54 protein-coding genes (2 of these 54 cut by a window edge) are annotated in these 56,740 nt (G+C 61.5%); 22 read left to right on the plus strand and 32 right to left on the minus strand.

What is annotated here, in order from left to right:
* The 9 genes from AD668_RS18625 to AD668_RS18665 form a co-directional block, all read left to right on the plus strand.
* Positions 1 to 249: the final stretch of an alpha/beta fold hydrolase gene (locus AD668_RS18625; protein ID WP_053161086.1), read on the plus strand. Its footprint begins 615 nt before the window's first position; 249 of the gene's 864 nt are visible here — the last part of the coding sequence; the start codon falls outside the window, past its left edge; its stop codon occupies positions 247 to 249.
* 14 nt (positions 250 to 263) lie between these two features.
* Positions 264 to 1,058 (plus strand): 2-keto-4-pentenoate hydratase, encoded by a 795-nt coding sequence (mhpD, locus tag AD668_RS18630; RefSeq protein WP_053161366.1) that lies wholly within the window; start codon positions 264 to 266, stop codon positions 1,056 to 1,058.
* 32 nt (positions 1,059 to 1,090) lie between these two features.
* A complete protein-coding gene (locus AD668_RS18635) occupies positions 1,091 to 2,026 on the plus strand; it encodes an acetaldehyde dehydrogenase (acetylating) (RefSeq protein ID WP_053161088.1) in 936 nt (311 codons plus the stop codon).
* 10 nt (positions 2,027 to 2,036) lie between these two features.
* Positions 2,037 to 3,047: a 4-hydroxy-2-oxovalerate aldolase gene (gene dmpG, locus AD668_RS18640; protein ID WP_053161090.1), complete on the plus strand. Its 1,011-nt coding sequence runs from the start codon at positions 2,037 to 2,039 to the stop codon at positions 3,045 to 3,047.
* Positions 3,048 to 3,133: 86 nt separating this feature from the next.
* A complete protein-coding gene (gene mhpT / locus AD668_RS18645) occupies positions 3,134 to 4,342 on the plus strand; it encodes a 3-(3-hydroxy-phenyl)propionate transporter MhpT (RefSeq protein WP_053161091.1) in 1,209 nt (402 codons plus the stop codon).
* 71 nt (positions 4,343 to 4,413) lie between these two features.
* Positions 4,414 to 5,685 carry an OprD family porin gene (locus AD668_RS18650; protein ID WP_053161093.1) on the plus strand — a complete coding sequence of 424 codons (1,272 nt, stop codon included), beginning with the start codon at positions 4,414 to 4,416 and terminating at the stop codon, positions 5,683 to 5,685.
* Between the two features lie 148 nt (positions 5,686 to 5,833).
* Positions 5,834 to 6,463, plus strand: a complete 630-nt coding sequence (locus AD668_RS18655; RefSeq protein ID WP_053161368.1) for a hypothetical protein — start codon at positions 5,834 to 5,836, stop codon at positions 6,461 to 6,463.
* 20 nt (positions 6,464 to 6,483) lie between these two features.
* Positions 6,484 to 7,107, plus strand: coding sequence for a metalloregulator ArsR/SmtB family transcription factor (locus AD668_RS18660; protein WP_053161094.1), 624 nt, complete (start codon positions 6,484 to 6,486; stop codon positions 7,105 to 7,107).
* 236 nt (positions 7,108 to 7,343) lie between these two features.
* A complete protein-coding gene (locus tag AD668_RS18665) occupies positions 7,344 to 8,204 on the plus strand; it encodes a CAP domain-containing protein (protein ID WP_053161097.1) in 861 nt (286 codons plus the stop codon).
* Positions 8,205 to 8,678: 474 nt separating this feature from the next.
* On the opposite strand, the gene AD668_RS18670 is transcribed toward AD668_RS18665, so the two are convergent.
* The 4 genes from AD668_RS18670 to AD668_RS18685 all read right to left on the minus strand — a co-directional run bounded on the left by AD668_RS18670 (position 8,679) and on the right by AD668_RS18685 (position 12,638).
* Positions 8,679 to 9,311, minus strand: coding sequence for a PQQ-binding-like beta-propeller repeat protein (locus tag AD668_RS18670; RefSeq protein WP_053161098.1), 633 nt, complete (start codon positions 9,309 to 9,311; stop codon positions 8,679 to 8,681).
* A 36-nt stretch (positions 9,312 to 9,347) separates the two neighbouring features.
* Complete coding sequence (locus tag AD668_RS18675) at positions 9,348 to 10,568, minus strand: hypothetical protein (protein WP_053161099.1); 1,221 nt, start codon at positions 10,566 to 10,568, stop codon at positions 9,348 to 9,350.
* A 288-nt stretch (positions 10,569 to 10,856) separates the two neighbouring features.
* Entirely contained in the window at positions 10,857 to 11,900 is a 1,044-nt protein-coding gene (locus tag AD668_RS18680) for a sterol desaturase family protein (protein ID WP_053161102.1), read from the minus strand.
* A gap of 75 nt (positions 11,901 to 11,975) precedes the next feature.
* Entirely contained in the window at positions 11,976 to 12,638 is a 663-nt protein-coding gene (locus tag AD668_RS18685; protein WP_053161104.1) for a hypothetical protein, read from the minus strand.
* A gap of 155 nt (positions 12,639 to 12,793) precedes the next feature.
* Between AD668_RS18685 and AD668_RS18690 the strand changes: the two genes are divergently transcribed.
* Together AD668_RS18690 and AD668_RS18695 are read left to right on the plus strand one after the other, a co-directional pair.
* On the plus strand, positions 12,794 to 13,165 hold the full coding sequence (locus tag AD668_RS18690; protein ID WP_053161105.1) for a DUF3302 domain-containing protein: 372 nt from the start codon (positions 12,794 to 12,796) through the stop codon (positions 13,163 to 13,165).
* 3 nt (positions 13,166 to 13,168) lie between these two features.
* Positions 13,169 to 14,128: an HlyD family secretion protein gene (locus AD668_RS18695; protein ID WP_053161107.1), complete on the plus strand. Its 960-nt coding sequence runs from the start codon at positions 13,169 to 13,171 to the stop codon at positions 14,126 to 14,128.
* Between the two features lie 35 nt (positions 14,129 to 14,163).
* On the opposite strand, the gene nirD is transcribed toward AD668_RS18695, so the two are convergent.
* The 3 genes from nirD to AD668_RS18710 all read right to left on the minus strand — a co-directional run bounded on the left by nirD (position 14,164) and on the right by AD668_RS18710 (position 17,413).
* The gene (nirD, locus tag AD668_RS18700) at positions 14,164 to 14,538 is read right to left on the minus strand and encodes a nitrite reductase small subunit NirD (RefSeq protein ID WP_053161108.1); all 375 of its coding nucleotides are present in this window, start codon (positions 14,536 to 14,538) and stop codon (positions 14,164 to 14,166) included.
* Positions 14,538 to 17,099, minus strand: coding sequence for a nitrite reductase large subunit NirB (gene nirB / locus AD668_RS18705; protein WP_053161110.1), 2,562 nt, complete (start codon positions 17,097 to 17,099; stop codon positions 14,538 to 14,540). Before nirB ends, nirD begins: the two co-directional genes overlap by 1 nt.
* Positions 17,100 to 17,200: 101 nt before the next feature.
* The gene (locus tag AD668_RS18710; protein ID WP_156322368.1) at positions 17,201 to 17,413 is read right to left on the minus strand and encodes a hypothetical protein; all 213 of its coding nucleotides are present in this window, start codon (positions 17,411 to 17,413) and stop codon (positions 17,201 to 17,203) included.
* A 289-nt stretch (positions 17,414 to 17,702) separates the two neighbouring features.
* Here AD668_RS18710 and AD668_RS18715 point away from each other — a divergent pair, with 289 nt between their 5' ends.
* Positions 17,703 to 21,761: a bifunctional nitrate reductase/sulfite reductase flavoprotein subunit alpha gene (locus tag AD668_RS18715; protein ID WP_053161114.1), complete on the plus strand. Its 4,059-nt coding sequence runs from the start codon at positions 17,703 to 17,705 to the stop codon at positions 21,759 to 21,761.
* A 329-nt stretch (positions 21,762 to 22,090) separates the two neighbouring features.
* Here AD668_RS18715 and AD668_RS18720 read toward each other — a convergent pair whose 3' ends face one another.
* From AD668_RS18720 to AD668_RS18760, 9 genes are all read right to left on the minus strand, one after another.
* The gene (locus AD668_RS18720; RefSeq protein WP_053161116.1) at positions 22,091 to 23,599 is read right to left on the minus strand and encodes an aldehyde dehydrogenase; all 1,509 of its coding nucleotides are present in this window, start codon (positions 23,597 to 23,599) and stop codon (positions 22,091 to 22,093) included.
* Positions 23,580 to 24,653 (minus strand): aminoglycoside phosphotransferase family protein, encoded by a 1,074-nt coding sequence (locus tag AD668_RS18725; RefSeq protein ID WP_053161118.1) that lies wholly within the window; start codon positions 24,651 to 24,653, stop codon positions 23,580 to 23,582. The genes AD668_RS18720 and AD668_RS18725 overlap by 20 nt, the downstream gene beginning before the upstream one ends.
* A 5-nt stretch (positions 24,654 to 24,658) precedes the next feature.
* The gene (locus AD668_RS18730; protein WP_053161120.1) at positions 24,659 to 25,003 is read right to left on the minus strand and encodes a cupin domain-containing protein; all 345 of its coding nucleotides are present in this window, start codon (positions 25,001 to 25,003) and stop codon (positions 24,659 to 24,661) included.
* A gap of 145 nt (positions 25,004 to 25,148) precedes the next feature.
* Positions 25,149 to 25,517: a cupin domain-containing protein gene (locus tag AD668_RS18735; protein ID WP_053161121.1), complete on the minus strand. Its 369-nt coding sequence runs from the start codon at positions 25,515 to 25,517 to the stop codon at positions 25,149 to 25,151.
* Positions 25,510 to 26,793, minus strand: a complete 1,284-nt coding sequence (locus AD668_RS18740; RefSeq protein WP_053161122.1) for a glycosyltransferase — start codon at positions 26,791 to 26,793, stop codon at positions 25,510 to 25,512. The genes AD668_RS18735 and AD668_RS18740 overlap by 8 nt, the downstream gene beginning before the upstream one ends.
* Positions 26,794 to 26,825: 32 nt before the next feature.
* The gene (locus tag AD668_RS18745) at positions 26,826 to 27,905 is read right to left on the minus strand and encodes an ABC transporter ATP-binding protein (RefSeq protein WP_053161125.1); all 1,080 of its coding nucleotides are present in this window, start codon (positions 27,903 to 27,905) and stop codon (positions 26,826 to 26,828) included.
* Entirely contained in the window at positions 27,898 to 28,704 is an 807-nt protein-coding gene (locus AD668_RS18750; RefSeq protein WP_053161126.1) for an ABC transporter permease, read from the minus strand. Before AD668_RS18750 ends, AD668_RS18745 begins: the two co-directional genes overlap by 8 nt.
* Positions 28,701 to 29,561, minus strand: a complete 861-nt coding sequence (locus AD668_RS18755) for an ABC transporter permease (RefSeq protein WP_053161127.1) — start codon at positions 29,559 to 29,561, stop codon at positions 28,701 to 28,703. The genes AD668_RS18750 and AD668_RS18755 overlap by 4 nt, the downstream gene beginning before the upstream one ends.
* A gap of 82 nt (positions 29,562 to 29,643) precedes the next feature.
* The gene (locus AD668_RS18760) at positions 29,644 to 30,699 is read right to left on the minus strand and encodes a spermidine/putrescine ABC transporter substrate-binding protein (RefSeq protein ID WP_053161129.1); all 1,056 of its coding nucleotides are present in this window, start codon (positions 30,697 to 30,699) and stop codon (positions 29,644 to 29,646) included.
* A 201-nt stretch (positions 30,700 to 30,900) separates the two neighbouring features.
* On the opposite strand from AD668_RS18760, the gene AD668_RS18765 reads away from it, so the two are divergent.
* The 4 genes from AD668_RS18765 to AD668_RS18780 all read left to right on the plus strand — a co-directional run bounded on the left by AD668_RS18765 (position 30,901) and on the right by AD668_RS18780 (position 35,050).
* Complete coding sequence (locus tag AD668_RS18765; RefSeq protein WP_053161131.1) at positions 30,901 to 31,833, plus strand: GntR family transcriptional regulator; 933 nt, start codon at positions 30,901 to 30,903, stop codon at positions 31,831 to 31,833.
* Between the two features lie 100 nt (positions 31,834 to 31,933).
* Entirely contained in the window at positions 31,934 to 33,208 is a 1,275-nt protein-coding gene (locus tag AD668_RS18770; protein ID WP_053161133.1) for a glycosyltransferase, read from the plus strand.
* Positions 33,209 to 33,279: 71 nt separating this feature from the next.
* Positions 33,280 to 34,677 carry an FAD-binding oxidoreductase gene (locus AD668_RS18775; RefSeq protein ID WP_053161134.1) on the plus strand — a complete coding sequence of 466 codons (1,398 nt, stop codon included), beginning with the start codon at positions 33,280 to 33,282 and terminating at the stop codon, positions 34,675 to 34,677.
* 13 nt (positions 34,678 to 34,690) lie between these two features.
* A complete protein-coding gene (locus AD668_RS18780; RefSeq protein ID WP_053161136.1) occupies positions 34,691 to 35,050 on the plus strand; it encodes a cupin domain-containing protein in 360 nt (119 codons plus the stop codon).
* A 4-nt stretch (positions 35,051 to 35,054) separates the two neighbouring features.
* On the opposite strand, the gene AD668_RS18785 is transcribed toward AD668_RS18780, so the two are convergent.
* The 6 genes from AD668_RS18785 to AD668_RS18810 form a co-directional block, all read right to left on the minus strand.
* On the minus strand, positions 35,055 to 36,104 hold the full coding sequence (locus tag AD668_RS18785; protein WP_156322369.1) for a GGDEF domain-containing protein: 1,050 nt from the start codon (positions 36,102 to 36,104) through the stop codon (positions 35,055 to 35,057).
* A 224-nt stretch (positions 36,105 to 36,328) separates the two neighbouring features.
* Positions 36,329 to 37,369: an ABC transporter substrate-binding protein gene (locus AD668_RS18790; protein WP_053161140.1), complete on the minus strand. Its 1,041-nt coding sequence runs from the start codon at positions 37,367 to 37,369 to the stop codon at positions 36,329 to 36,331.
* Positions 37,370 to 37,404: 35 nt separating this feature from the next.
* Complete coding sequence (argE, locus tag AD668_RS18795; RefSeq protein WP_053161142.1) at positions 37,405 to 38,574, minus strand: acetylornithine deacetylase; 1,170 nt, start codon at positions 38,572 to 38,574, stop codon at positions 37,405 to 37,407.
* Positions 38,567 to 39,241 (minus strand): DUF1028 domain-containing protein, encoded by a 675-nt coding sequence (locus tag AD668_RS18800; RefSeq protein WP_053161143.1) that lies wholly within the window; start codon positions 39,239 to 39,241, stop codon positions 38,567 to 38,569. The genes argE and AD668_RS18800 overlap by 8 nt, the downstream gene beginning before the upstream one ends.
* 10 nt (positions 39,242 to 39,251) lie before the next feature.
* Complete coding sequence (locus AD668_RS18805; RefSeq protein ID WP_003201555.1) at positions 39,252 to 39,662, minus strand: RidA family protein; 411 nt, start codon at positions 39,660 to 39,662, stop codon at positions 39,252 to 39,254.
* On the minus strand, positions 39,662 to 41,014 hold the full coding sequence (locus tag AD668_RS18810) for an NAD(P)/FAD-dependent oxidoreductase (protein WP_172681838.1): 1,353 nt from the start codon (positions 41,012 to 41,014) through the stop codon (positions 39,662 to 39,664). The genes AD668_RS18805 and AD668_RS18810 overlap by 1 nt, the downstream gene beginning before the upstream one ends.
* 276 nt (positions 41,015 to 41,290) lie before the next feature.
* Here AD668_RS18810 and AD668_RS18815 point away from each other — a divergent pair, with 276 nt between their 5' ends.
* The 5 genes from AD668_RS18815 to AD668_RS18835 all read left to right on the plus strand — a co-directional run bounded on the left by AD668_RS18815 (position 41,291) and on the right by AD668_RS18835 (position 47,718).
* Positions 41,291 to 42,667, plus strand: coding sequence for a pyridoxal-phosphate dependent enzyme (locus AD668_RS18815; protein ID WP_053161145.1), 1,377 nt, complete (start codon positions 41,291 to 41,293; stop codon positions 42,665 to 42,667).
* Positions 42,664 to 43,842, plus strand: a complete 1,179-nt coding sequence (locus AD668_RS18820; RefSeq protein ID WP_053161147.1) for a PLP-dependent aspartate aminotransferase family protein — start codon at positions 42,664 to 42,666, stop codon at positions 43,840 to 43,842. The genes AD668_RS18815 and AD668_RS18820 overlap by 4 nt, the downstream gene beginning before the upstream one ends.
* 263 nt (positions 43,843 to 44,105) lie before the next feature.
* The gene (locus AD668_RS18825) at positions 44,106 to 45,419 is read left to right on the plus strand and encodes an amino acid permease (protein WP_053161149.1); all 1,314 of its coding nucleotides are present in this window, start codon (positions 44,106 to 44,108) and stop codon (positions 45,417 to 45,419) included.
* Entirely contained in the window at positions 45,412 to 46,692 is a 1,281-nt protein-coding gene (locus AD668_RS18830; protein WP_053161151.1) for an aspartate aminotransferase family protein, read from the plus strand. Before AD668_RS18825 ends, AD668_RS18830 begins: the two co-directional genes overlap by 8 nt.
* 9 nt (positions 46,693 to 46,701) lie before the next feature.
* A complete protein-coding gene (locus AD668_RS18835) occupies positions 46,702 to 47,718 on the plus strand; it encodes a phosphotransferase enzyme family protein (RefSeq protein WP_053161153.1) in 1,017 nt (338 codons plus the stop codon).
* A gap of 56 nt (positions 47,719 to 47,774) precedes the next feature.
* Here the strand turns inward: AD668_RS18835 and hpaC are convergent, their stop codons facing one another.
* Positions 47,775 to 48,284, minus strand: a complete 510-nt coding sequence (gene hpaC / locus AD668_RS18840) for a 4-hydroxyphenylacetate 3-monooxygenase, reductase component (RefSeq protein ID WP_053161156.1) — start codon at positions 48,282 to 48,284, stop codon at positions 47,775 to 47,777.
* A gap of 259 nt (positions 48,285 to 48,543) precedes the next feature.
* On the opposite strand from hpaC, the gene AD668_RS18845 reads away from it, so the two are divergent.
* Positions 48,544 to 49,173, plus strand: coding sequence for a response regulator transcription factor (locus AD668_RS18845; protein ID WP_053161157.1), 630 nt, complete (start codon positions 48,544 to 48,546; stop codon positions 49,171 to 49,173).
* 93 nt (positions 49,174 to 49,266) lie between these two features.
* Here AD668_RS18845 and feaR read toward each other — a convergent pair whose 3' ends face one another.
* The 9 genes from feaR to AD668_RS18890 all read right to left on the minus strand — a co-directional run.
* Positions 49,267 to 50,187 (minus strand): transcriptional regulator FeaR, encoded by a 921-nt coding sequence (gene feaR / locus AD668_RS18850; RefSeq protein WP_053161159.1) that lies wholly within the window; start codon positions 50,185 to 50,187, stop codon positions 49,267 to 49,269.
* A 152-nt stretch (positions 50,188 to 50,339) separates the two neighbouring features.
* Positions 50,340 to 51,290, minus strand: coding sequence for a PDR/VanB family oxidoreductase (locus tag AD668_RS18855; protein ID WP_053161373.1), 951 nt, complete (start codon positions 51,288 to 51,290; stop codon positions 50,340 to 50,342).
* A 154-nt stretch (positions 51,291 to 51,444) separates the two neighbouring features.
* On the minus strand, positions 51,445 to 52,185 hold the full coding sequence (locus AD668_RS18860; RefSeq protein WP_053161160.1) for an SDR family NAD(P)-dependent oxidoreductase: 741 nt from the start codon (positions 52,183 to 52,185) through the stop codon (positions 51,445 to 51,447).
* Positions 52,186 to 52,195: 10 nt separating this feature from the next.
* Positions 52,196 to 52,696, minus strand: coding sequence for an aromatic-ring-hydroxylating dioxygenase subunit beta (locus AD668_RS18865; RefSeq protein ID WP_053161163.1), 501 nt, complete (start codon positions 52,694 to 52,696; stop codon positions 52,196 to 52,198).
* Positions 52,693 to 53,976 carry a Rieske 2Fe-2S domain-containing protein gene (locus AD668_RS18870; RefSeq protein WP_053161165.1) on the minus strand — a complete coding sequence of 428 codons (1,284 nt, stop codon included), beginning with the start codon at positions 53,974 to 53,976 and terminating at the stop codon, positions 52,693 to 52,695. The genes AD668_RS18865 and AD668_RS18870 overlap by 4 nt, the downstream gene beginning before the upstream one ends.
* A 23-nt stretch (positions 53,977 to 53,999) precedes the next feature.
* Positions 54,000 to 55,148, minus strand: a complete 1,149-nt coding sequence (locus tag AD668_RS18875; RefSeq protein WP_053161167.1) for an amidase — start codon at positions 55,146 to 55,148, stop codon at positions 54,000 to 54,002.
* Entirely contained in the window at positions 55,145 to 55,615 is a 471-nt protein-coding gene (locus tag AD668_RS18880; RefSeq protein WP_053161169.1) for a nuclear transport factor 2 family protein, read from the minus strand. Before AD668_RS18880 ends, AD668_RS18875 begins: the two co-directional genes overlap by 4 nt.
* Positions 55,616 to 55,618: 3 nt before the next feature.
* The gene (locus AD668_RS18885) at positions 55,619 to 55,990 is read right to left on the minus strand and encodes a hypothetical protein (protein WP_053161170.1); all 372 of its coding nucleotides are present in this window, start codon (positions 55,988 to 55,990) and stop codon (positions 55,619 to 55,621) included.
* 37 nt (positions 55,991 to 56,027) lie between these two features.
* A protein-coding gene (locus tag AD668_RS18890) for an acyl-CoA dehydrogenase family protein (protein WP_053161172.1) crosses the window boundary here: on the minus strand, positions 56,028 to 56,740 show its 3' portion. 451 nt of this gene lie beyond the right edge of the window; 713 of the gene's 1,164 nt are visible here — the last part of the coding sequence; its start codon lies off the right edge, out of view — the gene reads right to left on this strand; the stop codon is at positions 56,028 to 56,030.

Below are 56,740 nucleotides of genomic sequence, written 5' to 3' on the forward strand. Positions count from 1 at the left end.
TTCGTCACCAGCAGCACGCTGAACCCCAAACAATTCCCGGACTTCAGCCATCGCCTGCAAGAAATCAAGGCCCGCACCCTGATCGTCTGGGGTCGCGAAGACCGCTTCGTGCCCATGGACACCGGCCTGCGCCTGCTGGCCGGCCTGCCTGATGCGCAACTGCACGTGTTCAACCGTTGCGGCCATTGGGCTCAGTGGGAACACGCCGAGACCTTCAACCGATTGGTCCTGGACTTCCTGACCCATTGATGACCGAGGCCACTATGACCCTGACTCAAGAAACCTTGACGCGGCTCGCCGCCGACCTGCGCCAGGCGCAAGCCGACAACGCCGCCATCGCGCCGCTGCGCGAGCAGATCGGTGAAGACAACGCCGAAGCCGCCTACACCATCCAGCGCCTCAATATTGCCCATGCCCTGGCCAACGGCGGTCGCGTGATCGGTCGCAAGATCGGCCTGACCCATCCCAAGGTCCAGCAGCAGTTGGGCGTCGATCAGCCAGACTTCGGCACCCTGCTCGCTGACATGCGCTATGACCACAACGAAAGCGTGCCGTTGAACCGAGTCATGCAACCGAAGATCGAGGCCGAAATCGCCTTGATTCTGGAACATGACTTGCCGAACGCCGATACCACGTTCGAAGACGTGCTGGCCGCCACGGCCTGGGTTGTTCCGGCGCTGGAAATTGTCGGCAGCCGGATTCAGGGCTGGAACATTCGCTTCGTCGATACCGTGGCGGACAACGCTTCCAGCGGCGGCTTCGTGCTCGGTGACACGGCACGGCGAATCGACGGCCTCGATTTGAGCGAACTGGGCATGCGCATGACCCGCAATGGCGAAGAGGTCTCCAGCGGCAGCGGCGCCGAATGCCTTGGTCATCCGCTCAACGCGGCCGTATGGCTGGCCTGCACCATGGCGCGTTTGGGCGATCCACTGCGCGCTGGCGACATCATTCTTACCGGTGCGCTCGGGCCCATGGTGCCGGTGGCAGGCGGTGACCGATTCGAGGCCGAAATCGACGGCATCGGACACGTGGCAGTTCAGTTCAGCGCCGAGTGATCGGCGACTTGCGTGCACAAGAGGCAACAACAATGAAAAAACTCAAAGTCGCCATCATCGGTTCCGGCAACATCGGCACCGACCTGATGATCAAGATCCTGCGTAACGCCAAGCACCTGGAAATGGCGGTGATGGTCGGCATCGACCCGGCTTCCGACGGCCTGGCCCGCGCTCAGCGCATGGGCGTGGCGGTGACCCACGAAGGCGTCGAAGGCCTGAGCCGCATGGACGTCTTCCAGGACATCGATTTCGTCTTCGACGCCACCTCGGCCGGCGCCCACGTGAAGAACGACGCGTTCCTGCGCGCGATCAAACCGGGCATTCGCCTGATCGACCTGACCCCGGCGGCCATCGGCCCGTACTGCGTGCCGGTGGTGAACCTGGAGCAGAACCTGGGCCAGCTCAACGTCAACATGGTCACCTGCGGTGGCCAGGCCACCATTCCGATGGTCGCGGCGGTGTCGCGCGTAGCCAAGGTGCACTACGCCGAAATCGTCGCTTCGATCGCCAGTAAATCCGCCGGCCCCGGCACCCGTGCCAACATCGACGAATTCACCGAGACCACCTCCAGGGCCATCGAAGTCATCGGCGCCGCCGCCAAGGGCAAGGCGATCATCGTGATGAACCCGGCCGAGCCACCGTTGATGATGCGCGACACGGTGTTTGTGCTGTCCGAGGCGGCGGATCAGGCGCTGGTCGAAGCGTCTATCGTCGAGATGGCTGCGGCGGTGCAGGCCTACGTGCCGGGCTATCGCCTCAAGCAACACGTGCAGTTCGACGTGATCCCCGCAGATGCGCCGCTGACCATTGCGGGCCTGGGAGCATTCTCCGGGCTGAAGACCTCGGTGTTCCTCGAAGTCGAAGGCGCCGCCCACTACCTGCCAGCCTACGCCGGCAACCTCGACATCATGACCTCCGCTGCCTTGGCCACCGCCGAGCGCATGGCGCAGTCGATGCAACAGGCCTGAGGAGATCAACATGAACGGTAAAAAGATCTACATCTGCGACGTGACCCTGCGCGATGGCAGCCACGCGGTGCGTCATCAGTACTCGATACAGAATGTGCAGGACATCGCCCGTGCCCTGGACAAGGCCAAGGTCGACAGTATCGAAGTCGCCCACGGTGACGGCCTGCAAGGCTCGAGCTTCAACTACGGCTTCTCCGCGCACACCGATCTGGAATGCATCGAAGCGGCGGCCGATGTCATCACACACGCCAAAATTACTACCTTGTTGTTGCCCGGCATCGGCACCGTGCATGACCTCAAGGCGGCCTACAACGCCGGTGCCCGGGTGGTGCGCATCGCCACCCATTGCACCGAAGCCGACGTGTCGAAACAGCACATCGAATACGCCCGCGAGCTGGGCATGGACACCGTCGGATTCCTGATGATGAGCCACATGATCCCGGCCGAACAGCTGGCCGCCCAGGCCAAGCTGATGGAAAGCTACGGCGCCACCTGCGTGTACATGGCCGACTCGGGCGGGGCGATGAACATGCAGGACATCCGTGATCGTTTCCGCGCATTCAAGGCCGTGCTCAAGCCGCAAACCGAGACCGGTATGCATGCGCACCACAACCTGTCGCTGGGCGTGGCCAACTCGATCACCGCGGTCGAGGAAGGCTGCGACCGCATCGACGCCAGCCTCGCGGGCATGGGGGCCGGCGCCGGTAACGCGCCGCTGGAAGTGTTCATCGCCGCCGCCGAACGTCTGGGCTGGAACCACGGCACCGACCTGTACACGCTGATGGACGCGGCGGATGACATCGTGCGTCCGTTGCAAGACCGCCCGGTGCGAGTCGACCGCGAAACCCTGGCGCTCGGCTACGCCGGCGTCTACTCCAGCTTCCTGCGCCACGCCGAAATCGCTGCAGCGAAATATGGCCTGAAAACCCTCGACATCCTCGTCGAACTGGGCAAACGGCGCATGGTCGGTGGCCAGGAAGACATGATCGTCGATGTCGCGCTGGACCTGCTCAAACGCTGACCGAGCATCACCCCCCGACTGACCGCCCACGCAGCGTGTCGGTCGGGCTCGCTTTGCCTATTACAACAATAAAACGGGAATTTCCCATGACATCGCTGAACGTGGCAACACCTCTGCACATGGCGCGGACCATCGGTCTGTGCTTTCTCGTCGCCCTGATGGAAGGGCTGGATCTGCAAGCTTCGGGCATCGCCGCCCAAGGCATGGCAGCGGCTTTCCAACTGGATAAATTACACATGGGCTGGGTCTTCAGCGCCGGAATCTTCGGCCTGCTGCCCGGTGCATTCTTCGGCGGCCTCCTGGCTGACCGGATCGGTCGCAAACGCGTACTGATGGCCTCGGTGGCGCTGTTCGGCCTGTTCTCGTTGCTGACGGCAATCGCCTGGGACTTCAACAGCTTGCTGGTTGCCCGCTGCCTGACGGGCGTAGGCCTTGGCGCCGCCCTGCCCAATCTGATCGCCTTGACCAGCGAAGTGGCCGGCCCTCGCCTGCGCGGCACTGCGGTGAGCCTGATGTACTGCGGGGTGCCATTAGGCGCCGCGCTGGCAGCCACGATTGGCATCGCCGACCTGGCCGGCGGCTGGCAAGTGGTGTTCTACGTGGGAGGCGTCGTTCCCTTGTTGATCGTGCCGCTGCTGGGGCGGTACTTGCCCGAGTCGGCTCAGTTTCTTCGCAACGACCAAACCGCTGCCCCGGTCGGTCTGGTCCGAGGCCTGTTTCGCGAAGGTGCAGCGCTGCCGACCTCGATGATCTGGGTCAGCTACTTCTTCACTCTGATGGTGGTGTACATCCTGATCAACTGGTTGCCGAGCCTGTTGGTCGGCCAGGGTTTCAGCGGCCGCCAGGCCAGTTGGGTCATGCTGGCGCTGCAATTTGGCGCAGCGACCGGCACCTTGCTGCTCGGCTGGGTAATGGACCGGCTGCCGGCCTGGGCACTGTCCGCGCTGATTTACCTGGGTATCCTCGGCGCGCTGACAGCGCTTGGCCTGTCCAGCCAGTGGGAGAGCATGCTCGCAGCCGGTTTCGTTGCCGGTTTCTTCGCCACTGGTGGGCAATGCGTGCTGTATGCCCTGGCGCCGCATTTCTATCAACCCTCCGTGCGCGCCACGGGCGTTGGCAGCGCGGTGGCCATCGGCCGATTGGGCGCCATGAGCGGTCCGTTGGTGGCCGGCAAAATGCTTGCGTTGGGCACAGGCACCACCGGCGTGATGATGGCCTCGGCCCCCGGGATCGTCATCGCCGCGCTGGCAATGTTTTACCTCTCGGTACGACGCAACGACAGCCAGGCCGACTGACGCAGCATCCGCAACACCCCGCGCAACGACGGCGCGGATTTATCTCAATAACAATAAAAGTGAACACTGCCATGCTCAATTTTTCTCACCGGGCACTCAGCGCCTGCGCCTGCGTTTTATCCTTCGGTCAGGCTTGTGCCAGCGGTTTTGTCGACGACAGCCACGCCGACCTGGTGCTGCGAAACTATTACTTCGACCGCAATTATGTGAACGCCACGCCCCAGGCCGCCGCCCGCGAGTGGGCCCAGGGCTTCATCCTGAACCTGCGCTCGGGATATTCCGAAGGCCCTGTCGGCTTCGGTCTGGATGCCCAGGGCCTGGTGGGCGTCAAGCTCGACTCTTCGCCGGATCGCACCGGCACGGGCCTGCTGCCCTACGACCCGGCTACCCGGGAGCCGGCCAGTGAATATTCCGAGTTGGGGCTGACGGCCAAGGCCCGGGCATCGAAGAGCGAGTTACAGTTGGGCACCATCAGCACCTTCCTGCCGATCGCCTTTGCCAGCCCTACCCGTCTGCTGCCGCAAACCTTTCGCGGCACCTACCTCAAGTCGCAGGACATCGACAACCTGACCTTGCACCTCGGCTGGCTGGACCGCATCAACCTGCGCGACTCCACCGACTATCAGAAAATGACCGTAGGCTCACCCAACGGACGCTTCAACGGCGCTGCCGAGTCGGACCGCTTTACCTTCCTTGGGGGTGACTACGCCTGGTCGCCGCAACTGACGCTCAAGTATTACCACGCAGAACTGGCTGACCTGTATCGCAAGGACTTCTATGGCTTCGTCGACAATCGCCCGATGGGTGCCGGTCATCTCAAGAGTGACTTTCGCCTGTTCGTCACCGGCGAAGACGGCGCGGCCAGGGCCGGTCCGGTCGACAACCGCAATGCCGCGCTGATGTTGAGCTACAGCCTCGGTGCGCACAAATTCGGCGCCGGCTACATGCAGCTCACCGGCAAGACTGCCATGCCGTATCTGTTTGGCACCGAGCCGCTGGTCATCACCGAAGGCACATTGAGCTCGGAGTTTCTCAACCCCAAGGAACGCAGCTGGCAGGTGCGCTATGACTACAACTTCGTGGCCGTTGGCTTGCCGGGGCTCAACGGCATGTTGCGCTATGTCAGCGGCGACAACATCGAATTGCCCAAGCTGGGGGGCTCGAACCTCAAGGAGAGCGAAAAGGATATCGAGCTCTCTTACACCGTTCAGGGCACACCCTTTAAGGGAGTCGCCGTGCGCTTGCGCAACGCCTGGTATCGCAACGACTTCGCTGCCCAGGCCAGCCACCGGGATGACAATGAGCTGCGGGTGAATGTCGATTACACGTGGAAGTTGTGGTGATCAACGGATGAACCACCGTCCCCGGTGTGGCTTGCGAACACCGGGGCGAACCGACCGCTGATCCGGCAGTTCGGTACGACCCAATAAAAACATATTTTTATGCCTATATTGATATTGTCGAATGTTCCCACTCTCTGAGGGTGCCGTCATGAATATCAAAATCCTGGCTCTGATCCTGTTGGCTTTCTGTGCACAACCGGTATGGAGCGCAACACCTACCGCCTCTTCCGCCGCGGCCGACAGCCCGGCGCTCACCACGCGCCTGGCATTGCGCGACCTTTGGGTCGAGCATATTTTCTGGATTCGAAACTACGCGCTCGCCAACCAATCCGCCGACCAGAAGCAAGCCAAAGTGGCAGCGGGCCAGGTCGTCGACAACGCCACCAAAATCGCCAACAGCATCGCGCCGCTTTACGGCCAACCCGCTGCCGATCAGTTGCTCAAGCTGCTTGCCGGTCATTGGGGGGCAGTGAAACACTACAGCGACGCCACGGTGGCCAAAGACGCCAAGGGCAAGCAGGCTGCGGTCACTGAGTTGACCGGCAATGCCAAGGCGATTGCGGCGTTTCTGGCCGGCGCCAACCCTAATCTGCCTGAAGCGACACTGGTCAATCTGCTGTCGGCCCACGGTGGTCACCACATCGCCCAGATCGATGAATTCGCCGCCCACGATTACACCGGTGAAGCGCAGACCTGGTCGATGATGCGCACACATATCCTGACGCTGGCCGACGCGTTGACCGCCGCACTGGTCAAGCAATTCCCCGACAAGTTCTGACATCGTCGCGAGGGCACACCATGCTGGAAGGACTGGGCCGAACACAGCAGGACTTGCTCAATGCATTGCTGCACCACGCAGCAGGCATGAGCATTGACGAGCTGGCTGACCAACTGGCAGTCACGCGCACGGCAATTCGCCAACACTTGGCGGCGCTGGAGCGTGACGGCCTGGTGTTGCGCGGTAACACCCGGCCGACGGGGCGTCGCCCGGAGCAGCTGTACCGGCTCACCGACCATGCCAAGGAACAATTCCCTCGTCACTATCAGCTCTTGGCAAGTGTGCTGATCGACGAAGTGGCCGGCATCATCGGACCCCAAGCCCTGGCTTCGTTGATGCGCAGCCTGGGCCGCAAATTGGCGCTGGAGCGTGAACAGCAGGTGGTGGACGAAGCCCGGATCGTGCAACACATGAACCAGGCCGGGTACGAAGCCGAAGTGTTTTTTCGTTCGTCGGGCGACCCGGAGATCGTCGCGCACAACTGCGTCTTCCATCGCCTGGCCGCCGCCCATCCGGTGGTTTGCGAATTGGACCTGGCCTTGATCGGCGCGTTGGGCGGCGGTGAGGTCGAGCATACGGAATGCATGGTGCGTGGCGGGCATGTGTGCCGTTTCAAGGTGCGGCCAACGGAAACACCGCCATAACACACCCTTTTACCGCAGGAGCAAGCCTGCTCGCGATGGACGCTAACGATAACGCGTGTTTCCTGATTCAACGCGTTGCGGTTTAGTCCATCGCGAGCAGGCTCGCTCCTACAGTGCCAGTGCCGGGACACATCAAAAGGTTCACGCCCGCCGTGAACCTTGTTCCAAGACGCCAGTCATACCCAGCGCTTTCCCAAACCCTCTATCGTCGTCATCTCATCCGAGTTGTCCGTCCCATGCGCCAATCTGTCGTTGCCTTGCGCTTTTCTTCGCTGTGCCTGTCTGCCCTGCTCCCCGTTTTTGCCAGCCCCGCCCATGCCGATGGGCAAAGGCAACTTGTGGAAGCCATCAACGACTATCGCGCCCACCCACAGCGTTGCGACCGACGCCCGGCGCAACGCTTGTCGCCCCTGACACTCAAGAACGCACTCGCATTGCCCATCGGTTATGGCGGTGGATTGCGTGACCGTTTGAAAGCATCCGGTTATCAAGCGGTGACGGTGCGTTCCCTGCGCGTGGTCGGCGCGCAGGATGCCGAAGACGCATTCGATCTGCTTCAGGATGAGCACTGCGCTGCGTTGCTCGACAGTCAATACGCCGACATCGGCGTGACCCGTGCCGGGCGTGAATGGCAAGTGGTGCTTGCCAAACCCGTACTCGATGGCCAAACCGGCGACGCACGAAGCGCCGGCAAGGCACTGCTGGCACAGGTCAATGCGGCCCGGGCCAAACCACGGACTTGCGGTCGCCAGCGCTTCGCCGCGGCGCGCCCCTTGAGTTGGAGCGCTGCGCTGGGCGCTGCCGCCCAAGGCCACAGCAAGGCCATGGCCTACGGCAATTACTTTGCGCATCAGGACCCCGACGGCGACATGCCGGCAGACCGGGCCCGGGCCGCAGGTTTCCGTGGCCGACAGATCGGCGAAAACATTGCCGCCGGCCAGGGTTCACCCAGCAAAGCGATGGCCGGCTGGCTCGCCAGCCCGGGACACTGCGCCAACCTGATGAACCCGATGTTCACTCAGGTCGGCGCCGCGTATGCCGCCGACTCGCGCAGCGACAACGGCGTCTACTGGACCATGCTGTTTGGCGCACCGTAAGCGCTGAAATCCAGGCATTAAAAAGCCCGCTCGCGGCGGGCTTTGAAGTTGAAGAAAAGTAGGTGGCCGGTGCTGGTCTCCGGCTTACAAGGTTTATCAGGACTCCCACAAAAGAGTAATGTATCTGTAATGGTGCTCTTCTGCTTCACACGGCATAAGGGCTGGATCCCAGCGCGGAGATCTTTCTAACCGTGTACCCTTCGGAACGCGCCCCACGTTTCCTTGCTATCCTTTTGCGCATCAGTCTGCGTCTTCACCTACAGGTTTGAGATTAGCAAAACCACCCGGATTGCCAAGGGGGGTTTTAGACCGATTGTGTTCTAGGGAACGGGTGGCAGGACGGAAAAATACTATGCGCCTCCCCTGTGGGAGCGAGCCTGCTCGCGATAGCGTCAGTTCAGCCAACATCGATGTTGCCTGTCACATTGCAATCGCGAGCAAGCTTGCTCCTACAAAAGGTTTGGTGCCTGTGATTCACGAAGGCCGGCGCACCACCCTCACCTTCCCGCTGCCGCCGCCACCGCAGAAAAACCGTTCGCCACCATCGAATTCCAGCCCAGAAACCCCGACTCCTTCCGGCATCTTGAGGCTTTCAAGGACCTCGCCGGTTTTCGCGTCGACGCGGCGCAGTTCGCTCTCGTCGCCTTCCCATGTGCCGTGCCACAGAGCCCCCTCGACGAAGGTGACACCGGTGACAAAGCGGTTGGATTCAATGGTGCGCAGGATCTTGCCGTTTCCGGGGTCGATCTGGTGAATCTTGCGTTCCTGATACTGCCCCACCCACAGCGAGCCTTCGGCCCAGGTCAGCCCCGAATCGCTGCCACCACCGGGGGCGGGAATGGTCGAAAGGATATGTCCGGTCCGGGGATCGATTTTGTGGATGCGATCTTCGGCGATCTGGAACAGGTGCTCGCCATCAAAGGCAGTGCCCGCATGGGCGCCAACGTCAATCGAGCGCAGCACCTTGCCGCTGTCCGGGTCCAGCGCGTTGATTTTGCTATTGCAGGCAAACCACACCTTCTCGCCATCCCATGTGACACCACACACATGGTCGACATCGGCAAACGGGCCATATTCACGAATGATTTCAGCAGTTGCGTGTTTCATCCTGGCATTCCTCAACAAGGGGTTGTGGCATCGATCCTAGCCACCGGGCAGCGGAACCGGGAGTAACAAGGTCGTCGCGAAACCGGGCACGGGCGGTGTCATCCAGCGCCGTGCTCGGCCACGCCCCAGCGATTGCACCTTGCCTTGTTGCGCCAACGTATCCAGCGCCCGCTGCACCGTGCGCTGGCTGCCGCCCAAGGCCAACGCCAGCGCGGAACTCGACCACGGCTCACCGTCGGCAAGGCTGGCAAGCACCGCCGAAAACTTTTCCTCGACGGGTTGGGCCAGCACCACCACCTCCGGACATGCCCGTGATTGCAGGACAAATCCTCGTGGGGTGGCGGTCACTTCTGCCAGGGGCTTAAGCGCTTTGCGCAGCCTGCCGATCTCAACCCGCAGCCGTGCACGATGGGACTCATCGGAGAGTTTCAAACGGAACGCCCGTGCGATGAGTGTCTCTCTTGAGACATCGCCGGGCCACGCTTCGGCCAGCGTCCTGGCGAGGGTAAACAGCACCGGACGCGTGGCGAGGGAGACCGACATGCCACAGCCGCGCACGCCGTATCGGCACGCATCTACCACCAGAGCCGTTGAACCGAGCAAAGCTTCGACCTCCTCCAGCAACAGCGGCCGTTCTTTGCCTCTGACGATCAGTCGCGCCGCCGGGGTATCGAGCAAACGTGCCGCGGACTCGACCTCGGCCATCAGCGCAGGAATGCAAGCCAGTTCAGCCGCATGCCGGGCTCGGGTCAGCGCATCCTGTGCAGCTTTGGACTGCAGGCGACGAATCGCGATTCCCGCGACCACCAGTTCATGGGCCGCTCTCAAGGCCGGCGGCAAAGGACCGGGGTCAAGTTCAGCGAGTGTTTGCTGCGCCTCGTCGAGCCGACCGATCAGCAATAAACGACGGATTTGCAGATACCGCGCATGGGCCGCGTTGACCCGGTCACCATGGGACTCAAGCGTCAGCCGCGCCGCTTCCAGCACCTTGACCGGCCAGCCGAGTTCCCGCGAAGCCAAGGCGATTTCGGCCTCGGCCACCACGCACCGCGCGCGGGACAACACCTCCTTCGGGGCGAAGGCCCGGTGCGCACTTTTCACCAGTGCCCTGGCCCGCTCCAGATCCCCCAGTTGCGCCATGGCAATACCGCGCAAGGCCAGCGCCGGAGCGTCATTGCGCAAAGCAACGCGGTCCAGCGCGCCGAGCGGATCACCCGCCGCCAACGCCAGCGCTGCTGCCGTGATCATCGAGTCCATCGAAATCCCGCCACGCTTGTCACTCCCGCACCTGGATACACCGGTTTAGTCTAAATCACGGCTGTTTACCAAGCGCGTACAACGATTAAGAGACACCTGAGCGCATGTGGGGGTTCGAGTTGTGCCAATCCGTTTGGCAGTCAGTTGCTTTCTCACGCCGGAGGAATCGTCGCCAGCATCCCGATGAAAATGGTCAACAGCAGAAAACCGCCGAGAAAAATAGTCATCTTGCCCATAGGGCCTCCCCTCTGAAGAATGGGGTTCATTGTCGGCCGATGACTGCTTGCGTTACAGACGCAGTTTGCGCAGGAAAATACGGATCAGATCAGTTTTAGGGAGATTATCCGGGTGCTGAACCGGCAGGATTTTGCGCAGGGTGTCGACAAAGGGCGTGAAGATCAGATCGCGAACCGTCAGGTATCGTTCGTCATCCTGATCGCCCGTGCCGAAGCGAAGGGTCTCCGGCGTCGATTGCGTGACGTAGAGCGTGCCGAACATCCAGTCCCAGAGCGACAGGTTGATGCCGAAATTCTTGTTGTAGTGTCGCGGCGCATCGCTGTGATGGATCTGGTGCTGCGCAGGGCTGCTCACGACACGTTCGATCAGCGGGCCAAACGAAAACCAGACATGGCTGTGGCGCAGGTTGGCCGCCAATCCGTTGAAGATGAACACCATGTACGTCACACCAAACAACGTATAGCGGCTGACCTCCCCACCACAGGCGTACCAGAACAGGCCGGCGTAGGCGCCAACGCAGATCGTATCGCTGAGTTTTTCCACCACTTCTTCGAGAAAATGCGTTCGGCTGGCGGTGGCCGGCACCAGCACCGGCGCTGAATGATGGACTTTGTGAAATGCCCACAAGTAACGGGAATGAAAGGCGCGATGGCCCCAGTAATGAGTGAAATCCTTGACCAGGAACACGCCGAGGCCATAGAGCAGCGACAGCGTCAGGTTGTCCCCCACTTGCGAACGCGCGCCCCACAGGTTAGTGAAAAAAGCGCTGTAGTCAGCTGAACGCAAGACATACGGATCGACCAGGCCAACAATGGGCAGCACCAGCGCAACCTTCAGGATGGCGAGGACAAAGTAATAGCGATAATCCAGCAACGCCGAACGATGCAGATAGACCCGGCCGCCGCCAATGAACCGCCAGAATGAGTGCGCGTCGGTCAAACCACGCGACTTTCTGAAGCGAAACAGGCAATAGGCGACGCTGTACGACGACAACAGAAATACCAGGCACAGGCGACCGTTCAGGTCGAACAGCCCCAGGAACTGCCGGCTGACCGGCTCGACCAGGTAATGATGTAGTAACGCGAGAACATCCATACCAGGCTGCCCTGTGTAAATGACAGGGCAGTGTAAATGAGAATGAGTACCCGGTGAACGACTTGATTCCGCTATTCAACCCCCAAGCGCAATAATCGCGACGATCAGCACGCCGCCCGTTACCGCCATGACCGCCGCGCCCTGCCAGGGTTTTGCACCGGCATATTTGGCCAGCATCCAGCCGGCAATGAACAGCACCACGAGGCCGATCAGGTTGGACAGGCGAATGGCCAGGCCTGTCTCGTCAAGGAGAATGAATGGCACGACCAGAGGAAACGTCGAGGCCGCGACCAGCAGAAACACCCCGAGCGCCCCTTTGAAATCATCCCAACCGAGCCTGGCCTGCACGGGCAGCGAGGGCTGTTCAAGCAGCCGGCAGCGCAGAAATTCAAGACCTTCGGTACCCGCCACCCCGGCAAGGTGCAAGGGCAATACCTGCGCAATCAATGCCTGACCGCCCGCGGGATCCACACCGTCGCGCAAGCTCGCGTACAACTTGACCTTGCGTGTGCGCTCAACCAATGCACGCAGCAAATACATCACCGCATCCGCCAGCCCCCAGGCCAGGTTGCAACCCAGTGCGGCAATCATCATCGTGCGTTCCGCTGCCTGGTCAGACGTCGCCACACTGATGGTCCCAGTGAAGGTCATGGCCATCAGCAGGCCAAAAATCACCTCGGTAATGCGCTCGACGGGATCCAGCACCCGTGGCCTTTTTTGTTGTGAATCTGTCTGCATGCGTTACCCCTCGAAGGTGTGTTTACAGCTCTTTTCTCGCAGTTTTTATCCGTTGCAGGCCCCATTAGCGGCGTGTATTGTCCCGGCCCGCTCAAGTGTAGTTTGAGCGGCTACACTCAGCCGAGCACGTCAGCTGATTCAAAGGGGGCCAATTCATGCTGGATTATTTTGCGCTGGGTCTGTTGATTTTTGTCGGGCTCGTTCTGTTCTACGGAATCATCGTGTTGCACGACATTCCCTACGAAATCGCCGTACACCGTAATCACCCTCATCAAGACGCGATCCACGCCACCGGCTGGGTCAGCTTGTTTACCTTGCACGCGCTGTGGCCGTTTCTGTGGATCTGGGCGATGGCGTATCGCGAGGACCGGGGCTGGGGATTCGGTGACGGTGGCACACCGAAAAGTCATGTGATCCACCTGGAACAACAGGTCGCGGAACTGCAAGGTCGCGTCCAGCGCCTTGAAGCGGCGACAGGCACGACGCACTCGGCATTGCCGACGGACAATCAAGGCGAGGGCATCTAAGCCATGGATCTCTTACTTATCCTGACGTATGCAGCCCTCTGCGTTGCGATCTTCAAAATCTTCCACATTCCGTTGAACAAATGGACGGTGCCCACAGCGGTCCTCGGCGGGATCATCATCATCGGTGCGCTGATCTTCACGATGAACTACAACCACCCCTACTCAGAGGTGGCCCGTTCCTACTTCGTCTCGGTGCCGGTGATCCCCGTGGTCAGCGGCCAGGTGATCGACGTGCCGGTCAAGACCAACGAGCCGCTGGAAAAAGGCGATATTCTGTTTCGCCTCGACCCTGCCCCGTTTGAATACCGGGTCAAATCCCTCAAGGCGCAACTGATCGCCGCGCAGAACGACCGGGCGCGGATTACAGAGTTGATCAAACGTAATTTCGCCACCCAACGGGAACTCGATACCGTCGTCGCTCGCAGCGATGACCTGAAGGCACAGCTGGACAATGCACAGTACGAACTGGAGAACACCACGGTCCGTGCGCCGAGCAAAGGTTTCGTCACCCACGTTTCGTTGCGTCCCGGCATGATGGCGACCCGATTGCCATTGCGCCCATCGATGGTGTTCATTCCAGACGAGGGGCATTACTTTTCGGCCTGGATGCGCCAGAACAGCCTGCTGCGCCTGACCGAAGGCGACGAAGCCGAAGTCGCGTTCGACGGCATTCCCGGAAAGGTCTTCGAAGGCAGGGTCAAAAGTGTCATTTCCGTGATCGCCGAGGGCCAGGTCCAGCCTTCCGGCACGCTCATCGGCTTCACCGGTTCACCACCGGCGGGCCGCGTGCCGGTGATCATTGAAATCACCGACCCCGATTACGCCCAGTACGCCCAACAGATGCCAGGTGGCGCTTACGGACAGGCCGCTATCTACAGCCAGCATTTCCACCATATCGCCATGATGCGCAAGATCCTTTTGCGCATGGCAGCGTGGATGAACTACATCTTCCCGTTCCATTGATCCACGGGGCATGACGTAGCCTGACGACCCGGTCGTCAGGCTACGCCAATCTCCACCACGCCCTCATTGAGCCGCACCGGCCAGACCCGCAACTGCTGTTGCGGGTCTTCCAGGCAGCAACCGTCTTCCAGGCGAAAGTGCTGTTTGTAGATCGGTGCAGCGACCACCAGATCCCCTTTGATACTGCCGACCAGGCCACGACCAATCACATTCGCCCCGGATTTGGGGTCGTGGTTGTCGATGGCGTAGAGCGTCTGGCCTTCGACCGATGGCAGGTAGAACAGCGCCACCTGCACGCCGTCATGCCACACCACGACGCCGGAGTTGTTCACCAGATCGTGCTCGTTGCATACCGATTGCCAGGCCAAAGAACGATTGGACCCGGCGCGTTGCGTATTGAAAAGGCTCATCAGGCAATCTCCTCGGTGACAGGGATAAGGTTGAGTTCGGCGGCCATGATCGGACGACGCTGACCGCGCTCCTGGACGAAATGGATGTCCGGGTCCGGGCGCTTGTCATTGACGAAGGTACGGAAGCGCTTGAGTTTTTCCGGGTCTTTGAGGGCATTGGCCCACTCGCATTCATAGCGATCGACCACCAGTTGCATCTGCGATTCGAGTTCGGCACCGAGCCCCAGTCTGTCGTCGATGATCACGTCCTTGAGGTAGTCCAGGCCCCCTTCCAGGCTTTCGCGCCAGACCGAAGTGCGCTGCAATTTGTCGGCGGTGCGGATGTAGAACATCAGGAAGCGGTCGATGTAGCGGATCAGGGTTTGATCATCCAGGTCGGTGGCGAACAGCTCGGCGTGACGCGGACGCATGCCGCCGTTGCCGGCGATGTAGAGGTTCCAGCCTTTCTCGGTGGCGATCACACCCACGTCCTTGCTTTGCGCCTCGGCGCACTCGCGGGTGCAACCGGACACGGCGAACTTGAGCTTGTGCGGCGAGCGCAACCCCTTGTAGCGGTCCTCGATGGTCAGGGCCATTTGCACACTGTCCTGCACGCCGTAACGGCACCAGGTGCTGCCCACGCAAGACTTAACGGTGCGGGTCGATTTGCCGTAGGCGTGGCCGGTTTCAAAACCGGCCTCAATCAACTCGCCCCAGATCTCCGGCAACTGATGCAATTGGGCACCAAAGAGATCGATGCGCTGGCCCCCGGTGATCTTGGTGTAGAGGTCGTACTTTTTCGCCACCACACCGATGGCGATCAGTTTGTCAGCGGTGATCTCGCCTCCCGGAATCCGCGGTACTACCGAGTAGGTGCCATTTTTCTGCATGTTGGCCATGAACGTATCGTTGGTGTCCTGTAACGGCACCAGCGAGGCGTCCATGATCGGCTGGTTCCAGCACGAGGCGAGAATCGAGCCCACCGCCGGTTTGCACACATCGCAACCGGTATGGCCGCGACCGTGTTTGGCCAGCAGTTCTTCGAAGGTGATGACCCCTTCCACGCGCACCAGTGCATAGAGTTCCTGACGGGTGTAGGCAAAGTGCTCGCACAGGCTTTTATCGACGCTGACACCACGGGCAATCAACTCGTGCTCGAACACTTGCTTGAGCAATCCGGCGCAACCGCCGCAACCGGTACAGGCCTTGGTTTGCGATTTGAGCAAGCCAAGGTCGCTGCAACCGCCGTCGATGGCCGAGCAAATCGCGCCCTTGGTGACGTTGTGGCACGAGCACACCGTGGCCGATTCCGGCAGTGCGCCGGGGCCCAGGGTCGGTGCGCCGGTCGACGACGGCAAAATCAGGCTGGCCGGTTCTGCCGGCAAGGCAATGGCGTTCTGCATGTATTGCAGCAAGGTATCGTAGTAACTGTTGTCGCCGACCAGCACAGCACCGAGCACGCGTTTGCCCGATTCGTCGACCACCAGGCGCCGGTAGCTCGCCGTGGCTTCATCGATGAACTGATAGCTGCGGGCACCTGGTGTATTGCCATGGGCGTCGCCGATGGAACCGACATCGACACCGAGCAGTTTCAGCTTGGTCGACATGTCGGCGCCAGTGAACGGCTCGGCGTCCTGCTGGCACAGGCGCGTCGCAACGCTGCGGGCCATCTGGTATCCCGGTGCGACCAGCCCGAACAGGCTGCCATTCCACGAAGCGCATTCGCCGATGGCATAGATGTCGGGGTCGCTGCTCACGCAGTTATCGTCGATGACCACACCGCCACGCGGGCCGATTTCCAGTGCACATTGACGGCCCAGCGCATCCTGCGCACGGATCCCGGCAGAGAACACGATCAGGTCGGCTTCAAGAAATTCGTCATTGCCGAAATTCATCCGGTAGCGATACTGCTCACCCGCGCTGATCGACTGCGTGCCGCGTGCCAGATGCACGCCGACGCCGAGTCGCTCGATTTGCGCCTTGAGCGCACGACCGCCGTATTCGTCCAGTTGTACCGGCATCAGGCGCGGGGCAAATTCCACCACATGCGCTTCCAGCCCGAGGCTTTTCAGGGCGTTGGCCGCTTCCAGGCCGAGCAACCCGCCGCCGACCACCACACCGCGCCGGGCATTGGTCGCCGCCGCACGAATCGCGTCGAGGTCTTCGAGGGTGCGATACACCAGCCGCGAGTCACCCTTGGCGCCTTCAATCGGTGGCACAAACGGATAGGACCCGGTGGCCAGCACCAGTTTGTCGTAAGCGACACTGCCTTGGGCGGTGATGACTTCGCGGCGTTCACGGTCGATCTCCAGCACCGGCACACCCAGGTGCAGCGTGATGCCAGACGTCTGGTACAGCGCCGCCTCACCCAGCGCCAATGACTCGGCATCGCGACCGGTGAAGTACTCGGAAAGGTGCACACGGTCATAGGCGCGCATCGGCTCTTCGCTGAATACGTGTAACCGGTAATGGTCGAGGGCACCGCGCTCGATCAGTTGCTCGACGCAATGATGTCCGACCATGCCATTGCCGATCACGACCAGCGTTTGCAGTTTGTTCAAAGTGGCAACATTGGAATTCATAAGAAGCACCCGGCCAATCCATCACGGTTCAAAAAGCAAAAAAAAACGCCTGAAACCTTGCGGTTCCAGGCGTCTTTGCCTGTTCTTTTATGGTGTTGAAATCAGACGGCTGTGCCTGATCCACCGATGTTGCCCTCGACCTGTGCGGCCAGTCGATCGTCGTTGACCGAGAGGGCTTTCCACGGGAAAACCCATGGACTTGATGATGACGTTTGCAGCAACTGTGCCAGTCGACAGCAAAAGCCCTGCAACCCCATTGGCACCAACGGTTTGCGTTCATCCAGCCGCACAAACCCGCCCGGATGAACACTCACGGCTTCGCTTCCGACTGGTGCGATGCGGTCCGCCAGCGCTTTAAAAAAGTGCAGATTCGCACGCGCCCGCGCCGTCATCCGCAGCCCCGAATGCGCTGCTCAGCAGAGATAACACCGCGTTCGAGCATTCTGGCGCGTGACTTGCTAGAACCTCACCAATAGGCAGTCAACGCTGATTGCCCACATACGACAAAGGCGCCGTGTAACCCCCGTTTTAACGGAAGGGTCACATGGCGCCTTTTTTGTTTGCGGGTTCGGCAAGTGCAAGCAACTGATTCAAGGGGCGAAGATGGCCAGTAAAACCGTACGCAGCGTGTGTCCCTATTGCGGTGTTGGCTGCGGCATCGTCATGCAGGTTGAAGACAATCGCGTGATCAAGGTGACCGGCGACAAGGCCCACCCGAGCAATGCCGGTCGTCTGTGCACCAAGGGTACGACCTGCGGCCAGGCGATTGCCGAGTCGGGACGCATGGACAACGCCTACCTGCGTCATGAACGCAATCGTGACCCGGTGCGCGTGACGATGGACAACGCCATCGGCGAAACCGCCGCCAGACTGCGCCAGGTGCTTGATACCCACGGCCCCGAAGCCTTGTCCTTCTACGTGTCCGGGCAGATGTCGCTGGAGGCCCAATACCTGGTCAACAAACTGGCCAAGGGGTTTGTCCGCACCCCTCACATCGAATCCAATTCCCGCCTGTGCATGGCCAGCGCCAGCAGCGGCTACAAACTGTCCCTGGGGGCCGACGGGCCACCCGGCTCTTATGACGACTTCGATCACGCCGACCTGTTCTTCGTGATCGGCGCCAACATGGCCGACTGTCACCCGATTCTGTTCCTGCGCATGATGGACCGGGTCAAGGCCGGGGCGAAGCTGATCGTCGTCGATCCACGGCGCAGTGCCACGGCGCTCAAGGCCGACCTGTTCCTGCCCATCAAACCCGGTACCGACCTGGCCCTGCTCAACGGTTTGCTGCACTTGCTGGTGAAAAACGGCCACACCGACCCGGCCTTCATCGCCTCCTTCACCCAAGGTTGGGAGGCCATGCCCGAGTTCCTGGAGGACTACCCAGCAGACAAGGTTGCCGAGATCACCGGCCTTCCTGAGGCGGACATTCGCCAAGCCGCGCAATGGATTGGCGAGGCCGCTGAATGGATGAGTTGCTGGACCATGGGCCTGAACCAAAGCACCCACGGCACCTGGAACACCAACGCGCTGTGCAACCTGCACCTGGCCACCGGCGCGATCTGCCGACCGGGCAGCGGGCCGTTTTCCCTGACCGGCCAACCGAATGCCATGGGCGGCCGTGAGATGGGCTACATGGGGCCTGGATTGCCGGGACAACGTTCGGTACTGGCCGAGGCTGACCGTTCATTTATAGAAGACCTGTGGGACATCCCCCGTGGCAATCTGCCGACGACGGTCAGCGGCGGCACCGTGGCAATGTTCGAGCAAATGCGCCTTGGCCAGATCAAGGCCTGCTGGATCATCTGCACCAACCCGGTGGCGTCCGCGCCCAATCGGCAGAATGTCATCGAGGGTTTGCAGGCGGCGGAACTGGTCGTCACCCAGGATGCCTTTCTCGATACCGAGACCAACCGCTACGCCGACATCCTGCTGCCGGGCGCTCTCTGGGCCGAAGCCGAAGGTGTGATGATCAACTCCGAGCGCAACCTGACACTGATGCAAAAAGCCGTGGAAGCGCCCGGCGAAACCCTGCCCGACTGGCAAATCGTCGCTCGAGTGGCGTGTGCGATGGGCTTCGCCGAAGCCTTCACTTATGCCGACGCCAGCGACGTGTTTGAAGAAATCAAACGTGCCTGGAACCCGGCCACCGGCTATGACATTCGCGGCGCCAGTTACCCCCGCTTGCGAGCGAATCCACTGCAATGGCCTTGCTCTTTGGAGTCCGCCAATGATCGCAATCCGATTCGTTACGTCGACAAGGGCATCGCTGACAGCGCCTGCGCCATCACGTTTCCGACCAGCCACGGCAAAGGCATTTTCCTGCCGCGTCCCCACCTGCCGCCCGCCGAAATGCCCGACGAAGCCTTTCCCTTCGTGCTCAACACCGGTCGCTTGCAGCACCAATGGCACACCCTGACCAAGACCGGCAAAGTCGAGACGCTGAACAAACTCAATCCGGGGCCGTTCATTGAAATTCACCCTGAGGATGCACGTCAGCTGGGCCTCAAGGACAAGGACCCGGTCGAAGTGCGTTCAGTGCGCGGCCGCGCCGTGTTGCCCGCCGTGGTGACCGACCGGGTGCGTCAGGGCAATTGCTTTGCGCCGTTTCACTGGAGCGATGTGTTCGGCGAGCACCTGGCAATCAACGCCGTCACCAACGACGCCGTCGACGCCCTTTCGCAGCAGCCGGAACTCAAGTTCTGCGCCGTCGCCCTGCAACGGGTCGAGCTGATCGGTCACCGGTTCCTCGATACCCCGGCGCCGGCCACGGTCACCCCACTCCCCGCTTTAACAGAGGAAATTGCCATGTCGAGCCTCTCGGCCTTCGCTGACCTCGTGGGCATCAGCAGCCTGCCGTCTCCTCAACTCAATGATCGTGAACGCACCTACCTCGCCGGTTTTATCAGCGGCCTGCAATCCCCGGCCGGTCGTCAAGTGAGCGGCGTACCGGTCATGCCGTCCAACGCGCCTTTGGCTGCGGATACGCGACTCTGGCTGGACGGCGTTCTCGGCGGGCTGTTCAGTCGGGTTGAACCTGATAGCCCGCGCCCGGCGACAGTCACCGATCAACCGGCCGTGACCTTGTTGTGGGCCTCGCAGACCGGCAATGCCGAGGCGCTGGCCGAGCGATTTGCCGCGTGTCTGCGGGACGACGGTGTCAGCGTGGAGCTGAGCGCGATGGCGGACTTTCCCGCCAGCAAACTCGCCAATACCCAGACGTTGGCACTGATCAGCAGCACCTTCGGCGACGGCGACCCACCGGACAACGGCGAAGGCTTCTGGCATACCCTCAATACCGCCGAGACGCGCCTGGAGTCACTGCGCTTTGCCGTGCTCGCATTGGGCGATCCCAACTACGACCAGTTCTGCCAGCATGGCAAGAAACTCGACCAACGCCTGCGAGAATTGGGTGCAACACGTCTTCTGGAGCGGGTGGATTGCGATACCGAATTCGAGGAGCAAGCAGACCTCTGGCTCGCCGATCTACGCAAAGCCCTGAAGCCGTCAGTGATCGTCGAACCGATGCCAAGTGCTGGCATCCGTCCCGTCGAGACATCGGCCAAAGCCAAACCTTTCGCCTCACGTCTGCTGACCAACCTGCACCTCAACAGCCAGAGCCCGAACAAAGAAACCCGGATGTTCGCTCTCGACCTGGCGGATTCTGACTTGCGCTACGAGGCCGGAGATGCCCTGGGCGTTTACCCGCGCAACTGCCCTGAACTGGTCAGCGAACTTCTCGATCTGACCCGGTTGCACGGCGAAACAGCCGTGAGCGTCGATCAACGCGGCGAAGTGCCGCTGCATCAAGCCCTGACCGAGCATTTCGAAATCGCCCGCCCGAACAGCGAAACCCTGGCGTTCATCGCCGAGCGCAGCACCAACCCCGGACTGAAACAACTGCTGGGCGGCGAGCGTAAAGCCGAATTGAAGGATTGGCTGTGGGGCCGGCAACTGGCGGACGTGTTGCAGGAGTTTCCGGTGGATTGCTCGGCGAGCGAATTGCTGGGGACGTTGAAACGCCTGCAACCGCGCCTGTACTCCATCGCTTCAAGCCCCAAGGCGCACCCTCGGGAAATCCATCTCACCGTGGCTGCCGTGCGCTATGGCAAACGCAAAGGCGTGTCTTCGACCTTTCTCGCCGACCGCGCCCAGGGCGGCAACGTGCCGGTGTTCGTCCAGCCGTCGAAGCACTTTCGCGCACCGGCCGATGGCAACGTGCCGATGATCATGATTGGCCCAGGCACCGGTGTCGCGCCCTTTCGCGCCTTCCTGCAAGAGCGGCGCGCCCGGGGCGACCAAGGCAAGAACTGGCTGTTCTTCGGCGAGCAACACGCCGCCACCGACTTCTACTACCGCGACGAACTGCAAGGCCTGCAGCGCGACGGCACGCTGACGCAACTGAGCCTGGCATTCTCCCGCGACCAGTCGCAGAAGATCTACGTGCAGGACCGGATTCGCGAACAAGGCGCAGACCTGTGGCGCTGGTTGCAGGAGGGTGCGCAGCTGTACGTCTGTGGCGACGCCAGCCAGATGGCCAGGGATGTCGATCGGGCCTTGCGCGAGGTGGCACAAAACCACGGTGGACTCAGCGCCGAAAACGCCAGTGATTACTGGCGCCGGTTGAACGAGCAGAAACGCTATTTGCGGGATGTTTACTGAAAACTGAGCCTGACAGGCTCAGCCGATCAAAGAATCCACTTGAGCAGAACGTGTGACGCGATCCATGGCGACGCCTGTGCAACGCCCCACTGCAGCAGCACGCAAGCGCACAGGTAAGCCGCAAAGAACTTGTACATCGCTAACCTCCCCATCACACGCCTCCTGCCTGTTTGGCGGCAAAGCTTCCCATCGACAGGAAGCTTCATACTGGCGTGCGGGGCTGTAACAATTTATGACGTCCGCTCACCGGTAAAGGGTTCGACGTCAAGAATGGTTTTCAGTTCCATATGGGAGGAAATAAACGCTGACGGGTTTTCAGCCCCCCGGTTTCAGCTCGGATCGCGATAGAACACGTCGTCGGCGTACGGATACCACCAGTCCTGGACTTTCGGTTGGTGATCGATGATGACCATTTTCGAGCGGCGGAATGCCTCAAGGCCCTGACGCCCCAATTCACGGCCAAGCCCCGACATCTTCCAGCCACCGAACGGCAGCGCATCGTTGTCGATCAACGGGTTGTTGACCCAGACCATGCCCGCCTCCAGTCGCTCGGCGGCCTCCATGGCTTCGGCCAGGTCGGTGGAAAACAGCGATGCGCCGAGGCCGAACGGCGAATCATTGGCCAAGCGCACCGCTTCATCGAAATCGCTCACACGGCAGATCGCTGCCACCGGACCGAAGCACTCCTCCTGCAAAATGGCCATGTCGCCGGTCACACCGGTGAGAATGGTCGGCTCATAGAACCAGCCCACGCTGTGCTGTGGCGGAACCCGCCCGCCGCAGACCACCGTCGCGCCCTTGGCCACGGCATCATCGACCAGACGCATGACCTTGTTGCGCGCCACCTCGCTGACCATCGGCCCGATCTCCGAGCGCTCCAGGCCATGACCGATACGCAAGGCGCGGGTGCGTTCGGCAAACTTCGCGACAAACTCGTCATGAATCTCGTCGACCACATAAAAGCGTTCCGCCGAGGTGCAGATTTGCCCGCTGAGGTGGAACGCCGCGGTCACCGCACCGGCCGCTGCGACTTCCAGCGGTGCGTGTCTGGAAATGATCAGAGGATCGCTGCCACCGGCCTCGATCACGCACGGCTTCATGCGCTCGGCACAGGCCACGGCCACGGCTTTGCCCGCCGCCACGCTGCCGGTGAACGCGACCGCGTGGGTCTGCTCCGACTGCACCAGCCGCTGCGCGGTTGCAGCATCGCCCGGCACGCAGGACACCAGCCCCGGCAACAGCGCCGTGAAATGCTCCATGAACTTGAGGGTGCACAGAGTCGTGGCTTCCGCCGGTTTGATGATGCAGGCGTTGCCCGCTGCCAAGGACGCGGCGACCGTCCAGCACATCAACAGGATCGGAAAGTTGAACGGCATGATGTGCACACTGACGCCATACGGCTCGTAACGCACATGCTGGAACGAGCCAATCTGCGTGGTGCCGGCGACCTTGCCGGCATCGTCCCGGGCCATTTCCGCGTAATAGCGAAAGATCGGCGCGCAGTTCGCCAGTTCGCCCATGGCCTCGGGAAACGGCTTGCCCATTTCCAGGGTCATCAAGCGAGCGACTTCACGGTTGCAGGCAAGGTTCTGTTCGATGGCATTGGCCAGTTGATGCAGGCGTGCGGCACGGCTTTTGGCATCGACTACGCGCCATTGTTTTTGCGCAGCAGTGGCGGCATCGATGGCGGCTTGTACGTCTGCTTCGCCGCACAAGCCGACCTGCCCGACCGGCTGCCACGTCGCGGGGTCGAGCACTTCACGCACGTGCCCAACGGTCAGCGGCAGGAATTCGCAATTGATGAAACGCAATGCAATATCAGTGTTGAACGTGGCCATGGGTTGATCCTTTAACCAATCGATAAGGGGTTTGGCGCAACATCGCCAGGGTCTCGGCGGACAGGTCATCACGCCAGACCGGCACATGCCGGTCGAGCCATTGGCGCAGCGGTGCCAAGGCTTCGGCGTCCAGGGCGCGGACAAACAGCCCCAGCGTGCGCGGCAGGTGCGTCAGATAACCGTGCTTGCCGTCACGACCGGCCAGGCGCACAAAAATCCCCAGCACCTTGGCGTGACGCTGGGCTGCCAGGCAGCGGTAATCGGCAAGAAAACGCTGGGCATCCAGCTCCGGGCGTTGCATCAGGTAAAGGGTGATCAGTTTTTCTCGCAACGCTTCAGGCACATCGCGCCGGGCGTCTTCGAGCAGCGACATCAGGTCATAGGCCGCCGCACCGACCAGAGCGTCCTGAAAATCCAGCAAGCCGCAGGCCGCGACACCTTCGCGGCCTTGCAGCAGCATCAGGTTGTCGACGTGGAAGTCGCGCAGCACCAAGGCTTCTCGGCGTTTTGCAACGTCGTGGCAGGCGTCGGCGAACAGCGCCAGGTATTCATTGCGCAGCTTTTGCGCCATCTCTTTGCCGATCAACAGCGGCACGTACCAGTCGATAAACAACGCGTATTCGTCTGCCAGCCGCTGTTCGTCGTAGGGCGCCACTTCATTGGTCGATGGCGCGCGATGCAGCGTCACCAAGGTATCGACGGCCAGGTGATACAGCCCCGCCTCCGAATACCCGGCCGCCAGCAGCCGGGTGTAGGTGTCGTGTCCGAAGTCCTCGATCAGCGCCAGCCCCGTCGCCTCGTCGACTTGCAGCAAGGCTGGCGCGGACAGGCCCAGCCCCTGCAACTGCCGGGCGATCTGCACAAACGGGGCGATGGGTTCGCTGTGGGGGGGCGAATCCATCAGCAACAAACCGGCGCCGTCCAGACGAAAGTAGCGTCGTGTCGACGCATCCGCAGGCAGCGCGGTCAGCACTGCGTCGGCATAACCGGCGCGTGCCAGAAACGCTGCGCGCAGGTCTTCACGGGTTGGCAATGACGCCAGAGCATCTGTCATGGCGGTCACCGGATCATGTAGACCTTTTTGATGGTCTCGTGGACGGTGCACACGCCTTTCCAGTCCTTGCGGAAAAACGCGGCGGTGTCCGGTTTGATCTCGATCACTTCGCCGGACTCGTGCACATAGGTGCAGCGGCCTTCGAGGAAATGGCAGAACTCGTCGCTGGTGACATGGCAAAACCACTTGCCCGGGGTGCAGATCCAGATGCCGCATTCAGACTGGCCTTCGGGTCCTTTGTGCAGCACCACGCCGGACACACGGGATTGACCTTCGAGCATGGTCGGGATCACGCCCCAATCCTTGACGTCGGTAATGCTCAGCGGGTCGTACAGAAACGGGGTAGTCATACATTTTCTCCAATAAAAGTCGGTCGGTAACCTGTAGGAGCCGGCTTGCCGGCGATTGCGTCGGGACAGTCGACACAGATGTCGCCCGGCGTACCGCTATCGCCAGCAAGCCGGCTGCTACAGGGGTTGCAGTGTTTTTCCAGGCTCAGGCCAGCATGTACACGTTGCGCAGGGTTTCCCGCACGTCGCACTCGCCGGTCCAGCCGGCCGGGAACAGCACCAGCGTGTTGGGGCGCACTTCAATCACTTCGCCGTTGTCGTTGCGGTAAGTCGCATGCCCTGCGATGAAATGACACAGCTCATCCCGGGGAATCGACAACCGCCAGCGGCCCGGAGTACACACCCACAATCCGGTTTCCGGGCTGTTGTTCGGGCCCTTGAACAGCAAGCGGCCGCTGGAATGCGAGACGCCTTCGACGGCATCGCTCTGCACGCCCCAGTCCACCAGGTCGGTGCGGCTGCTGACGGCTTCGAGGTACGGCGTGATACCCGCCGTGGTGGATGAGTCAGGCATCGTTGAGCACCTTGTCGAGAATCGCGGCCGCGTCTTGCGGCCCCTTGCGTGATTGCATTTGCGCGCTGGTGCGCTGCAGGCGTTGGCGCATCGCCTCGTCGTTGAGGCAGGCGTGGAGTTTTTCCGCGAGCTGTTCTTCACTCCACTCATAGCGGTCGAGCTTGAAGCCGTGGCCGCTTTCTTCGGCGCGCATGGCGTTGTCGTGGCCGTCCCAGACGTAGGACATGACAATCGCCGGTTTGCCGAAGAACAGGCACTCGGTGAAGCTGTTGTTGCCGCCGTGGTGGATCACCGCATCGACCTGGGCAATCACCGACGGTTGCGGGAACCAGTTGGAAATCTGCACGTTGTCCGGCAGGTCCGGGTATTCGTCGAGGTGTTCGCCGACATTGAACAGCGCCCGGTAAGGCAGCTTGCCCACCGCCTCGATCAGGCGCTTGAGCAAATCGACATCGCCGGAACCGAGGCTGCCGAAACTCGCATACAGCAACGGCTTGTCGTTATGCACGTGGAACTGCGGAATCTCATACGGCGTGTCGTGACGCACGCAACCTTGCAGGTAATGGAAACGTTCGGCCGGCAGCGGATGACGCCGGTCGAACTTGACCGCGTCCGGGTACAACAGCAGGTTCATGAACGGCGAAGCTTCGAAGAACGTACCCAGCGGATACGGCGCCTCTCCATGGGCTTGCAGGAACTGGTTGAAGTCCTCGTGAATCGGCTCGATCACCTCTTCAAAGCGCTGGCGAAATTGCGCATGACCGACCTTGTCGTCGATGCTCATACCCGACAGGTGCGGCGGGATATCCGGGTCTTCGATCTCGTTTTCCGAGCAGGAAATGATCCGCACCCACGGTTTGCCGTACTGCTTGATCGCGGGGAACAGGATCACGTTGTCGACGCAGATCAGGTCGGGCTTGACCTTGTCCAGCACCGCAGGCAGATCCTTTTGCGCCCACTTCGCGGTTTCAACGATGGCCGCCCAGCATTCCTTGACGTAGTTGTCGATCTGCGCCAACGGTGACTTGCGGAAGTTCGGAATGTGCCCGTTGATGAAATCCACCCAGTAGCGGGCCATTTCTTCGGCCGGCATGGGTGCCGACATGTTCACCATGTGCTCCTCAAAACCATAACCGGCGTACACACCGCTCATGCCCGGGTCGGTGAGGAACACCGCTTTGTGGCCCAGGGCTTCACAGGCCTGGGCGATGCCGACTGAATTGAGCGCCGGGCCATAGGCGGCTTCGGGGAAGAATGCGATCACTTTCTGTTTCATCGAGTGCTACTCCTGCCGGGTCTTTTTATTGTTCAGCGCGTCAATACGCGGGCATGCCGGGCCTGCCAGCCCAGCCGGATGGTCGTGTCGATTGCAAAATGGGCGAATTCAAACTGAGAGGACGGCACACGCACGATCAGCGGTTTGTCGCTGAGCGGTGTCAGTACATGCAGGTTGGTGTCGAGGCCGTGGTAGGCGACTTCGACGATCTTGCCGCTGACCTGGTTGGCGCATTCGCCGCCCTGCTCCGTCAGCACTTGCAGGCGTTCCGGGCGCACCACCACGGCGACTGCCTGGCCGCTTACCAGTGGTGCGTCGGTGTCTACCTTCAGTTCCTGGCCATTGACCCGCACCGAGTGCTGACCCGAGCGCACACCTTCGAGCAGGTTGCTGACGCCGATGAAGTTGGCCACGAAGCGGCTGTTGGGGTTTTCGTAAAGCTCGGTCGGGCTACCGCACTGGCAGACCTTGCCGCCGTCGAGCACCGCCATGCGGTCGGACATCACCAGGGCTTCTTCCTGGTCGTGGGTGACGATGATGAAGGTGATGCCGCTCTCGTGTTGCAGGCGCTTGAGTTCCAGCTGCATTTTTTCCCGCAGTTTTTTGTCGAGTGCGCCCAACGGCTCGTCGAGCAGCAACACACGCGGACGTTTGACCAATGCCCGCGCCAGCGCCACCCGCTGGCGCTGGCCACCGGAAAGCTGATCGGGCTTGCGCTCGGCCAGCTCACCCAGTTGCGCGGTGCTCAGCACTTCATCGACACGACGGCGGATTTCGCTTTCCGGCAGGCGCTCCATTTCCAGACCGTAGGCGATGTTCTTGCGCACGGTCATGTTGGGAAACAGCGCATAGGACTGAAACATCAGGTTCAACGGACGCTTGTTCGGCGGCAGTGGCGAGATGTCGTTGCCATCCAGATAAATGCAGCCACCGCTGGGGGTCTCGAAACCGGCGAGCATGCGCAACAGCGTGGTTTTGCCGCAGCCGGACGGACCGAGCAGCGCGAAAAACTCGTTCTCGCGGATGCTCAGTGACACCTCGTCGACCGCCAGACCGTTGCCATAAGACTTGCTGACCTTGTCCAGGATCAGTACCGCAGAAGAATTATTCATGGGTGCGAGGAGCCTTGTTGAGACGCTGCGAAGCCAGCAGCGCGGTGATGCTGACCAGCATCACCAGCGTCGCCAGAGCGTTGATTTCCGGGGTGACGCCGAAGCGGATCATGGCGTAGATCTGCATGGGCAAAGTCGTCGACGCCTGGCCGGAGCCGGAGTTGAAAAAGGCGATGATGAATTCGTCCACCGACAGGGTGAACGAGAGCAATCCACCAGCCAGCACACCGGGAAAAATCACCGGCAACAGCACCCGGCGGAACGTGGTGAACCAGCTCGCGCCGAGGTCGATCGAGGCTTCGAGGATCGAGTAGTCGAAGTGCTTGAGCCGCGTGCGCACCACGGCGCACACGAAGGCGATGTTGAACACCGCGTGGCTGATGATGATCGAGTGCAGGCCCAGACCGACCTTGAGCAGGTTGAAAAAGCTCAGCAGCGCAATCGCCAGCACGATGTCGGGAATGATCATCGGCGCCATCAGCAGGGTGTCGACCACCTGCCCCTTGTGGCTGTCCTTGCGGCGCAACTCGATGCCCAGCGCCAGGAACGTCCCGAGCACACAGGCAATGAAGGTCGCCGACAGCGCCACGATCAGGGTATTGAGCGCCGCCGACAGGATTGCCGTGTTGTGCGCCAGTGCCGCGTACCACTTCAGCGATACGCCGCCCCAGGCGGTCGGCAATCCGGACTTGTTGAACGACAACAGGATCAACACCAGGATCGGTATATAAAGGAAGGCGTACACCAGGCCCAGGTGCGAACTCAGTACGGCGCCGCTGACCGAACGTGACTGGCTCATGAGCGTGCCCCTTCTGCACGGCGCGCCACCAGTGCCTGGATGAACAACAGCACCAGCATGATCGCGATCAGGAAGAAGCTCAGCGCCGCACCGAACGGCCAGTCCCGCGCGGTGAGGAACTGCGAGTAGATCAGGTTGCCGACCATCTGCACCTGTTTGCCACCCAACAGGTCAGCGGTGATGAAGTTGCCGATACTCAGCACAAAGACAAACACCGAGCCTGCGGCGATGCCGGGAACGCTCAACGGCAGAATGATCCGGCGGAACGTCATCCAGCCCGAAGCGCCGAGGTCTCTGGAGGCGTCCCAGAGTTCGTTGTTGATGCGCGACAGCGAGGAGAAAATCGCCAGGATCACAAAGGGGATGTAGTTGTAGACCAACCCGAGTACCACGGCCGATTCGGTGTACAGCAAACTGATGGGTTCGCCGCTGTAGCCGAGCAGTTGCAACAGGCGGTTGATCAGGCCTTCGCGATTGAGCAGGACGATCCAGGCGTAAGTGCGGATCAGGTAGTTGCTCCAGAACGGCAGCATCACCAGAAAAAGATAAACCGCCTGACGCCGCCGTGGCGCACGGGCAATCGCATAGGCGGCCGGGTAGCCGATCAGCACCGCAAACAGCGTGGCCAGCCCGGCGATTTTTGCCGACTTGAGCAAGATGCCCAGGTACAGCGGATCGAAGGCGCGCTGGTAGTTTTCCCAGGTAAACAACCAATCAATGCCGCCATACGCACCGCGTTCGACGAAGCTGTAGACCAGCACCAGCAAACAGGGCACCACCAGAAACATCAGCAGCCAGCCGAAGCCGGGCGCAAGAAGCCAGGCCGACAGCCGCCTGTCAGCATGCAAAGCACTCATTAACCCTATCCTCCCGCCTCGGGACAGAGGCGGCTTGCGAACGTGGCGGGACCTGCCGGGCAGGCCCCGGATCGATGCGGCGTTAGTTCTGCGCCGCCATGATTTCGGTCACGGCGCGGGTGTAGGCCTTTTGCGTGGTGCCGCCCAGATCGCGCAATTGCTCCATCTTCACCAGCTCGCTCGGCGTCATGGTCAGGTTGGGGTATTGCTTGAGCAGGTCAGCGGACAACCCGGCCATTGCGGCCTGGTTGGGGATTTTGTAGAGGATGTTTTCAGCAACCCATACGTGGTTTTCCTTGGCCAGCATGAAGTTGATGAACTTGAAGGCCTCTTCCTGGTGCTTCGAACTTTTGAGCACCACCATGGTGTCTACCCACAGATCGGAACCTTCCTTGGGCACCACGAACTTGATCGCCGCGTTGGCCTGGGTGCCGTAGTTGCACCAGCCGTCCCAGGCGTGGGCCATCAGCGATTCGCCGGATGCGAGCTTGGAGTAGAAGGTGGTGTCGTCGAAGGACAGGATGCGTTTCTTGGTGGCGATCAGTTGATCGCGAACGGCGGCGATCTGCGCCGGGTCACTGTCGTTGACCGACCAGCCCTTGGCGAGGAAACCGGCGCCGAGCATCCAGCGGTCGGTAGCCAGCATCGTCACCTTGCCCTTGAGCGCATCGCTCGGATTAAGCAGCTCGTTCCAGCTTTGTGGTGCCGGTGTCACCTTGTCGGAGCGATAGCAAATACCGGTCGTGCCCCAGGTGTAGGGCACCGAGAAATGGTTGCCGGCGTCGTATTCCAGCTGGGTGGCTTCGGGATAGAGGTTTTTCAGGTTGGGCACTTTGACCGGATCGATGTCCGCCAGCAGCCCCTGCTTGTGCAGGACTTCGGCGAAGGGCGAGGAGACGAACACCACGTCATACCCTTCACCGCCGGACGCCATGAGCTTGCCCATGATTTCTTCGTTGGTGGCGTGCAGCGCCTTGTCGACGTCCACACCGCTGGCCACCTTGAACTTCTCCAGCGCATCCGGGGCCATGTAGCCGTCCCAGATGGAGATCACCATGTCTTTCGCACTTGCAGCCTGTGAAGCGATCGCCAGGGAAACGGCCAATCCTGCGCACAGAAGATCATTCAGCTTGCTCATAAATACTCACCCGACGATTGTTTGTTTTGTTGTGTTCGAAGGCAGTACGGCAAAACGAGAAACGATTGCTTGTGTTTTTTTTTAGAAATTAGGACCAGTATCAAAAGATGTCAACGCATTTCTTCCAGCCTGACGATGGGCCGGCGCATGGCATAAGATGAGCACCTGAGCCCGACAGCGGATCACCACGAGAAAAGACGCTTGAGCACGACAGCCGAAAAAAAACCGCGCACCAATCACCTGGAACTGGCCCGCCGTATCCTCGAACACACTCAGGAAAGCGGACTGGTTGCCGGGGACCCGGTGGCCGAGCAGGCCCTGGCCCGCACTTTTCAGGTCTCGCGCACACTGATTCGCGGTGCACTGAAAGTGCTGCTGGAAGAAAACCTGCTGAGCCACGAAGCCGGCAAGGGCTACCGATTGCTGACCTCCCCGACAGGCCAGGCATTCAACGCGACCCTGCCACAAGCCGCAGAAGAAGAACTGGCCGCCTCGGTATTGCGTGATCGCATGGCCGGACGGCTGGGTGACAGCATCAGCATCAGCGAACTGATGCGCCGCTACGACATCGGCCGGCCAGCGGCGCAAAAAGCCCTCCAGCAATTGAGCGAAAGCCAGGCCATCGAGCGCGGCCCCGGCCAGTCCTGGCTGTTTCGCCCGTCGCTGAACAGCCTGGCCGCCCTTGAGGAAAGCCTGAAATTCCGCTTGATTCTGGAGCCCGAAGCGCTGCTCAGCCCAAGCTTCACTGCCGACCCGCAACGCCTGAGCCTGTTGCGCAGTGCCTCGCAAAGCCTGCTCGCCAGCCCCGTAGAAGATTTCGACATCCAGCAATTTCGCGAGCTGGACATCAGCTTCCACGAACTGTTGGCCCAGAGCTGCGGCAACCGCTTCATCAGCGACGCTCTGCTCCAGCATCAAAGCCTGCGGCGCCTGCCGAATTTGCTGCCCTCGGTCAGCGTGCACCGCCTGCAGGAAGCCCTGCGCGAGCACCTGCAAATCATCGCGCACATCGAGCGCGGGCAGATGGAGATCGCCGCCGACCTGCTGCGCCTGCACCTGCGCCTGAGCGCCGCGCAACGCCCGCAAACCGCCAACCGTGGCATCCCGCAAAGTCATCATTTGGGGCGCCGTTAAGCACCTCGTAAAAACATGATGATTTTTTTTTGAAAATAAGACAGCATCCAAAACACCTTCAGGAGCGGCGGGTCTGACCCGCCATGGACAGTCCCTCGCCATGCAAAAACAAAAACTGATCGCCCTGTTTCCGGAAGCCAGTTTCGGCGCGGCCCTGAACTGCATTGGTATCGCTCAGTCGCTGCGTGAGCTGGGCGCCAGGCCGGTGTTCATCTGCCATGAGCATTTTCAGGGGCTGTTCGCCGAATACGGTTTCGACGAATACCCGATTCCACAAGTGAGCCCATTGTCGGCGGCGGAACATCAGCATTACTGGGAGCGCTTCATCGAACGCAGCATTCCCTACTTCGACCAGACCCCATTGGCGCAGATCGACAGCTATGTCGCGCCGGCCTGGGAAGCGATCATCGACACCGCGATCGAAGCGGAAAAACCCTTGCAGCAGTTGCTCAGCCGCCTGAAACCGGACGTCATCGTGCTCGACAACGTGGTGATGTTCCCGGCCATCGCCAACGCGGGTTGCCCTTGGGTGCGCGTGGTGTCCTGCGCCGAAACCGAACTGCCGGATGCCAACGTTCCGCCGTACCTGTCCGGCTGCCTGACCCGTGACACCGCATCCTGCGAACGCTACACCGAGCAATATCTCAAGGCTGTCGCGCCGGCCCATGAACGCTTTTCGCATTTTCTCCTGAGCAACAATACGGCGCCCTGTCCTGCGGGACAGTTCCTCACTGACTCGCCATGGCTCAACCTGCTGCTGTCACCGACGCCAGTACGCTATGCACGCCAGCAACCGCTCGATCCGCAGCGTTACGTCTACCTCGATGGTTGCGTACGACGAGAAGCGCCCTACATCGTCCCGGACTTTCCACGGTACAACGACGCGCCGCTGATTTATCTCAGCTTCGGCAGCCTCGGCGCCGCCGATACCGGGATGATGAAGCGCCTGATCAACACAATCGAAACCTTGCCATACCGTTTCCTGGTCAACGTCGGCGCCTACCGCGACATGTACACCACCGTGCCGGACAACGTGTACCTCGACAGCTGGTTTGCCCAACCGGCAGTGCTCAAGGAGTGCGATGTGTTCATTCATCACGGTGGCAACAACAGCTTCTGCGAGGCGCTGTATTTCGGTTTGCCGTCGCTGATCATTCCCTATTGCTGGGACGGCCACGACAACGCCGCCCGCGCCGGGGAAGTCGGCGTCGGTCGCTATCTTCCACGGTTCGCCGATCCCTTGGCCGCACTGCCCGCCGCCCTCGAACAGCTGCTGAGCGACCAACCGATGAAACAACGCCTCAAATCGTTCAGCGAGCGCATGCAGGCAACACGCGGCACCGACATTGCCGCGCGCGCCATTCTTGACCTCTAGCCAAAACAACAAAAAACCGTCGGGCAACCGAACGCAATCGTCGCTGCCCGACACACCGCCGGAGTTTCAGCATGAATGTCCCATCGCGTTTCGATGCGCTTGACCGTGCCCTGCCTCACCCCTTCTGGCAGGACACCGTGACACCGCCGCCCGCCGCGCCCTCCGTCAGCGGGTCGGTATCGTTCGATCTGGTGGTGGTCGGCGGTGGATTCACCGGATTGTGGACCGCCCTGCTGGCGCGCCAACGCAACCCCGGGCTGAGTATCGCAATTGTCGAGGCACGGCATTGCGGCGGTGAGGCCAGCGGGCGCAACGGTGGTTTTTGCGCGCCGAGCATTTCCCACGGGGTGTCCAACGCGCTCAAGCGCTGGCCCGATGAAGCCGGGCAACTGATCCGCCTGGGCCGGCAGAACCTCGATGAACTGGCTGCCGACCTGCAACGCTACGGCATGAACGTCGAGTTCGAACGCCACGGCAAACTCAACGTCGCCAGCCAGCCCTGGCAGGTCGATGGCCTGCGCTCGATGCAACGCAACTACGCCCGTTTCGGCATTGATTGCCAGTGGCACGAAGGCAGCGATCTGACACACAAGCTCGACTCCCCGGCGTACACGGCCGGTCTGTTCGAACCCAACTACGCCCTGCTCAACCCGGCAAAAATGGCCGCTGAACTGCGCAGGGTTTGCCTTGAGCAAGGCATTCAATTGTTCGAAAACAGTCCGGTGCTGCAACTGGATGCCGGCAACGACGGCCTGCGCTTGCGCACTGCCGATGCAGAAGTGATCGCTGGACAAGTCGCCCTCGCCACCAATATCGCCCCGCCGTTGCTCGGGCATTTGGCCTCAACGGTGATTCCGGTCTACGACTACTCACTGGTTACCGAGCCGCTGAGCGATGCACAACTGGCCGCCATCGGCTGGACCGGGCGCTACGGTATCGCCGATTCCGGCAACCAGTTCCACTACCTGCGCAAAACCGCCGACAACCGGATTCTCTGGGCCGGTTACGACGCTATCTACCATTTCGGCGCGCGCCGCGACGAAGCGCTGACCCAACGCCCGCAAAGCTTCCAGCGGCTGGCCGAACAGTTTCAGCAGACCTTTCCCGCCCTGCATGATGTGCGCTTCAGCCATGCCTGGGGCGGCATCATCGACACCTCGGCACGCACCACGATGTTCACCGGTTGCGAGCACCAGGGCCGCGTCGCCTATGCGTTGGGCTTCACCGGGCAAGGCGTGTCCGCCAGTCGCTTCGCCGCGCTGAACATGCTCGACCTGTTGGCTGGCGAGCGCACTGAACGAACCGAACTGTGGATGACCTCCAAGGCACCGTTCCGCTTTCCACCTGAACCCTTGCGCTACGTCGGCGTGAAACTGGCCCAGCGTTCATTAGCGCGGGAGGACCGTGACGGTCACCGCAACTTGCTGCTCAAGACCTTCGATGCCTTTGGCATCGGCTTCGATTCCTGACCCGGAGAACCCCATGTCCACAGCCCTGCCCCGGCACGTCATCGACTTCGCCAGCGACCTTGTCCCCCGTGAAACCGAGATCAACGACCCGGCCGTGGTCGACGTGCCTTACCACAGCAGGAGTTGGCGGCACTTTGTCCAGCCCGAGAAAAACGCGGTGGCCGGCCTCTGGGAAGCCGGCCCGCATCTGGAGCGCTGTCAGTGCGATTACGATGAGCTTTGCCACATCCTCGAAGGTACGGTGCGCCTGACCGACGCCGAGGGTGTCAGCCGCACCTTCACAGCAGGCGATTCGTTTGTGGTGGCCAGTGGTTTCAATGGCACGTGGGAAAACCTCACGCCGGTGCGCAAGGTGTATTTCATTCTCGGGTGACAGGTCACTCAGACGACTGGCGTACCTGATTACGCCCGTTGCGCTTGGCCTGATACAGCGCGTCATCGGCGCGGGTCAGCAGGCTTTCCGGATAGTCGCCGGGCTGAGCGTGGGCCACGCCGAATGAAGCGGTGATGGTGTCCAGCACGGTGTTGGTGCCTCGGGCCTTGACCCGCAGCGACTGGATCTTCAAGCGCAACCGCTCGGCGAAAGCCGCCGCGCTGGCCAGATCCTGGCAATCGTTGAGCACCACGCAGAACTCTTCACCGCCGTATCGCGCTGCAATCGCTTCGGCTGGCAGCGCCTCGCGCAACACGTGGGCGACGTGCTGCAGAACCCGGTCGCCCAGCGGATGGCCGTATTGATCATTGAACTGCTTGAAGTGGTCGATATCCAGTATCACCAGTGCAACGCCTTTGGGCGCTTTGCTCAATGCCTGCTCCAGCTTGCGATTGAAGGTGGCGCGGTTGAACAGTTCGGTCAGGCCATCGAGCGTTGCCGCCAGCTGCGCACGCTCGAGCTTGTCGCGCAGGGTTTTGATTTCATGCTGCGCCGATTGCAATTGCGCGAGGAAATGTTCCTGCTGACCCTGCATGAGCCGGGTGCTCTGCTGCAACTGGATCAGAATGCTTGGCAAGCGCTCGCTCGCAGGCTCTTCGAGCATTTGCAGGAATTGGCCAAGGCTGGCCTGGAAGTTCTGGTTGCCCTTCACGCTGCGCGATACATCGCGCTCCATGTCGTCGACCAGGTTGATCGCTTCCTGCTGCCCGGAGCGGGCGTCCGCCAGCTCATCGCGAATGATGTATTCGCGAAACAGCCTGGTGGCGGACTCTGGCGGGAAGTAATCGAAATCGTTGAGCACCCGGTCCAGATGCCGATTGAGCTCGGGTTCCTGGCCTTTGCTGTAGGTGTACCAGAGCGCGTAGTGCACCGGATTGGGCGCAATGTTGTGACGAACCATCAGCGGCACTGCCTGCTTGAGCAATGCCGCCGCCTCTCGGGAGTCTTCTGGATACAGCGCTAGAACAGTCGCACGCGTCTCGGATTGGCTCATGGCTTCACTGTGGTTGTTTATCATTGGCGTTTGCAAACTCGCTGAGCATAACCATACGCCCGACAAACGGCCATCCCGACTTGCACCACAATTCAATCCGATTGGTTTTTTATGGCGCCGACTCAGTTCCCCGGCGTGTCAGTCAACCAGGATGTTGATGCTGACGACCTCATCGCGGGCAGGCCCGTTCCCACAGGGTCCCATGTTGCTACACGACCGTCGTATCAGCGCGCAGCCCAGGCGTTGAAGCGCTGTTCAAGCTCCTCGCCATGGTCGACCCAGAACTCGGCATCCACGGCACGGGCACCGGCCAGGTTGGCTTCGGCGGTCGGCAGTTGTTCCTGCACGTCCTTGGGCAGCAACGGCAGGGTCTGGCGATGCACCGGGCCGTACGGGATGGTTTGCGAAAAGACTTTTTGCGTTTGCGGCTGGCTGGCAAATGCGATGAAGTCTTCGGCCAGTGCCTTGTTCGGCGTGCCCTTGACCACCGCCCAGTATTCCGGGTCGTACAGGCTTTGCGGCCAGACGATGCTCAGTTCCATGCCTTCCTTTTGCGCCGAGGCGATCCGGCCGTTGTAGGCCGCGCTCATCACCACGTCGCCGGCAATCAGCCACTGCGCCGGTTGGGCACCCGCCTCCCACCACTGGATATTCGGCTTGATCTGGTCGAGCTTGGCGAAAGCCCGCGTCACGCCTTGCGGGGTATTCAGGACCTTGTAGATGTCGTCCGCTTTGACACCGTCAGCCAGCAAAGCAATTTCCAGCGTGTACTTGGCGCTCTTGCGCAAACCGCGCTTGCCCGGGAAGTCAGCCACGTTCCAGAAGTCCGCCCAGGATTGCGGCGCCTTGGCCTGTTTGCTCTGGTCATAGGCCATGACCATTGACCAGACATAGGTCGCCACCCCGCATTCGGTCAGCGCACCGGGCACGAAATTCGCGGCATCTCCAAAGCGCCCTGCGTCCAGCTTCTCGAACAAGCCTTCCTCGCAACCGCGCAACAGCTCCGGGCTTTCGACTTCGACCACGTCCCAACTGGTGTGACCGGCCGAGACCATCGCCTTGATCTTCGACAATTCGCCGTTGTACTCACCGGCCACGATGTTGCCTGCGCCGCTGGCGTTGAAGGGCTGGAAATAGGCCTTATCCTGGGCCTGTTTGGTGGCACCGCCGAAGGAAATCACCGTAAGGCTCTGGGGCGCCGCGAGCACACTGCCGCTCAACAGCGCCAGGGCAAACGGAACACTGTAACGCAAGGATCTGGACATGGATCGCTTCCTCGGGCCTGGTCGACCCATTGTTGTTATCTGTCGTTGTGCTCACTCAAAAACGTTGCGAGGCGATCCATCAGGAGGTCACACGCGGCCATCTGTTCGACGCTGACAAATTCATCGGGCTTGTGCCCCTGGTCCATGCTGCCGGGACCGCAGACCACCGAAGGAATGCCGGCCTGATCGAACAGCCCGCCTTCGGTGCCAAACGCGACCGTGCTGAAGTCATCGCTGCCGCACAGTTGCGCAATCAAACGGGCCGCCGCGCTGTCGGCAGGTGTTGCCAGCCCCGGATAGGCGCAGATCTTTTCAAAGCGAATCGAGGTGTCGGCTTTTACCGCCTGCATCGCCGGCAGCAAGGTTTGCTCGGCATAGGTTTGCAGTTCATCGGCGACCGCTTGCGGGGCAAAGTCCGGCAAGGCGCGCACTTCGAAATCAAAGCGGCAGTTCTCGGGCACGATGTTCAATGCCGTCCCACCGTTTATCACGCCGACCTGCACCGTCGAATACGCCGGATCGAAGCGCTCGTCGTGATGCTGCGGTTGCGCCAGGCGTGTGCCGATTTCACCCAACCGACCGATCAGCCGAGCAGCCTGCTCGATGGCGTTCACCCCATAAGGCGCGTAGGCCGAATGGCACGGCGCACCGTGAACATGGCAACGCATCGCCAGTTTGCCCTTGTGCCCGAGCACCGGTTTGAGCTCGGTCGGCTCGCCGATCAAACACATGGCCGGTGCCGGAATGCGCTGGGGCAGCACTTGCAGCAAGCTGCGCACACCGAGGCAGCCGACCTCCTCGTCGTAGGAAAACGCCAGATGCACAGGGCGCTTCAAAGGGCTGGCGAGAAACATCGGCACGGCCGCCAGGACAGACGCCAGATACCCTTTCATATCGGCGGTGCCGCGCCCGAACAACTTGCCATTCGCCTCGCTCAGGCTGAACGGTTCAACCGTCCATGCCTGACCGTCCACCGGGACCACGTCGGTGTGCCCGGACAGCACGATGCCACCGACCACCCTCGGGCCGACCGTGGCCAACAGGTTGGCCTTGGTCCGCTCGGTGTTGTAGATCAGTTCGCAATCCACACCCAGTTCGTGCAGGTAGTCACGCACGTATTCGATCAGCGCCAGGTTCGAATCACGGCTGACCGTGGCGAACCCGATCAACCGCGCAAGCATGGCGCGGCTGCGCAACTCACTCATCGCCGGGCACTCCATAGCTCGGTGCCAGGGTCGGATTGAGGGCGCGGGTCAGGTAATCCTGAAGCTGCGGCTCGTAGGCTTTCCACAGTTTGCCCAGCTCGCCAATCGGATTTTCCTCGGCCCAGTCCACACGCAGGTCGACGATTGGCCAGGTCAGGTCACCCACCACCGACATGGCTGCCGAGTGCACCGCACCGGCTTCACCACCAGCGTCTTGCCCGGCCTGCAAAGCGTTCATCAGCCGGGTGGCAAGACAGCCTTCGCTGTTTTCGAAGGCCGCGACCATCGCCTCGATCACCCCACTGTTGGCCAGCAAGTTGCCGGCCGCCACGCATTGGTCACCGGCCACGGCGTTATTGATGCCCAACGCCTGATTGCCGCTGAACACCGCCGTACGACCCTGGGCATCGACCACTGCCACCTGCCGATACTGGCTGTAGCCGTTACGGGTCAACGAGTGGTCCAGCGCCTGGGGCGGCGCAGAGCCGCTGGCCAGTTCATCGAGGATCTGCGGGCCGAGGGCCGGCAGCGTGATGTTCTGGCTCGACACTGCGCCGACACCGGCCCGCAACCAAGGGCAACGCGCGCCAACGGCAATGCTCGAAGAGCTGATGGCAATGCCCAGCTGGCCGGTTTCGGCGCAGCGACCCACGATGGAAAAAGTCATGGCCAATTCCTTATTCAGGGATAACAGCGATCACATCGATTTCCATCAGCCACTGCGGCTGGCCAAGGGCGCTGACCACCAGCCCGGTGGAAATCGGGAACACGCCCTTGAGCCACTTGCCGACTTCCTGGTACACCGGCTCGCGGTAGCGCGGGTCGATCAGGTAGGTGGTGGTCTTGACGATGTGGCTCAGGTCGCTGCCCGCCTCCTCCAGCAATTGCTTGACGTTGCGCATGGCCTGCTCGGCCTGGGCGCGTGGATCACCAAGACCCACCAGTTGACCGTTGAAGTCGGTGCCGACCTGACCGCGCACATACACCGTGTTGCCGGCGCGCACGGCCTGGCACAGGTCGTTGTCGAGCGTCTGGTTCGGGTAGGTGTCTTTGGTATTGAACATGCGGATGCGGGTATGAGTAGGCATCAACGAACTCCCATGAGGCTGGCTTTCTGAACAGGGGCGGCGGCTTGGCGCTGGGTCGCATCCCGATAGTCGAGATAGGTGTGCTGCTTAACGATGTGGTCGGCGATGTGCTTGGCGTCGTGCCAAACGCCCCAGATAAACGCGGAACCGCGACGGGATTGCCATGGCAGGCCAACGAAATACACGCCTGACTCGGAGGACACACCGCGCTGATGCTGTGGCTTGCCGTTGTCCTTGAAGGCGTCGACTTTCAGCCAGCTGTAATCGGTGGAGTAACCGGTAGCCCAGATGATGGTGGTGACGCCGGCCTTGAGCAGGTCCAGTTCAAGGATTGGATGGGTCACACAGTCCGGGTCCGCCAGCATGGCGCGGGCTTCAGGCTCCAGCGGCAGGTCGAGGCCGTTGCGTTCGATGTAGGCATCGGCCTTGTCGAGCAGCGCCAGGTAGTTTTCATCGCCACGTTCAATGTTGTCGGCGAGGTTGTCTTCGAAACTCACCACAGCGCCGTTGAACGACTGGGTCAGGCCGACCAGGGTCATGCCTTGATGGGCCAGGCGACGGAAGTCCACGGTGTGCCCGCCACGGGCACCGCTCACAGCGATAGTCACGTGTTCCTTGCCCGGCTGCATGGCTTCGGCATCCCACTCGCCGAGCACGCCCAGCCACCAGCAAAAATCGCGGTTGCGATAGGCACGAGGCGGACGATCGTGCGCGCCGACCGACAGGTAGACCTGCTTGCCGGAACGTTGCAGTTCATCGGCGATCTGCACGCCCGATGAACCGGCGCCGATCACCAGTACCGCACCTTCGGTCAGTTGCTGCGGGTTGTAATATTGCGCCGAGTGAATCTGGGTGATGCCGGCGATTTCAGGCGCAATCGGCGGAATGGCCGGACGCTGGAACGGACCAGTGGCGACCACCACGTGCCGGGCCTCGATCACGCCATCGGAGGTTTCAACCGTAAAACCTGGGCGGTCGGCATTGCGTTCCACTTTCTTGACTTCAACACCGGTGCGGATCGGCGCGTTGAACTTGCGGGCATAGGCTTCGAAGTACGCAGCCACCTGCTCTTTGCCGGCGAAGGCATCCGGGTCCAGACCGTCAAATTCCAGCCCCGGAAAGCGGTCGTGCCATGCAGGGCCGTTGGCCACCAGCGAATCCCAGCGACCGGTGCGCCAGGCTTCGGCGATACGATTGCGCTCCACAACGAGGTGAGGCACACCGAGCTTGCTCAGGTGTTCACTCATGGCCACGCCGGCCTGGCCGGCGCCCACTACAAGCGTATCAATTTCGGTCTTGTCTACTGTCATGGCTGTGCACTTCTGAAAGGTGGTTTGATTCAGGTCGGTCATGGCTGCCGCCTCGATTCTGATCACTGTTGTTCTTCTGCTGCGGCTATCGGTGTCTGGGTGTTGGCCGCATTCTGTTCGGAGCCGGGGATTAGCGAAATTATGTTTTTTGTGGTCGCTGGCGAGGAAAAAGCGTCGAGCCGACCGGTCGGCTGTGCGAGGTTGCGGGTGGCCGGATCCCGGCCTATGGTCCTAGCGATGCAATGCCGGCGATTGACGCCTGATGGCACAGCGCCGGCCAAGTCCACCCAGTGCGAATTTGCGCAAGGAAGTGACGCCATGCCTGACAACGCTCGCCCCGCCGTGCTCGAACTCATCGGCAACACGCCATTGGTGCGCGTCAGCCGATTCGATACCGGCCCCTGCACGCTGTTTCTCAAACTCGAATCGCAGAACCCTGGCGGTTCGATCAAAGACCGTATCGGTCTGGCGATGATCGATGCCGCCGAACGCGATGGTCGCCTCAGGCCCGGTGGCACCATCGTCGAAGCCACCGCCGGCAACACCGGGCTGGGCCTGGCCCTGGTCGGCCGCGCCAAGGGCTACCGCGTGGTACTGGTGGTGCCGGACAAGATGTCCACCGAGAAGGTCTTGCACCTCAAGGCCATGGGCGCCGAGGTGCACATCACCCGCTCCGACGTCGGCAAGGGCCATCCCGAGTATTACCAGGACGTCGCGGCGCGGCTGGCCGCGGACATTCCCGATGCGTTCTTCGCCGACCAGTTCAACAACCCCGCCAACCCGCTGGCCCACGAATGCAGCACGGCGCCCGAAATCTGGGCGCAAACCCAGCATGATGTGGACGCTATCGTCGTCGGTGTCGGATCGGCCGGCACCCTCACCGGGCTGACCCGTTTTTTCAAACGCGTGCAACCGGATCTGGAAATGGTCCTGGCCGACCCGGTCGGTTCGGTGATGGCCGAATACAGCCGTGGCGGCACCCTCCCCACCCCCGGTTCCTGGGCGGTGGAAGGCATTGGCGAAGACTTCATTCCGTCGATTGCCGACCTGTCCAGCGTGCGCCACGCCTATTCGATCAGCGACGAAGAAAGCTTTGATCACGCCCGACAACTGTTGCGCGCCGAAGGCATTCTCGGCGGCTCGTCGACCGGCACCTTGCTGGCGGCGGCGTTGCGTTACTGCCGAGAACAGACCGAGCCGAAACGGGTGGTGAGCTTCGTCTGCGATACCGGTACGCGTTACCTGTCCAAGGTCTACAACGACCAGTGGATGAACGATCAGGGCCTGCTGCAACGCAAGCACTACGGCGACCTGCGCGATTTGATCGCGCGACGCTTCGAGGATGGCCGGGTGATCAGCGTCGGCCCCGACGACACCCTGCTCACCGCGTTCCAGCGCATGCGCCTGGCCGATGTCTCGCAACTGCCGGTATTGATCAAGGGGCAGCAACTGGTCGGCGTGATCGACGAATCCGACATCCTGCTGGGCGTGCATGAAGACGTTGCGCACTTTCGCAAGACCGTGTCGAGCGCCATGACCGATAAGCTGCAGACTTTGTCCCCCGACGCCACGCTGGCTGAACTGGAAGCCGAGCTGGGCCGTGGTCTGGTGGCGATCATCCAGGACGCCTCAGGTTTCCACGGCCTGATCACCCGAACCGACATGCTCAACCATTTGCGGAGATCACTGCCATGAGCCAACAGGACAACGAAGCCCCGGCACAGCGTTTCGCCACCCGGGTGATTCACGCCGGGCAAGCGCCGGACCCGTCCACCGGGGCGCTGATGCCGCCGATCTACGCCAACTCCACCTACCTGCAACAGAGCCCCGGGGTGCACAAGGGCCTGGACTACGGGCGTTCGCACAACCCGACGCGCTGGGCGCTGGAACGTTGTGTGGCCGACCTCGAGGGCGGCACCCGGGGCTTCGCGTTTGCCTCGGGGCTGGCGAGCATTTCCACCGTGCTCGAATTGCTCGAAGCCGGCTCACACATCGTCTCGGGCAACGACCTGTACGGCGGCACCTTCCGCCTGTTCGACAAGGTGCGCCAGCGCAGCGCCGGACACCGTTTCAGCTTCGTCGACCTGACCGACCTGGCGGCGTTCGAAGCCTCCCTGCAAGACGACACCCGCATGGTCATGGTCGAGACCCCGAGCAATCCGCTGCTGCGCCTCACCGACCTCGCCGCCATCGCCCGCACCTGCCGCGCCCGCGGCATCATCTGCGTGGCCGACAACACCTTCGCCAGCCCGTGGATCCAGCGCCCGCTGGAGCTGGGTTTCGACATCGTGCTGCACTCGACCACCAAATACCTCAACGGTCACTCCGACGTGATCGGCGGCATCGCCGTGGTCGGGCAGAACGCCGAACTGGCCGAGCGCCTGGGCTTCCTGCAAAACGCCGTCGGCGCCATCGCCGGCCCGTTCGACGCCTTCCTCACCCTGCGCGGGGTGAAAACCCTGGCCCTGCGCATGGAACGGCATTGCAGCAACGCAATGGAGCTGGCGCAGTGGCTGGAGCGCCAACCGCAAGTCTCGCGGGTTTACTACCCCGGCCTGCCCTCGCACCCGCAACACGAACTGGCGCAACGGCAAATGCGCGGTTTCGGCGGAATGATCTCCCTTGACCTCAACAGTGACCTGGCCGGAGCCAAGCGCTTCCTTGAGAGCGTGCAGATCTTCGCTCTGGCCGAAAGCCTCGGCGGCGTGGAAAGCCTGATCGAACACCCGGCGATCATGACCCACGCCACCATCCCGGCCGATACCCGCGCAGAACTGGGAATTGGTGATGGCTTGGTGCGGTTGTCGGTGGGGGTTGAGGATGTCGAGGACTTGAGGGCTGATCTGGCGCAGGCGTTGGCGCGGATGTAAGCCACCTTTTTAAGGTTCAAAGCTGTTCTTTGTGGGCCTGAGCGCCCACAAAGATCCTGCGCCGATGACAAAACCCCACGCAAATCTGGCACCCACAACCAACCACATGGCATGCGCGCAAACATCCCTCGCAGCACCTCGGGCGTAGTATCGAAGCCGACCTCGGGGCACAAACCCGTTCCCGGGCGCCCTGCAATGCAACGCTGAACCCCTCCATTTCTCACTAAAACAATAAATCGACCTTCGGGTCGCGGGAGACTTCTGTGCTCAAGAAAAGTGCGCTGGGCTGGCCAAAGATCGCCGGCCTTGGAATTGCGTTAGTGGTGGCCGGGCAGTTTTCCGGCTGGAACTTCGGCCTGATGGCCGGTGGCTGGTTGAATATGCTGATCGCCACGCTGTTGATGGCGCTGCTGTGCGGTGGACTGGCGTTGTGCGTGGCGGAACTGTCCACGGCATTGCCCAGTGCGGGCGGCGTGTTTGTGTACGCGCAAAGTGCCTTCGGACCGTTCGTGGGCTACCTGGTTGGCGTGGCCTGTGCGATAGCGCTGACCATCGGCACTGGCGCTGCCGCGACGTTTATCTGCGCTTACACCGAGTCGATTTTCGGGCTCGGCGGTTGGCCGGTGAAGATCGCCCTGTTCGCCGTGATCATCGGCATCCACATGCGTGGCGTTGGTGAGGCCATGGGCCTGACGTTCATTGCCGGCGTCATCGCCGTGGTCGCCTTGCTCACATTTGGCGCAGCCATGGCGCCCCATGTCGAACTGGCCAACTTGCTCAAATTGCCTGCCAATGTGGCAACTCCGGTCAGCCTCGGCGGCGTCTTCGCTTGCGTGCCGTTCGCCATCTGGCTGTTCATCACCGTCGAGCAAACCGGTTCGGCGGCCGAGGAAGCACACAACCCCGGTCGCACCATGCCCCGTGGCATTCTCGCAGCCATCAGCACCTTGCTGGTGACCGCGCTGGTGGTACTGGTCTGTGCACCGGGTGCCGGTGGCGTCGAGTTGGTGGGTTCGGCGGGCGACCCGTTGTACGCGGCAATGTCCAGCAACAGTGCCTTCGGTGAAGGTTCGTGGCTGGCCAAGGTGATTGGCTGCGGCGCGGTGTTCGGTCTGATCGCGACCTTCTTCTCGCTGGTCTACGCCGCCTCCCGTCAACTGTTCGCGATGGCCCGCGACGGCCTGTTCCCGCAATGGATGGGCAAGACCGGCAAGCGTGGCACGCCTTATCCGGCCCTGCTGCTGATTGGTGGGATTGGTTTGCCATTGTCGGCGGTCGACCCGGCCACCGTCATGCTCGCCGTGGTCCTGCTGCTCAACGTTTGCTACCTGTTCATTTTTGGCGCGTACCTGCACATCAAGCGCAACCAACCACGCCTGCCCCGCCCGTTCACCCTGGTCGGCGGCAAGCTGGTCGCCTGGCTCGGCCTGGCGCTGACGCTGGTGGTGATCGCCGCCTGTTTCCAGCTCGACATGCTGATGCTGATCGCCCTGGCCGTGACCTTCACCCTGTGCATTTTCAACTTCCTGCTGCGCGCCCGTCGCACCACCGTCACCGAGATTCCAGACCATGCCTGAAGACACCCTGCTGCAACGCCGCCATCGCGTACTCGGCAGCGCTTCGCCACTGTTCTACGACAATCCCTTGCACCTGGTGCGCGGCGAAGGCGTGTGGCTGTTCGACGTCGATGGCCGCCGCTACCTCGACGTTTACAACAACGTGCCCTGCGTCGGTCACTGCCACCCCCATGTGACCGAGGCCATGCACCGCCAGGCCACCACGCTGAACATCCACACCCGCTACCTGGATGAACAAGTGGTGCGTTACGCCGAGCGCCTGACCGCAACCTTCGCAGCACCGCTGGACACCGCGATGTTCACCTGCACCGGCAGCGAAGCCAACGAACTGGCGCTGCGTCTGGCGCGGTTCACCAGTGGCGGCACCGGCATCATCGTCAGCGACTACAACTACCACGGTAACTCGGCGTCGCTGGCGCAGGTCACCACCGCCCTGCCCTCGCCGGAACCCTTCGCCGCCCATGCCCGAGCGGTGCCGATTCCATGCCTGTACCACGCACCGGCCGGCACCACTGAAGCACAGTTGGCGCAGGAATACGCGGCCAACATCGCGGCGGCTATCGCGTCGATGCAGGCCCAGGGCATTCGCCCGGCCGCGCTGCTGATCGATACCCTGTTCGCCAACGAAGGCCTGCCACGGGTGCCTGCGAGTTTCGTCAACAAGGCTGCCGCGCTGATTCGTGCAGCGGGCGGTTTGTTCATCGCCGACGAAGTGCAGTCCGGTTTCGGTCGCACCGGCGATCACCTGTGGGGTCATCAGGCCCACGGCGTGGTGCCGGACATCGTCACCCTCGGCAAGCCCATGGGTAACGGTTATCCGCTGGCCGGCCTGATCACCCACAAGGCCTTGGTCGAATCGTTCGGCCGCCACGCCATGTACTTCAACACCTTCGGCGGCTCGCCTGTCGCAGCAGCGGTCGGCATGGCGGTGCTGGATGTGATCGAAGAACAGCAATTGCTGCACAACGCACAAAGCGTCGGCGCTTATGTGCAGCAACGCCTGCAAGTCCTGGCCGCAAAACATTCGATCATTGGCGATGTGCGCGGCAAGGGACTGTTCTTTGCCATGGAGTTGGTACGCGACCACGCCAGCAAGGACCCGGCCGGACTGGAGGCGCGCAAGGTGGTCAACGACATGCGCGAGAACGGTGTGTTGATCAGCAAAATCGGCGCCGGCGACAACATCCTCAAGTTGCGCCCGCCACTGGTCTTCAGTCGCGAAAACGCCGATCTGTTTGTCGACACCCTGGACCACGCCCTGAGCGCCATTTGAGACTATGCCATGACCGAATTTCATACCCTGAGCCACGACCAGCAAGTCGCCCGCCTGCATGATCTGGCGCGCCATGCGCTGGAACACTGGGACGGCGATTTTGCCGAGATCGAACTGGTTAAATTCCGCGAGAACGCGGTGTTCTCCGCCCGCCGAAACGACGGGCAACGCGTGGCCCTGCGCATCCACCGCAACGGCTATCACTGCGAATCGGCGTTGCGCTCCGAGCTGCAATGGATGGAAGCGTTGGCCAGCGCCGGCATTACCGTGCCGCAGATTATCCGTGCGCAGAATGAAAGCCACCTGATCGAAGTCACTCACCAGGCCATCGGCGAGCCGCGCCACATCGACATGCTCGCCTGGCTGCCGGGTGCCACCGCCGGAACCTCCGAGGCGGGTGTGCAGGCCGATACCGCCATTGATTTCCTGTTCAATGAGGCCGGTGCGATTGCCGCGCGGATTCACCTGCATTCGGCGCATTGGCAGCAACCGGATGAGTTCGTCCGGCATGCCTGGGATGAGGAAGGCCTGATCGGCGTCAATCCGTTCTGGGGGCGGTTCTGGGAGCTGGAGCAGCTTAGCGACGAGCAGCGGGATCTGCTGCAACAGGCCCGACGTACGGCACGCAAGGACTTGCGCCAATACGGTCGGCACCTGGGCAATTTCGGCATGATTCACGCCGACCTGGTGCCGGAGAACCTGCTGGTCGAAGGGCCGCAATTGCGTCTGATCGACTTCGACGATGCCGGGTTTGGCTGGCACATGTTCGAGTTGGCGACAGCCCTGTACTTCTGTCTTGACGATCCGCGTTTTGAGCAGATCAAGGCAGCGCTGCTGGAGGGCTACAACGCGGTCAAGCCGCTGACCGAGGCGGATCGCAAGACCCTGGCGCTGTTCCTGATGCTGCGCGGCACTACGTACCTGGGCTGGATTCACACCCGCCAGGGCACCCCGACGGCGATTGAAATGGCGCCGATGCTGATTGAACGGGCTTGCTGGTTGGCTCGGGAATATCTGCAGGCTTGATTCATCCTGTCCTTGTAGGAGCAGCCTGCGGCAGCTCCTACAAAAGAAGGTCTCAATCAAGCTGCGCTGGCATGCTCAACGCGATGAAACAAACGGTTGAAATACACCAGACTGTCGCGCGGTTCGCGCACGCCCACTTTCGTCAATTCCACGAACATCACCGAGTGCGAGCCCACTTCCTTGCACTCAGTGATCCGGCCTTCCAGTTGCACCAGGGCATCGCGCAGCACCGGCACATCGGCAGCGCCGTCGTCCCACAGATCCCAGGCAAAACGTTCGTCCATCGGCACCTTGGTCATGCCGGCGAAGTGACGGGCCAGTTCTTCCTGCTCGCCACACAGCACGTTGACGCACAGATGACCGTTGGTGCGGAACACATCGTGGGTGGCGCTGTTGCGGTTGACGCACACCAGCACGGTAGGCGGCGAGTCGGTCACCGAGCACACCGCGCTGGCGGTGATGCCGCAACGACCGCCAGGGCCGTTGGTGGTAATGATGTTCACCGCAGCAGGCAGCTGCGCCATGGCGTTGCGAAAGTCGATTTGCTGCTGGCTCAGGTCGGCCATGTCGATGCCCCTTCCTTCAGGAGGACCGCTGTCTGGCGGCCCGTAGGTGATGGAACAAGACTAAGGTTGTGCACGCGCCGCAACCATTCTGACGATCCCCATGACGAGGTTGGGTTTCCGCTAGTCGACTAGGTGGTTTCTTTATCGCAAGGGCCGTCGACAGTGGGTATTCTGCACACTGGCTCCACAAAGACGAGCCGTTGTGTGCCGCGCGTTCGCGTGCGAAAACAATAATTAGAAAACTTTCGTGGCAGCCCCGATGGAAATCCGTAAACCGATTGTTTATATCGTTGACGACGACAAAGACCTGCGCACCTCACTGGCGTGGTTGCTGGAGTCGGTCAGTGTGCAGGCGCAATGCTTTGCCGGCGCCGAAGAGTTCCTCAGCCAGTACGACCCCAAGCAGCCCGCCTGCCTGGTGCTCGACGTGCGCATGCCGGAGACCAGCGGCTTTCAGTTGCAGGAAATCCTCAATCAGCGCGGCAGCACCCTGCCGACCATTTTCGTCTCGGCCCATGGCGACATCCCGATGTCGGTCACGGCGATGAAGAACGGCGCGCTGGATTTTGTCGAGAAGCCCTACAACCCGCAGCAAATGATCGACCGCATCCAGGCCGCGCTGAAGACCGCCGTGCACGCCCAGGCGGACCAGCAGCAACGTCAGAACCTGCAAGGCAAGCTGGCGCTGCTGACGAGCCGTGAGCGTGAAGTGTTGATGCTGGTGATCGATGGCAAGGCGAGCAAGGTGATTGCCCGCGAGTTGAACATCAGCGTGAAGACCGTTGACGTGCACCGTACCAAGATCAAGGAAAAGATGGGCGTGAGCAGTATCGCCATGCTGGTGCGCGAAGTGCTGCATTTACCGGTGGATGAGCCGGTGCGGCATTGAGGGATTTGTGGCGGCCGTGAGGCCGCCATCGCTAGCAAGCTAGCTCCTACAGTGGTTTTGTGTTCGCTAGAGGTCCCTGTAGGAGCTGCGGTGTCAGATCTGACTGTAGCGCTTGCGATAAGCGCCCGGTGACACGCCGAAGCGCGATTTGAAGGCCGACGAGAAGTAGCTCGAATCCGAGAAACCCCAGGCATAACACAGCGCCGAGAGCTTCTGTTCGACATCGGCACGACGCAGGTTTTCGGCGCAGAAGTCCAGGCGACGGTGCTTGATGTATTGCGCCACCACCAGGCCGCGCTTGGAGAACATCCGGTACAGGCCGCGCACGGAAATTCCCACTTCACGGGCGATCATTTCGGGGCACAGTTCTTCGTCACTGAGGTGCGCGTCGATGAAGGCGATGATCTTGCGAAACTGCCGCTCGTGCGCATCTGCACCGCAGTCACGGGCGCTGATGCCCGGCAGCAGCAGGCTGGCCAGGGCATCGAGCACGGCTTCGCTTTCCTGCATGTCCAGCCCGTCTTGCTGGCGAGTATCGAGCACCAGTTTATTGGCCATCGACGCCAGGGGGCTGTTGGCCGCAATGCGCGTGGCGCAATTGACCGCGTTGAAATGCGACCCACGCTCTACCACCTGGCGCGGCAGAATCAGCGACAGCTGTCGGCAATCATCGTTGTAGATCATGTCGCTCGGGCGGCCCGCGTCGATCAGGGCGATGTCGCCGCAGCCGAGTTTCGCACGGTTGTCGCCCTGCTCCAGTTGCGAGCTGCCACGCAGTTGGAACACCGCGTAATAGTGGCCGTCGCTGCTGGTGCTGACGTCCTTGCTGGTGCGATACAAATGCACGTGCGCCATGTCGACCACACTGAGGTTGATCGCACCGCTGCGAAATTCCGCCAGTTCGCCGTAGAAATCAGTGTCCAGCGCCCGGGCATCGAAACGCCCACAGGCCTGGTTCACCTGGCTCAACCAACTTTCGAACGCCTCGTTGCGCACCGTCGATGCTGTAATCATGTCCGCAAAGCCTCACGTTTTTGTTGTTATTTTTCGACCGCTTCATTGAGCGGTTCGTCAAAACGGTTATTTCTGTAGCCATCGCCTCCCTCGACGGCCGCCGGGCGCCCATTCAACAGGCTCCGGCCCAAGCTTTCCAGTGAACTTTCGGTTTAAAGGTCCAGTACCAGACGAGCGGAAAGCGCCCGTGATACACACGCGCAAATCTGCTTGTTGGAGGCCTTTTCCTTGTTTGACAGGCAGTTGTCGCGGTGCTCCGGCAAACCGTCCAGCACCTCGACGATGCAGGTGCCGCAGATACCTTCGCGGCACTCGGTGTCGATGTCGCAACCATGGGCCTGCAACACGTCGACCAGGCTGGTGTTGGCCGGTACTTGCAGCACCACGCCGGAACTGGCCAGTTCGACTTCGAAGGTGCCGGCAGGCGCGCTGTTGGCGGCCGGGTCGGCGGCGAAATGCTCCAGGTGAATGGCGTCGTCCGAGCGACTGCGGGATGCCACTTCCACCACTTTGTTCATGAACGGTGCCGGGCCGCAGGTGTAGACGTGGGCCGCAGGATTGGCGCGGTTCAGGCACTCGCTCAATGCGCCGTCCAGATCCGCGGGTTCAACGCCGTAATGAAACTCCACATTGTCGGCAAAATTTGCCGCCAACAGCTCGGTAAACGCAGCGTATTGCGCCGAACGGGCGAAATAGTGCAGGCGATACGGCTGACCGCTTTCCGCCAGTTTGTAGGCCATGCTCAGCAGCGGCGTGACACCGATACCGGCGGCGAACAACACATGTTCACGGGCACTTTCATCGAGACGGAACAGGTTGCGCGGCGCCCCCATTTCCAGCTCCATGCCCTCTTCCACTTGCTCGTGCAGCGCGAGCGAGCCACCGCGCGACTGCGCTTCTTTTTTCACCGCCACCAGGTAGGCACGGCGATCCTGCGGCGGGCTGCACAGCGAATACTGGCGGGTTACCCCGGTCGGCCCGGTCAGGTCGACGTGGGCACCCGGTTCATAGGTGTCGAGCGGCTGGCCGTCACTGCGCACGAGGCGAAAGGAACGGATATCCAGCGCTTCGTCGACGATCCTTTCGATTTTCACCTTCATCATGGCATCACCTGAATACATATTTTTCGTTTAACACAGCACTTGTAGGAGCCGGCTTGCCGGCGAAGGCAGCCTTGAGTCTTGCATCGCCTGTCAGGGCGCCATCGCCAGCAAGCCGGCTCCTACAGGGTTATTTGTCCTGCCATAAAATCTGCTGTCAGCGCATGAACAGGCCGCCGTTGACGTCCAGGCACGCACCGCTCACTGAGTTCGCGTTGTCGGCGATCAGCAGCAATACACTGTCGGCGATGAACGTCGGGTCGCCGAGGGTGCCGGACGGGATCATTTTCAGGATCTGTTCCAGACGCTCCGGGGCGACACTTTCGCGCACCACCGGCAGGTCCAGCGGGCCTGGGGAAATGCTGTTGACCGTCACGCCTTGCGCTGTCAGTTCGCGGGCGAAGACCTTGGTCAACGTCGCCACGCCGCCCTTGGCCGCCGCGTAATGCGCGCCGGTAGCGGTGCCGCCGTTCTGCCCGGCCAGGGATGCGATGTTGACGATGCGACCGAAGCCACGCTCGGCAAAGTGCGCGCCGAACACCTGGCAGGCGACAAAAGTGCCGCGCAGGTTGATCGCCATCGACTCGTCGAACTCTTCCGGCGTGATGTCCATCAGCGCCGCGACTTTTGACACGCCGGCGTTGTTGACCAGGATGTCGGTGCCGCCCCACTGCTCAGTGAGCAGGTCACGAGCACGCTGGAAGTCGGCTTTGTTGCGCACATCCAGCTCAATGGCGATAGCGCTGGCGCCGCTGCCATCCAGTTCGGCGGCCAGTTGCTGCACGCCATCAAGGCGCAGATCCGCCAGACCGACGCGATAACCCGCTGCGTGCAGACGACGGGCGATGCACTCACCCAGTCCACGTGAGGCACCCGTTACAAGGGCTACTCGACTCATGATGTTGCCCTCACAAAAGGAAGCCGAGCGCGCTCAGGCTGTCGGTGGAGTTGATCAGCCGCACCACTTTACGCTCCAGGGTCGGCACGCCATCGGTGAAGCGAATGCGGTGGTTCAAGTCGGCCACGAACGGTGTGTGCACGCCGCGCTTGTAGGCGTACAGCAACTGCGCCGAGTTGACTTCGACGATGTCGCCCGCCGCTTCCACCAGGCGGAAACGCGAGATGGTGCGAATGGTTTTCGCCGCGTCGACGGCCGACGGCGAGTAGCCGGCGGTCAGGCGTTCGATGCGCAGATCACGCATGCGCGCATCGTCATAGGCGTAGTTCAGGGTCGCTTCGAAATCTTCGGTGTCCGGGTCGATCGGCACGATGTACTTGCCGCTTTCGCTCCACAAGGTCGCCCATTCGGCGTAGTTCTTGTGGTCGAGCAGTTCGGCTTCGCGCCAGATGAATTCCATGGCCTGGGCCAATTGCCCGGAAAAACCATTCAGGGTGTCGTGATTGCTCATTGGCTCATCATCCTTTTCCACATGTCGTAGGCACCGCGCATGCCGCCTTCGTCGGTGGCGTGGCTGACCTTGTCGCCGTTTTCTGCGGTGATTTCGCGGTTCAGGCCGCGGTTGACCAGGATCGGCGCATCAACGCCGGCATACGAGCCGCGCTGTACGCGATCCCAGGCTTCGGCATCGTCGGGGCTGCCGAAACCGAACGGACCCTGGAAGTGTTCGTGGATACGCATGCGTTCGCGGTTAGCGATTTCCGGGCCGCCTTCCATGCCGAGGGCCACGTGACGGATCTCGGTTTCGGTGACCGACACCGGGCGCAGTACACGGAAGAACGACATCGACATCGCCACGTTCGGGAACAGGTTCAGGTTGAAACCGGCGCCGTGCAGCGAGCGCACGATGCGACGGACCTGATCGGCCGGCATGGTTTTGGACAACTCTTCAGTGACATGAGCGAAGCGCTCCTGCAACTGTTCGGTGCCATCGTCGTGATCGAGATCGACGTGCTCCGGCACCATGACCATCACACTGTGGCCGTTGCCCAGTGAGTGGGTCACGGCTTGTTCGTCGGTCATGAACGAGAGCATTTCCGAGGTTTCTTCATCCACCGACGACATGAACGACTTGTGCACGATCGGGAAGTGATAACCGTCGGTGGTGTTTTCCAACTGGATCTTCCAGTTGCCCTTGAAGCTGAACTTGTGTTCGCCCTGGGTCTTGATCGGGTAACCGGCGCCCTGCTTCATGAACAGGTCCATCCAGTGTTTCGCACCGCCGAGGAAGTCTTCCAGCGGTTCGATCTCGTCGTTGTAGCTGGCGAAGACCATGCCGGCGTAGCTTTCGACGCGCAGGCTGGTCAGCGGCAACTCGGATTTCTCCAGGATGCCTTCGTAGCCATCCGGATACGGCAGCGCACGCAGCTTGCCGTCCAGGCCATAGGACCAGCTGTGGTACGGGCAGGTGAAACCGGTGGCGTTGCCCTTGTGCTTCTCGCACACGGTGGCGCCACGGTGGCGGCAACGGTTTTCCAGCACGTTGATGTTGTTCTTCTTGTCGCGCACGACGATCACCGGGCGACGGCCGATCATGGCGGTCTTGAAGTCGCCGCTGTTGCGCACTTCGCTTTCGTGGGCAACCCACACCCAGGTGCGGTAGAAAATCTTGTCCAGCTCGACTTCGAACAGCGCCGGGTCGTTGTACAGCGAGACGTCGACACGGTCGTGCTGGACCAGGTCTTCGGGGCTTTTCGACGATGCGATCAGCTGATATTCATGAGTGCTCATGCGGTTCTCCTCATGGCTTCTTTTTATGATTTGGTTTTAGCAGCCGGTCGTTGACCGGCCATGCTGAGTTGCAGCTGCGCACCGAAGGCGCAGACCCGTTCGTCCTGACCTTTGCGGCCAACGATTTGCAGGCCGACTTTCAATCCGCCGCAATCGAGTTCCACCGGCACCGTCAGGGCCGGATGGCCGCTGAGGTTGAAAGGCCGAACCAGCGGAGTCATGCCAGCCACGGCTTTGCTACCGGCGCGGGCTTCGCTGAGGGTCGGCGGCAGGGTCGGCATCGTCGGCAGCAGCAACACCGAAAAGTCTTCCAGCGCCGCATCCACTTGTCGGGTGAACGCGGTGCGCACGGCTTCGGCCTGAGCCAGTTCTTCGCGTGTGGTACGGCCGGCCGCCAGCAAACGTGTTTCCACATCAGCGCCGATCAAGCCTTTGCCGGTCAGGTGACCGAAGGCCGCCCAGTTTTCAAAATTGATCACGGTGAGGCCGGCGGCGAACGCTGCTTCGAATTCGCTCAGGTGCAGGCTGCCACGGCGCCATCCGGCACGGTCGGCGGCGGCCCCCAGGCAGGCTTGCAGGTGCGGGTCGCAGCCCACTTCCAGAAAGGCGACTTTGGCACCGGCGCTCGGCAGGCCCTGTACTTCAAATCCGGGGCAAATCACCTGCATCGCGGCAATCAGATCGTCCATGGATCTGGCGAACGGCCCGACGCAATCGAGGCTCGATTCCAATGGATGCGCACCGACACGGCTGACACGACCGTAAGTCGGCTTCAACCCGGCGATGCCGCAGCACGCTGCCGGCACCCGCACCGAACCACCGGTGTCGGTGCCAATGGCGATGTCTGCAAGGCCTGCCGCGACTGCCGACGCCGAACCGCTGGACGAGCCGCCAGGCACGCGATCCGGTGCTTGCGGGTTGATCGGCGTACCGGTCAAGTCGTTGATACCGGTGACGCCGAAAGCCAGTTCATGCAGGTTGGTCTTGCCGACAATCTGCCAGCCAGCGTCGAGGATTGCGTCGACCACTTCAGCGTTTTTCGTCGCGGCCGGTGCGTCGGCGAAGGCGCGGCTGCCCGAACGGGTCGGATAACCGGCGATGTCGATGGAGTCCTTGATCGCAACGCGTTTGCCGTCGCCACCGAGGAGGAATTCGCTGATGAAAGTACTCATGCACTCAGCTCCGTGTTGAACAGCCGTTGCGTACGGAAATGCGCGATCAGCCAGACGCCGTCGACGCAACGAAAATCGATGTTCAGGCGCGTGCCGAACAGCTCGTTGCGGCCATCGGCGTAGGTCGAGATCTGCTGCATGATCCATTGCCCTTGCGCAGCCTTGCCGTCGACCACAATCGACTCGCTGGTGAGGTAGTGCAGGTTCAGCTTGAAGTGGTCCGATGGCGGCAGGTAGCCGCCGACAAACGCCGCCACCGCCTCACGTCCCTGATGCTGACCGAAGGTCTGCGCGGTCTGGGCGCCGAGGCCTTCCCAGATCGCATCTTCGGTGAACAACTGCGCCAACTGGCTTAGATGAATCGCCGCCCGCGGCACGTCGCACAGGTCCATGTAGCACGCCATCAAGCGGCGCACAGCACTCTCCCCTTCAAGCGTCGCCAGACGCTGCAGCAAGGCCTCGTTCATGGCTTACACCTTGGCCGCATCAGGAATGGTCAGCGGGCGACCAATGCGCGCTTCGATCTTGGCGTAGCGCCACAGGCTGTACTGGCCGACCGGCGTGGTGCGGAACAGGTTGCAGGCGTCAATCACCGACTGGTGGCAGTCGACGTCGGCCATGATGTACACGGTCCATGGCGAAGTCGTGGAGGGGCCGACCATCAGACGGTCGTCATCCATCGCGCCGAGCACGTTAATGCCGGGCATCGCGCCGAGATCGCCCATCATCTGGCTGAAGCCTTTCCACACGCTCAGGCCTTCGCCGGTGGGCAGGTCGAAAAAGTTCTGGGTGATGCCGATGCAGAAGACGACGCGCAACGGTTCCTGGGTAGCTTGGGACATGCGGTTGATCCTTGAAAAAGTGAAAAATCAATAGGGTTCAGATGTAGCCCGGGAACGGCGGGACGCCGAGGAACACCGAGCCGGCGCCGTCGTACAGGCCTTCGCTGAGGAAAGCGTGCTGGGTCACCACCATAGAATCGCGCAGGTAGCGTTGCAGCGGATGGCGCAGGTAAATGGCGGTGGTGCCTGCCAGGCTGTAGGCGCTTTGCACCACCTCGGCACCGGCCTGGGACACGTGAATCGCAGACAGACGCAACAGGCTGGTCTGCTCTGGCGTGACCGGGTTGCCGGCGACGATCGAGTTCCACACCTGCTCGGTGGCGTTGTAGAAGAAACCGCGTGCGGCGCTGAGCTTGGCTTCAGCCTTGGCGATCTCGATGCGTACGTAGGCGCGATCAGACAATTTCGGCGCGCCGGTGATGCCACTGCCACCCGCCATGCGGCTGATTTCGTCGAGGGCCGCACGGGCCAGACCGAGGTTGACCACCGCCAGCACTTGCGCGGCGTAGGCAATCGACGGGTAGCGGAACAGCGGTTCGTCGATGGTCGAAGCACCGCCGCGGATGAACGTCCAGCGCTCATCAACGTGTTGATCGGTCACGCGCAAGTCATGGCTGCCGGTGCCTTTGAGGCCGACCACTTCCCAGTTCTCGACGATGTCGACCTGCGCCGGGCGAAACACTGCGGTGCGCGGCTTGCCGCCGGCAGCACCGATGCCAACGCCCAACAGGTCTGCGCCTTTGCAGCCGC

This window comes from Pseudomonas sp. P1.8, assembly GCF_001269805.1.
GTDB lineage: Bacteria > Pseudomonadota > Gammaproteobacteria > Pseudomonadales > Pseudomonadaceae > Aquipseudomonas.

Excerpts from the sequence above, each read along its gene's own strand:
- mhpD (WP_053161366.1), top strand. The coding sequence starts at position 264 with ATGACCCTGACTCAAGAAACCTTGACGCGGCTCGCCGCCGACCTGCGC.
- AD668_RS18635 (WP_053161088.1), top strand. The coding sequence starts at position 1,091 with ATGAAAAAACTCAAAGTCGCCATCATCGGTTCCGGCAACATCGGCACC.
- dmpG (WP_053161090.1), top strand. The coding sequence starts at position 2,037 with ATGAACGGTAAAAAGATCTACATCTGCGACGTGACCCTGCGCGATGGC.
- mhpT (WP_053161091.1), top strand. The coding sequence starts at position 3,134 with ATGACATCGCTGAACGTGGCAACACCTCTGCACATGGCGCGGACCATC.
- AD668_RS18650 (WP_053161093.1), top strand. The coding sequence starts at position 4,414 with ATGCTCAATTTTTCTCACCGGGCACTCAGCGCCTGCGCCTGCGTTTTA.
- AD668_RS18655 (WP_053161368.1), top strand. The coding sequence starts at position 5,834 with ATGAATATCAAAATCCTGGCTCTGATCCTGTTGGCTTTCTGTGCACAA.
- AD668_RS18660 (WP_053161094.1), top strand. The coding sequence starts at position 6,484 with ATGCTGGAAGGACTGGGCCGAACACAGCAGGACTTGCTCAATGCATTG.
- AD668_RS18665 (WP_053161097.1), top strand. The coding sequence starts at position 7,344 with ATGCGCCAATCTGTCGTTGCCTTGCGCTTTTCTTCGCTGTGCCTGTCT.
- AD668_RS18670 (WP_053161098.1), bottom strand. The coding sequence starts at position 9,311 with ATGAAACACGCAACTGCTGAAATCATTCGTGAATATGGCCCGTTTGCC.
- AD668_RS18675 (WP_053161099.1), bottom strand. The coding sequence starts at position 10,568 with ATGGACTCGATGATCACGGCAGCAGCGCTGGCGTTGGCGGCGGGTGAT.
- AD668_RS18680 (WP_053161102.1), bottom strand. The coding sequence starts at position 11,900 with ATGGATGTTCTCGCGTTACTACATCATTACCTGGTCGAGCCGGTCAGC.
- AD668_RS18685 (WP_053161104.1), bottom strand. The coding sequence starts at position 12,638 with ATGCAGACAGATTCACAACAAAAAAGGCCACGGGTGCTGGATCCCGTC.
- AD668_RS18690 (WP_053161105.1), top strand. The coding sequence starts at position 12,794 with ATGCTGGATTATTTTGCGCTGGGTCTGTTGATTTTTGTCGGGCTCGTT.
- AD668_RS18695 (WP_053161107.1), top strand. The coding sequence starts at position 13,169 with ATGGATCTCTTACTTATCCTGACGTATGCAGCCCTCTGCGTTGCGATC.
- nirD (WP_053161108.1), bottom strand. The coding sequence starts at position 14,538 with ATGAGCCTTTTCAATACGCAACGCGCCGGGTCCAATCGTTCTTTGGCC.
- nirB (WP_053161110.1), bottom strand. The coding sequence starts at position 17,099 with ATGAATTCCAATGTTGCCACTTTGAACAAACTGCAAACGCTGGTCGTG.
- AD668_RS18715 (WP_053161114.1), top strand. The coding sequence starts at position 17,703 with ATGGCCAGTAAAACCGTACGCAGCGTGTGTCCCTATTGCGGTGTTGGC.
- AD668_RS18720 (WP_053161116.1), bottom strand. The coding sequence starts at position 23,599 with ATGGCCACGTTCAACACTGATATTGCATTGCGTTTCATCAATTGCGAA.
- AD668_RS18725 (WP_053161118.1), bottom strand. The coding sequence starts at position 24,653 with ATGACAGATGCTCTGGCGTCATTGCCAACCCGTGAAGACCTGCGCGCA.
- AD668_RS18730 (WP_053161120.1), bottom strand. The coding sequence starts at position 25,003 with ATGACTACCCCGTTTCTGTACGACCCGCTGAGCATTACCGACGTCAAG.
- AD668_RS18735 (WP_053161121.1), bottom strand. The coding sequence starts at position 25,517 with ATGCCTGACTCATCCACCACGGCGGGTATCACGCCGTACCTCGAAGCC.
- AD668_RS18740 (WP_053161122.1), bottom strand. The coding sequence starts at position 26,793 with ATGAAACAGAAAGTGATCGCATTCTTCCCCGAAGCCGCCTATGGCCCG.
- AD668_RS18745 (WP_053161125.1), bottom strand. The coding sequence starts at position 27,905 with ATGAATAATTCTTCTGCGGTACTGATCCTGGACAAGGTCAGCAAGTCT.
- AD668_RS18750 (WP_053161126.1), bottom strand. The coding sequence starts at position 28,704 with ATGAGCCAGTCACGTTCGGTCAGCGGCGCCGTACTGAGTTCGCACCTG.
- AD668_RS18755 (WP_053161127.1), bottom strand. The coding sequence starts at position 29,561 with ATGAGTGCTTTGCATGCTGACAGGCGGCTGTCGGCCTGGCTTCTTGCG.
- AD668_RS18760 (WP_053161129.1), bottom strand. The coding sequence starts at position 30,699 with ATGAGCAAGCTGAATGATCTTCTGTGCGCAGGATTGGCCGTTTCCCTG.
- AD668_RS18770 (WP_053161133.1), top strand. The coding sequence starts at position 31,934 with ATGCAAAAACAAAAACTGATCGCCCTGTTTCCGGAAGCCAGTTTCGGC.
- AD668_RS18775 (WP_053161134.1), top strand. The coding sequence starts at position 33,280 with ATGAATGTCCCATCGCGTTTCGATGCGCTTGACCGTGCCCTGCCTCAC.
- AD668_RS18780 (WP_053161136.1), top strand. The coding sequence starts at position 34,691 with ATGTCCACAGCCCTGCCCCGGCACGTCATCGACTTCGCCAGCGACCTT.
- AD668_RS18785 (WP_156322369.1), bottom strand. The coding sequence starts at position 36,104 with ATGAGCCAATCCGAGACGCGTGCGACTGTTCTAGCGCTGTATCCAGAA.
- AD668_RS18790 (WP_053161140.1), bottom strand. The coding sequence starts at position 37,369 with ATGTCCAGATCCTTGCGTTACAGTGTTCCGTTTGCCCTGGCGCTGTTG.
- argE (WP_053161142.1), bottom strand. The coding sequence starts at position 38,574 with ATGAGTGAGTTGCGCAGCCGCGCCATGCTTGCGCGGTTGATCGGGTTC.
- AD668_RS18800 (WP_053161143.1), bottom strand. The coding sequence starts at position 39,241 with ATGACTTTTTCCATCGTGGGTCGCTGCGCCGAAACCGGCCAGCTGGGC.
- AD668_RS18805 (WP_003201555.1), bottom strand. The coding sequence starts at position 39,662 with ATGCCTACTCATACCCGCATCCGCATGTTCAATACCAAAGACACCTAC.
- AD668_RS18810 (WP_172681838.1), bottom strand. The coding sequence starts at position 41,014 with ATGACCGACCTGAATCAAACCACCTTTCAGAAGTGCACAGCCATGACA.
- AD668_RS18815 (WP_053161145.1), top strand. The coding sequence starts at position 41,291 with ATGCCTGACAACGCTCGCCCCGCCGTGCTCGAACTCATCGGCAACACG.
- AD668_RS18820 (WP_053161147.1), top strand. The coding sequence starts at position 42,664 with ATGAGCCAACAGGACAACGAAGCCCCGGCACAGCGTTTCGCCACCCGG.
- AD668_RS18830 (WP_053161151.1), top strand. The coding sequence starts at position 45,412 with ATGCCTGAAGACACCCTGCTGCAACGCCGCCATCGCGTACTCGGCAGC.
- AD668_RS18835 (WP_053161153.1), top strand. The coding sequence starts at position 46,702 with ATGACCGAATTTCATACCCTGAGCCACGACCAGCAAGTCGCCCGCCTG.
- hpaC (WP_053161156.1), bottom strand. The coding sequence starts at position 48,284 with ATGGCCGACCTGAGCCAGCAGCAAATCGACTTTCGCAACGCCATGGCG.
- AD668_RS18845 (WP_053161157.1), top strand. The coding sequence starts at position 48,544 with ATGGAAATCCGTAAACCGATTGTTTATATCGTTGACGACGACAAAGAC.
- feaR (WP_053161159.1), bottom strand. The coding sequence starts at position 50,187 with ATGATTACAGCATCGACGGTGCGCAACGAGGCGTTCGAAAGTTGGTTG.
- AD668_RS18855 (WP_053161373.1), bottom strand. The coding sequence starts at position 51,290 with ATGATGAAGGTGAAAATCGAAAGGATCGTCGACGAAGCGCTGGATATC.
- AD668_RS18860 (WP_053161160.1), bottom strand. The coding sequence starts at position 52,185 with ATGAGTCGAGTAGCCCTTGTAACGGGTGCCTCACGTGGACTGGGTGAG.
- AD668_RS18865 (WP_053161163.1), bottom strand. The coding sequence starts at position 52,696 with ATGAGCAATCACGACACCCTGAATGGTTTTTCCGGGCAATTGGCCCAG.
- AD668_RS18870 (WP_053161165.1), bottom strand. The coding sequence starts at position 53,976 with ATGAGCACTCATGAATATCAGCTGATCGCATCGTCGAAAAGCCCCGAA.
- AD668_RS18875 (WP_053161167.1), bottom strand. The coding sequence starts at position 55,148 with ATGAGTACTTTCATCAGCGAATTCCTCCTCGGTGGCGACGGCAAACGC.
- AD668_RS18880 (WP_053161169.1), bottom strand. The coding sequence starts at position 55,615 with ATGAACGAGGCCTTGCTGCAGCGTCTGGCGACGCTTGAAGGGGAGAGT.
- AD668_RS18885 (WP_053161170.1), bottom strand. The coding sequence starts at position 55,990 with ATGTCCCAAGCTACCCAGGAACCGTTGCGCGTCGTCTTCTGCATCGGC.